The 54703-nt window shown below is 67.8% G+C and carries 55 protein-coding genes and 1 pseudogene (2 of these 56 running past the window's edge); 25 read left to right on the top strand and 31 right to left on the bottom strand.

The features are described from left to right. Together ABID97_RS07690 and ABID97_RS07685 are read right to left on the bottom strand one after the other, a co-directional pair. Positions 1-435, bottom strand: the 5' end (the start) of a protein-coding gene (locus tag ABID97_RS07690) for an NAD(P)/FAD-dependent oxidoreductase (protein WP_354397933.1). 789 nt of this gene lie to the left of the window's left edge; the window shows 435 of its 1224 coding nt (coding positions 1-435); the start codon lies at positions 433-435; the stop codon falls past the left edge of the window. Between the two features lie 32 nt (positions 436-467). After that, positions 468-890: a group II truncated hemoglobin gene (locus tag ABID97_RS07685; protein ID WP_354397932.1), complete on the bottom strand. Its 423-nt coding sequence runs from the start codon at positions 888-890 to the stop codon at positions 468-470. 174 nt (positions 891-1064) lie between these two features. Here ABID97_RS07685 and ABID97_RS07680 point away from each other — a divergent pair, with 174 nt between their 5' ends. The 5 genes from ABID97_RS07680 (at position 1065) to ABID97_RS07660 (ending at position 5182) form a co-directional block, all read left to right on the top strand. Next, positions 1065-1892, top strand: coding sequence for an ABC transporter substrate-binding protein (locus tag ABID97_RS07680; protein WP_354397931.1), 828 nt, complete (start codon positions 1065-1067; stop codon positions 1890-1892). A 97-nt stretch (positions 1893-1989) separates the two neighbouring features. Next, the gene (locus ABID97_RS07675) at positions 1990-2685 is read left to right on the top strand and encodes an amino acid ABC transporter permease (RefSeq protein ID WP_354397930.1); all 696 of its coding nucleotides are present in this window, start codon (positions 1990-1992) and stop codon (positions 2683-2685) included. 13 nt (positions 2686-2698) lie between these two features. Beyond that, entirely contained in the window at positions 2699-3421 is a 723-nt protein-coding gene (locus tag ABID97_RS07670; RefSeq protein WP_354397929.1) for an amino acid ABC transporter permease, read from the top strand. Next, complete coding sequence (locus ABID97_RS07665) at positions 3418-4161, top strand: amino acid ABC transporter ATP-binding protein (RefSeq protein WP_354397928.1); 744 nt, start codon at positions 3418-3420, stop codon at positions 4159-4161. The genes ABID97_RS07670 and ABID97_RS07665 overlap by 4 nt, the downstream gene beginning before the upstream one ends. Before the next feature lie 10 nt (positions 4162-4171). Further along, positions 4172-5182, top strand: coding sequence for an isopenicillin N synthase family dioxygenase (locus ABID97_RS07660; RefSeq protein ID WP_354397927.1), 1011 nt, complete (start codon positions 4172-4174; stop codon positions 5180-5182). Here the strand turns inward: ABID97_RS07660 and ABID97_RS07655 are convergent. The 3 genes from ABID97_RS07655 to ABID97_RS07645 all read right to left on the bottom strand — a co-directional run bounded on the left by ABID97_RS07655 (position 5125) and on the right by ABID97_RS07645 (position 7557). Beyond that, complete coding sequence (locus tag ABID97_RS07655) at positions 5125-5460, bottom strand: hypothetical protein (RefSeq protein WP_354397926.1); 336 nt, start codon at positions 5458-5460, stop codon at positions 5125-5127. The two genes, ABID97_RS07660 and ABID97_RS07655, sit on opposite strands and share 58 nt — an antisense overlap. Further along, complete coding sequence (locus ABID97_RS07650; protein WP_354397925.1) at positions 5457-6137, bottom strand: HAD family hydrolase; 681 nt, start codon at positions 6135-6137, stop codon at positions 5457-5459. Before ABID97_RS07650 ends, ABID97_RS07655 begins: the two co-directional genes overlap by 4 nt. Positions 6138-6216: 79 nt before the next feature. Then, a complete protein-coding gene (locus ABID97_RS07645) occupies positions 6217-7557 on the bottom strand; it encodes an MFS transporter (RefSeq protein WP_354397924.1) in 1341 nt (446 codons plus the stop codon). 175 nt (positions 7558-7732) lie between these two features. Here ABID97_RS07645 and cyoA point away from each other — a divergent pair, with 175 nt between their 5' ends. From cyoA to trhA, 8 genes are all read left to right on the top strand, one after another. After that, positions 7733-8767, top strand: coding sequence for a ubiquinol oxidase subunit II (gene cyoA, locus ABID97_RS07640; RefSeq protein WP_354397923.1), 1035 nt, complete (start codon positions 7733-7735; stop codon positions 8765-8767). Beyond that, positions 8764-10776: a cytochrome o ubiquinol oxidase subunit I gene (cyoB, locus tag ABID97_RS07635; RefSeq protein ID WP_503012807.1), complete on the top strand. Its 2013-nt coding sequence runs from the start codon at positions 8764-8766 to the stop codon at positions 10774-10776. The genes cyoA and cyoB overlap by 4 nt, the downstream gene beginning before the upstream one ends. Continuing rightward, entirely contained in the window at positions 10769-11434 is a 666-nt protein-coding gene (gene cyoC / locus ABID97_RS07630) for a cytochrome o ubiquinol oxidase subunit III (RefSeq protein ID WP_354397921.1), read from the top strand. The genes cyoB and cyoC overlap by 8 nt, the downstream gene beginning before the upstream one ends. Then, complete coding sequence (gene cyoD / locus ABID97_RS07625) at positions 11431-11838, top strand: cytochrome o ubiquinol oxidase subunit IV (RefSeq protein WP_354397920.1); 408 nt, start codon at positions 11431-11433, stop codon at positions 11836-11838. The genes cyoC and cyoD overlap by 4 nt, the downstream gene beginning before the upstream one ends. Beyond that, on the top strand, positions 11835-12677 hold the full coding sequence (locus ABID97_RS07620; RefSeq protein WP_354397919.1) for an SURF1 family protein: 843 nt from the start codon (positions 11835-11837) through the stop codon (positions 12675-12677). Before cyoD ends, ABID97_RS07620 begins: the two co-directional genes overlap by 4 nt. After that, positions 12661-14070, top strand: coding sequence for an ATP-binding protein (locus tag ABID97_RS07615; RefSeq protein ID WP_354397918.1), 1410 nt, complete (start codon positions 12661-12663; stop codon positions 14068-14070). Before ABID97_RS07620 ends, ABID97_RS07615 begins: the two co-directional genes overlap by 17 nt. Then, entirely contained in the window at positions 14054-14608 is a 555-nt protein-coding gene (locus ABID97_RS07610) for a response regulator transcription factor (protein ID WP_354397917.1), read from the top strand. Before ABID97_RS07615 ends, ABID97_RS07610 begins: the two co-directional genes overlap by 17 nt. Before the next feature lie 99 nt (positions 14609-14707). Beyond that, the gene (gene trhA, locus ABID97_RS07605; protein ID WP_354401695.1) at positions 14708-15376 is read left to right on the top strand and encodes a PAQR family membrane homeostasis protein TrhA; all 669 of its coding nucleotides are present in this window, start codon (positions 14708-14710) and stop codon (positions 15374-15376) included. Positions 15377-15687: 311 nt separating this feature from the next. Here trhA and ABID97_RS07600 read toward each other — a convergent pair whose 3' ends face one another. The 21 genes from ABID97_RS07600 to apbC form a co-directional block, all read right to left on the bottom strand. Then, complete coding sequence (locus ABID97_RS07600; protein WP_354397916.1) at positions 15688-15912, bottom strand: SlyX family protein; 225 nt, start codon at positions 15910-15912, stop codon at positions 15688-15690. A gap of 27 nt (positions 15913-15939) precedes the next feature. Next, positions 15940-18456 (bottom strand): ABC transporter permease, encoded by a 2517-nt coding sequence (locus tag ABID97_RS07595; protein ID WP_354397915.1) that lies wholly within the window; start codon positions 18454-18456, stop codon positions 15940-15942. 68 nt (positions 18457-18524) lie between these two features. Next, the gene (locus ABID97_RS07590; protein WP_354397913.1) at positions 18525-19400 is read right to left on the bottom strand and encodes a formate dehydrogenase accessory sulfurtransferase FdhD; all 876 of its coding nucleotides are present in this window, start codon (positions 19398-19400) and stop codon (positions 18525-18527) included. Next, the gene (locus ABID97_RS07585) at positions 19397-19804 is read right to left on the bottom strand and encodes a hypothetical protein (RefSeq protein WP_354397912.1); all 408 of its coding nucleotides are present in this window, start codon (positions 19802-19804) and stop codon (positions 19397-19399) included. The genes ABID97_RS07590 and ABID97_RS07585 overlap by 4 nt, the downstream gene beginning before the upstream one ends. Further along, positions 19801-21018, bottom strand: coding sequence for a formate dehydrogenase subunit gamma (locus tag ABID97_RS07580; RefSeq protein ID WP_354397910.1), 1218 nt, complete (start codon positions 21016-21018; stop codon positions 19801-19803). The genes ABID97_RS07585 and ABID97_RS07580 overlap by 4 nt, the downstream gene beginning before the upstream one ends. 11 nt (positions 21019-21029) lie before the next feature. Beyond that, positions 21030-21284 (bottom strand): hypothetical protein, encoded by a 255-nt coding sequence (locus ABID97_RS07575; protein WP_354397909.1) that lies wholly within the window; start codon positions 21282-21284, stop codon positions 21030-21032. Continuing rightward, complete coding sequence (gene fdh3B, locus ABID97_RS07570; protein WP_337308441.1) at positions 21281-21904, bottom strand: formate dehydrogenase FDH3 subunit beta; 624 nt, start codon at positions 21902-21904, stop codon at positions 21281-21283. Before fdh3B ends, ABID97_RS07575 begins: the two co-directional genes overlap by 4 nt. Positions 21905-21913: 9 nt before the next feature. Continuing rightward, a complete protein-coding gene (locus tag ABID97_RS07565; protein WP_354397908.1) occupies positions 21914-24904 on the bottom strand; it encodes a formate dehydrogenase subunit alpha in 2991 nt (996 codons plus the stop codon). Between the two features lie 13 nt (positions 24905-24917). Next, the gene (locus ABID97_RS07560; RefSeq protein ID WP_354397907.1) at positions 24918-25151 is read right to left on the bottom strand and encodes a formate dehydrogenase; all 234 of its coding nucleotides are present in this window, start codon (positions 25149-25151) and stop codon (positions 24918-24920) included. Between the two features lie 109 nt (positions 25152-25260). Then, positions 25261-25878 (bottom strand): TorD/DmsD family molecular chaperone, encoded by a 618-nt coding sequence (locus ABID97_RS07555; protein WP_354397906.1) that lies wholly within the window; start codon positions 25876-25878, stop codon positions 25261-25263. Then, positions 25875-28013, bottom strand: coding sequence for a 4Fe-4S dicluster domain-containing protein (locus ABID97_RS07550; RefSeq protein WP_354397904.1), 2139 nt, complete (start codon positions 28011-28013; stop codon positions 25875-25877). Before ABID97_RS07550 ends, ABID97_RS07555 begins: the two co-directional genes overlap by 4 nt. After that, positions 27937-28590: a DUF3306 domain-containing protein gene (locus ABID97_RS07545; RefSeq protein WP_354397903.1), complete on the bottom strand. Its 654-nt coding sequence runs from the start codon at positions 28588-28590 to the stop codon at positions 27937-27939. Before ABID97_RS07545 ends, ABID97_RS07550 begins: the two co-directional genes overlap by 77 nt. Beyond that, positions 28583-29128 (bottom strand): DUF3305 domain-containing protein, encoded by a 546-nt coding sequence (locus tag ABID97_RS07540; protein ID WP_354397902.1) that lies wholly within the window; start codon positions 29126-29128, stop codon positions 28583-28585. The genes ABID97_RS07545 and ABID97_RS07540 overlap by 8 nt, the downstream gene beginning before the upstream one ends. Positions 29129-29193: 65 nt before the next feature. Then, positions 29194-29985 carry an ABC transporter ATP-binding protein gene (locus ABID97_RS07535; protein ID WP_354397901.1) on the bottom strand — a complete coding sequence of 264 codons (792 nt, stop codon included), beginning with the start codon at positions 29983-29985 and terminating at the stop codon, positions 29194-29196. Further along, the gene (gene modA, locus ABID97_RS07530) at positions 29982-30731 is read right to left on the bottom strand and encodes a molybdate ABC transporter substrate-binding protein (RefSeq protein WP_354397900.1); all 750 of its coding nucleotides are present in this window, start codon (positions 30729-30731) and stop codon (positions 29982-29984) included. Before modA ends, ABID97_RS07535 begins: the two co-directional genes overlap by 4 nt. A gap of 31 nt (positions 30732-30762) precedes the next feature. Beyond that, positions 30763-31446 carry a molybdate ABC transporter permease subunit gene (gene modB / locus ABID97_RS07525; RefSeq protein ID WP_354397899.1) on the bottom strand — a complete coding sequence of 228 codons (684 nt, stop codon included), beginning with the start codon at positions 31444-31446 and terminating at the stop codon, positions 30763-30765. Between the two features lie 111 nt (positions 31447-31557). Further along, a complete protein-coding gene (locus ABID97_RS07520; RefSeq protein WP_354397898.1) occupies positions 31558-31905 on the bottom strand; it encodes a winged helix-turn-helix domain-containing protein in 348 nt (115 codons plus the stop codon). 76 nt (positions 31906-31981) lie between these two features. Continuing rightward, positions 31982-34855 (bottom strand): formate dehydrogenase subunit alpha, encoded by a 2874-nt coding sequence (gene fdhF, locus ABID97_RS07515; protein ID WP_354397897.1) that lies wholly within the window; start codon positions 34853-34855, stop codon positions 31982-31984. After that, positions 34852-36597, bottom strand: coding sequence for an NAD(P)H-dependent oxidoreductase subunit E (locus ABID97_RS07510; RefSeq protein ID WP_354401693.1), 1746 nt, complete (start codon positions 36595-36597; stop codon positions 34852-34854). The genes fdhF and ABID97_RS07510 overlap by 4 nt, the downstream gene beginning before the upstream one ends. Before the next feature lie 245 nt (positions 36598-36842). Further along, on the bottom strand, positions 36843-37787 hold the full coding sequence (locus tag ABID97_RS07505; protein ID WP_354397896.1) for a LysR substrate-binding domain-containing protein: 945 nt from the start codon (positions 37785-37787) through the stop codon (positions 36843-36845). 15 nt (positions 37788-37802) lie between these two features. Beyond that, a complete protein-coding gene (gene apbC / locus ABID97_RS07500; RefSeq protein ID WP_354397895.1) occupies positions 37803-38894 on the bottom strand; it encodes an iron-sulfur cluster carrier protein ApbC in 1092 nt (363 codons plus the stop codon). A 146-nt stretch (positions 38895-39040) separates the two neighbouring features. Here apbC and ABID97_RS07495 point away from each other — a divergent pair, with 146 nt between their 5' ends. Next, complete coding sequence (locus ABID97_RS07495) at positions 39041-40234, top strand: patatin-like phospholipase family protein (RefSeq protein ID WP_354397894.1); 1194 nt, start codon at positions 39041-39043, stop codon at positions 40232-40234. 316 nt (positions 40235-40550) lie between these two features. Here the strand turns inward: ABID97_RS07495 and ABID97_RS07490 are convergent, their stop codons facing one another. The 3 genes from ABID97_RS07490 to ABID97_RS07480 are packed head-to-tail and all read right to left on the bottom strand — an operon-like array spanning position 40551 to position 43055. Then, positions 40551-41237 (bottom strand): YceH family protein, encoded by a 687-nt coding sequence (locus ABID97_RS07490; protein WP_354397893.1) that lies wholly within the window; start codon positions 41235-41237, stop codon positions 40551-40553. A gap of 43 nt (positions 41238-41280) precedes the next feature. Then, positions 41281-41997 carry a phosphodiester glycosidase family protein gene (locus ABID97_RS07485; protein ID WP_354397892.1) on the bottom strand — a complete coding sequence of 239 codons (717 nt, stop codon included), beginning with the start codon at positions 41995-41997 and terminating at the stop codon, positions 41281-41283. A gap of 26 nt (positions 41998-42023) precedes the next feature. Continuing rightward, on the bottom strand, positions 42024-43055 hold the full coding sequence (locus ABID97_RS07480; protein ID WP_354397891.1) for an isocitrate/isopropylmalate dehydrogenase family protein: 1032 nt from the start codon (positions 43053-43055) through the stop codon (positions 42024-42026). Positions 43056-43322: 267 nt separating this feature from the next. Here ABID97_RS07480 and metG point away from each other — a divergent pair, with 267 nt between their 5' ends. The 4 genes from metG (at position 43323) to ABID97_RS07460 (ending at position 48406) form a co-directional block, all read left to right on the top strand. After that, positions 43323-45416, top strand: coding sequence for a methionine--tRNA ligase (gene metG / locus ABID97_RS07475; RefSeq protein ID WP_354397890.1), 2094 nt, complete (start codon positions 43323-43325; stop codon positions 45414-45416). Between the two features lie 17 nt (positions 45417-45433). Next, positions 45434-45631 (top strand): hypothetical protein, encoded by a 198-nt coding sequence (locus ABID97_RS07470; protein WP_354397889.1) that lies wholly within the window; start codon positions 45434-45436, stop codon positions 45629-45631. Between the two features lie 49 nt (positions 45632-45680). Further along, a complete protein-coding gene (locus tag ABID97_RS07465) occupies positions 45681-47357 on the top strand; it encodes a SulP family inorganic anion transporter (protein ID WP_354397888.1) in 1677 nt (558 codons plus the stop codon). Positions 47358-47455: 98 nt separating this feature from the next. Next, complete coding sequence (locus ABID97_RS07460; RefSeq protein ID WP_354397887.1) at positions 47456-48406, top strand: IS481 family transposase; 951 nt, start codon at positions 47456-47458, stop codon at positions 48404-48406. On the opposite strand, the pseudogene ABID97_RS07455 reads toward ABID97_RS07460, so the two are convergent. Beyond that, positions 48403-48907 (bottom strand): annotated as a pseudogene (locus ABID97_RS07455) (outer membrane protein assembly factor BamE). The gene ABID97_RS07460 and the pseudogene ABID97_RS07455 overlap by 4 nt on opposite strands. A 39-nt stretch (positions 48908-48946) precedes the next feature. Here ABID97_RS07455 and ABID97_RS07450 point away from each other — a divergent pair. The 7 genes from ABID97_RS07450 (at position 48947) to ABID97_RS07420 (ending at position 54503) form a co-directional block, all read left to right on the top strand. Beyond that, positions 48947-49153 carry a DUF3460 family protein gene (locus ABID97_RS07450; RefSeq protein ID WP_028258806.1) on the top strand — a complete coding sequence of 69 codons (207 nt, stop codon included), beginning with the start codon at positions 48947-48949 and terminating at the stop codon, positions 49151-49153. A 70-nt stretch (positions 49154-49223) separates the two neighbouring features. Continuing rightward, positions 49224-50060: a segregation and condensation protein A gene (locus tag ABID97_RS07445; RefSeq protein WP_354397886.1), complete on the top strand. Its 837-nt coding sequence runs from the start codon at positions 49224-49226 to the stop codon at positions 50058-50060. A gap of 14 nt (positions 50061-50074) precedes the next feature. Beyond that, positions 50075-51655 carry an L-aspartate oxidase gene (nadB, locus tag ABID97_RS07440; protein ID WP_354397885.1) on the top strand — a complete coding sequence of 527 codons (1581 nt, stop codon included), beginning with the start codon at positions 50075-50077 and terminating at the stop codon, positions 51653-51655. 76 nt (positions 51656-51731) lie between these two features. Continuing rightward, positions 51732-52625 (top strand): 3-methyl-2-oxobutanoate hydroxymethyltransferase, encoded by an 894-nt coding sequence (gene panB, locus ABID97_RS07435; protein ID WP_354397884.1) that lies wholly within the window; start codon positions 51732-51734, stop codon positions 52623-52625. Between the two features lie 11 nt (positions 52626-52636). Continuing rightward, positions 52637-53485, top strand: a complete 849-nt coding sequence (gene panC / locus ABID97_RS07430; protein WP_354397883.1) for a pantoate--beta-alanine ligase — start codon at positions 52637-52639, stop codon at positions 53483-53485. Further along, the gene (queE, locus tag ABID97_RS07425) at positions 53482-54120 is read left to right on the top strand and encodes a 7-carboxy-7-deazaguanine synthase (protein ID WP_354397882.1); all 639 of its coding nucleotides are present in this window, start codon (positions 53482-53484) and stop codon (positions 54118-54120) included. Before panC ends, queE begins: the two co-directional genes overlap by 4 nt. A 20-nt stretch (positions 54121-54140) precedes the next feature. Then, positions 54141-54503 (top strand): 6-pyruvoyl trahydropterin synthase family protein, encoded by a 363-nt coding sequence (locus tag ABID97_RS07420; RefSeq protein ID WP_354397881.1) that lies wholly within the window; start codon positions 54141-54143, stop codon positions 54501-54503. Between the two features lie 125 nt (positions 54504-54628). Here the strand turns inward: ABID97_RS07420 and nadA are convergent, their stop codons facing one another. Further along, positions 54629-54703: the 3' portion of a quinolinate synthase NadA gene (nadA, locus tag ABID97_RS07415; RefSeq protein ID WP_354397880.1), read on the bottom strand. The gene runs 1044 nt beyond the window's last position; the window shows 75 of its 1119 coding nt (coding positions 1045-1119); its start codon lies beyond the right edge, outside the window — the gene reads right to left on this strand; the stop codon is at positions 54629-54631.

Below are 54703 nucleotides of genomic sequence, written 5' to 3'. Positions count from 1 at the left end.
GACCTGCTGTGCGTCGGCAAGCCGCGAACGCAGGCGATGCGCTTCATCGGCGGCGCGCAGGCTCACGACGTTTTCCAGGCCTGGCTTCAGGTCGGGCATCTGGCGCGCACGGGTGCCGGTGGCCAGCACCAGCCGCTCCCAGGGCAGCACCGCGCCGGAACGCAGCGTGACGGTGTGCGCCTCGCGGTCGATCGCGACGGCGGCATCGCCCAGGTGCAGCGTGATGCCCGCCTCCCGGTACCAGTCGGCCGCCTTGTGCGGCTGGGTGGTTTCCTCGGCGCTCTTGAGAAAGGCCTTGGACAGGGGCGGGCGATGGTACGGCTCGCAAGCCTCCTCGCAGACCAGGTGCACGCGCGCGCCCAGGCCGGCCTCGGCCAGCCCCGCGCAAAGCTGGGCCGCGGCATGGCCGCCGCCGATGATGACGATCGAATTCATTGAAGGAAGTCTCTTTCGGAGTCGTTGTGTGTTTATGGCTCGCCGCGGTTTCGCATCCAGTCCGCGGTCTGGAAGAACGAATCCCGCAGCCGGGCCCGTAGTCCCTCGGGCACGCCGGTGTCGCCCATCGCCTGGTCCATGCAGGCCAGCCACTGGTCGCGTTCCTTGATGCCGATGCTGTGCCCGCCGATGCTCTGCGGCAGATGGCGCGCGCGCAGCATCGGATGGCCGAACCGGTCGGTGTAGTGCTGCGGCCCGCCGAGCCAGCCGCACAGGAACCAGAAGAGCCGCTGGCGCGCATTCTCGAGGCTTGTGCCATGCACCGCGCGCAGCTGCGCATAGGCCGGCTCGAGCTCCATCAGGTCGTAGAAGCGATCGACCAGCGCCTGCACCCTGGGTTCGCCGCCGATCCATTCGAAGGGCGTGTCGACGGGGGGCTTTTCGTGAATCTGCATGGCGCGAGTATCCCTCCACGGGCCGCCCGGGGCGATTCGAGCCCCTGAAATCCCGCGAAGTCCCGGTCCGCATCAGGACCATTGGGACCGCCATATGCATATGTCGATTGACGATTTAAGAATCCACGGTTTTATTGATAGGGTCGCGTCCCTGCCATCCCGAAGGAGAAGAACATGCGCTTGAACCTCATTGCCGCGGCCCTCGCCGCCTCCGCCCTGCTGACGGGCATTGCCGCCCACGCGGACCAGCTCGCGGACATCAAGAAGAAAGGCGAGCTCGTGGTGGGCGTGCTCGGCACCGACGAGCCCGCCACCTTCATCGATCCGAAGACGCGCCAGATCGTCGGCTACGAGGTCGACCTGGTGAACGCCATTGCAAAGAAGATCGGCGTGAAGCCGGTGCTCAAGCAGATCGCCGTGGCCGCACGCATTCCCGAACTGCAGCAGGGCCACGTCGACCTGGTGGCGGCAGGCCTCACGCACAACAAGGAGCGCGAGGCGCAGATCGACTTCTCGCTCACCACCTTCGTCACGGGCCAGAAAGCCATCGTGAAGAAGGACAGCGGCATCAGCGACGTGCCGCAGCTCGCCGGCAAGAAGGTGCTGACCATCCGCGGCGGCACGCAGGAGCCGAACATCCGCAAGGCCGTGCCCACGGCCGAGGTCGTGACCTTCGACACCAGCCAGCAGGCCTTCCAGGCGCTGCAGCAAGGCAAGGGCGTGGGCTATGTGGACGACGAGGCCGCGCTGCTGCGCAGCTACGCCAAGCTCGGCCCGCAGAAGGCGCAGTACGTGGTGCTGAAGCAGAACCTCAGCACCGAGGCCTTGGCCATCGGCATCAAGAAGGGTGAGAGCGGCCTCAAGGCGGTGGTGGACGACACGCTGCGCGAACTCGAGAAGTCGGGCGAGGCGCAGAAGATCTTCGTCAAGTGGTACGGGCCGAACACGGCTTCGGGATTCCAGACGCGCGACTTCAAGCTCGAGAGCGACAAGATCGACTGATCTGGTCTTTCTCCTTCCCCTCCCGGGGGAAGGCAGGGGTGGGGGCAAGCGGCCTTTGAACAAAATCCCAACCGCGGCGGTGATACTGTCGCCCCTCATGCCCCTGTTCGACTATTCGTTGCTGCTGACCGGCAAGTACCACGACATGCTCGTCGCGGGCCTGCTGCTGTCGCTGCAACTGCTCGCAGCCTCGCTGCTGCTCGCCCTGCCGATCGCGCTGGTGGTGGCGCTGCTGCGCCTGTCGCCGCTCGCACCGCTGCGCTGGCTCGGCTTTGCGTATGTCGAGCTCATTCGCAACGTGCCGCTGCTCGCGCACATGCTGTTCTGGTATTTCGGCGCGCCCGAGCTGCTCCCCGAGGGCATCAAGCAATGGCTCTATGCGGGGCACATCGAGGCCTACAGCGCGATCATCGCGCTGGCGCTGTACACGGCGGCCTTCATGGCCGAAGACATCCGCAGCGGCATCCGCGCCATTCCGGCCGTGCAGTTCGAGGCCGGCCGGGCGCTCGGCTTCGGCTTCATGGGCACGATGCGGCGCGTCGTGCTGCCGCAGGCGCTGCGCGTGACGGTGCCGCCGCTCATCTCGCAGACGCTGAGCCTGTGGAAGAACACCTCGATCGCCACCGTCATCGGGGTGGCCGAGCTGATGTACCAGGCCGGTCAGGTCGAGAGCGCGAGCTTCCGCAGCTTCGAGTCCTTCGCGTTCGCGAGTGCGGCGTACCTGACGGTGTCGCTAGCGATCACCGGGCTGGCCACGTGGTACCACCACCGCTTTCCGGTGCGGACCATCTAGAGCGGCTGACCAGATGCTGGAAATCATCAACGACTACTGGGTCTACTTCCTCATCGGGCAGTACCCGAACGGGCCGCTCGGCGGACTGGTGCTCACGCTGCTGCTCGCCTCGTGCGGGCTGGTGCTCGCGCTGCCGCTGGGCATCGTGCTGGGCCTTGCGCGCGTGAGCCCGTGGCGCTGGCTGCGCTGGCCGGTCACCGGCTTTGTCTTCGTGGTGCGCGGCCTGCCGCTGCTGATGGTGATCTTCTGGGCCTACTTCTTCCTGCCCAGCATCACGGGCGTGAAGACCGACCAGTTCACCACCATGCTGATCGCGCTGGTGGTGTTCGATGCGGCCTACCTGGCCGAGATCGTGCGCGCCGGCATCCAGGGCCTGCCGCGCGGGCAGATGGAAACCGCCCGCGCGCTCGGCCTGGGCTACGGCCGCGCCATGCGCCTCGTGGTGCTGCCGCAGGCGCTGCGCAGCATGCTGCCCTCGCTGGTGAACCAGTTCGTCTCGACCATCAAGGAGACCTCGCTGGGCTACATCATCGGGCTGGCCGAGGTGTCGTTCATCGCGACGCAGATCAACACGCAGGTGTTCACCAGGCCGGCCCAGATCTACCTGATCCTGGGCCTGACCTATTTCATTCTCTGCTTCGGGTTGTCGCGCTTCGCCTACTGGCTCGAACGCCGCCTCGCGCGGCGCGGCATCGCCGTGACCCACCCCGCTTCGGCCCCCAAGGTGCCCGCATGATCGAACTCCAGAAAGTCAACAAGTGGTACGGCAGCTATCACGCCCTGGTGGACATCGAAGAGACCATCCACAAGGGCGAAGTGGTCGTGGTGTGCGGCCCCTCGGGCTCGGGCAAGTCGACGCTGATCCGCACCTTCAACCGGCTGGAGCCTATCCAGTCGGGCCGCATCCTCATCGAAGGCAAGGACATCCATGCGCCGGGCACGGACGTGAACGCGTTCCGCTCGCGCATCGGCTTCGTGTTCCAGCAGTTCAACCTGTTCCCGCATCTCACGGTGCTGCAGAACTGCACGATGGCACCAGTGCAGTTGCGCGGCCTCACGCGCCAGGAGGCCGAAGAGCGCGCCATGGCGCTGCTGCAGCGCGTGGGCCTGGCGCACAAGGCGAACGCCTGGCCCGGCGAACTCTCGGGCGGCCAGCAGCAACGCGTGGCGATTGCGCGTGCGCTCGCGATGCAGCCGCCCTTGATGCTGTTCGACGAACCCACCAGTGCGCTCGATCCCGAGATGGTGGGCGAGGTCCTGCTGGTGATGCGCGACCTCACGCGCGATGGCATGACGATGGTCTGCGTCACGCACGAGATGGGCTTTGCGCGCGAGGTGGCCGACCGCGTGCTGTTCATGGACGAGGGCAAGGTGCTCGAACGCGCGACGCCCGACGACTTCTTCAACCGGCCGCAACACCCGCGCGCGCAGCAGTTCCTTTCGGACATCCGCTCGCCGTTCGCGCGCGGCGCATGACATGCTCTCCATGCCCATGACCGACCCCCAGACCCTTCCCGTGATCGATGTCGCGCCGCTCGTGGCGGGCACGCCCGAGCGCGGCCGCGTGGCCGCGCAGATCGGGGAAGCCTGCCGCGCACACGGCTTCTTCTACGTCACCGGCCACGGCGTCGACGCAGCGCTGGTGCAGCGGCTCGAAGACCTGAGCCACCGCTTCTTCGATCTCCCTGAAGCAACGAAGATGCAGTGGCGCATGGCGCTGGGAGGGCGGGCCTGGCGCGGCTACTTTCCGCTCGGCGGCGAGCTGACCTCGGGCCGGCCCGACTGGAAGGAAGGCCTTTACCTTGGCACCGAGTTGCCCGCGTCCCATCCGCTGGTGCAGGCCAAGACGCCGGTGCACGGGCCCAATCTCTTTCCCGATGTGCCGGGCTTTCGCGAAGCCATCCTCGGCTACATGGCGGCCGTCACGCAGCTCGGCCACCGGCTGATGGAGGGCATCGCGCTGAGCCTCGGCCTGCCCGCTTCGTACTTTGCCGGGCGCTACACGGCGGATCCGCTCGTCCTGTTCCGCCTGTTCAACTATCCCTCGCAGCCCGTGCCCGAAGGCCTCGACGTGCAATGGGGCGTGGGCGAACACACGGACTACGGCCTGCTCACCATCCTGCACCAGGACGAGGTGGGCGGCCTCGCGGTGCACACGCCCGGCGGCTGGATCGATGCGCCGCCGGTTCCGGGCTCCTTCGTCTGCAACATCGGCGACATGCTCGACCGCATGACGGGCGGGCTCTACAAATCGACGCCGCACCGCGTCAAGCGCAACACCTCGGGCCGCGACCGGCTCTCGTTCCCGCTGTTCTTCGACCCGAATTTCGAGGCCCGCGTGCAGCGCATCGAAGGGCTCGCAGGCGCCGAGGCGCGCGACGACAGCGCCGAACGCTGGGACCGCGCCAACGTGCACGCCTTCAACGGCCGCTACGGCGACTACCTGCTCGCCAAGGTGTCGAAGGTGTTCCCGCAGTTGCGCGACGAAGTGCTCTGAGGCGCGCTCGACGGAGGGCTGTCGGCCGCGTCGATGAATTCGTCTTCCCAGCTGCCGACGTCGGCACCGGGATCCGAAATGGGCACGAGCTTGTCGCTGCGGCAATAGAAGGTCCAGCCCTCGAACAGCACGTCGTAGTAGGTGCCGGGCAGGTAGCGCTCGCTGGGCGCCTCGTAGGGCGCGGAAACCACCTCCACGATGCGGCCGACGGCGCGCTCGGTCATCGGCGACGCGAGGCAGCTGTCGAGCACGTGGCACAGCGTGCCGATCTTGATCATGCGCGTATCGCCTGGCCCGGAAACCACCGCGGCACATGGAGGACGGCCTCGTGCAGCGAATCGAGCACATGCAAGGCAGCCTCGACGATCGCAGCGGGCGGATGCTTGAGGTCCGGCACGATCACCACCCGCAGGCCGGCCGCCAGCGCGGCCTTGGCGCCGTTCTCGCTGTCCTCGAAGGCCACGCATTGCGCCGGGTCGACGCCCAGCCGCTCGGCCGCAAGCAGGTAGAGCGCCGGATCGGGCTTGGCGCGCGCCACCTCGTCGCCGCCCGCGAACGCGTCGAAATGATGCAGCACGTCGAGGCTCCCGAGGCAGGCCTGGATCTGCCCGCTGGTCGACGAAGAAGCCACGGCGCAGCGCGTTCCCCGCTGCCGCAGCGCCGCCAGGAACTCGGCCGCGCCGGGCTTGATGGGAAACATCGGGAGGCCGTCCGCGCGCTCCAGCTGCAGCAGTTGGCGGACGTGCCCGATGGCGTGCCTGTAGGCCTCGGGCCCGCCGAGCAGCCCGCCGAGGATCAGCTCCGACTCCGCGGTGGCGAGGCCCACCACCTGCAGGTACTGGCTGTGCGAAAGCTCGATGTCGAGCGTGCGGGCGGCTTCGATCCAGGCAGCCATGATGGGCCGCTCCGAATCGATGAGCAGCCCGTCCATGTCGAAGATGGCGGCGGCGAACATGCCGCGATCCTAAGCCTGTGCGCCGGAAAACAAAAAGGGGCCGGCCGGCGCCTTTGGAGAAACGGCTGAGATCCGCCGCTCAGTCGCGCACCAGCGCCCGGTTCAGGCCCAGCGCCGCGAGCGTGCCGACCGCGCCCGACAGCAGGTAGACGCTCACATAGGCCAGGCCGAAATTGGCCGAGAGCCCGAGCGCCACCAGCGGAGCGAAGGCCGCACCGATGAGCCACGCGAGGTCGGCCGTGAGCGCGGCGCCGGTGTAGCGGTACTTGGGCTCGAAGTTCGAGGTCACCGCACCGGCCGCCTGGCCATAGGAAAGCCCCAGCAGCACGAAGCCCAGCAGGATGAAAATGTCCTGCCCGATGCGGCCGCCATCGAGCAGCGTGGGCGCGAAACCGCTGAACACCGCAATCATCGCGGCCAGGCCGCCCAGCGTGAAGCGTCGGCCCACGCGGTCGGCGATCAGGCCCGAGGCCACGATGCCGCCGGCGCAGAACACCGCGCCGATCATCTGCACCACGAGGAACTCGGTGATCGACTGGTCGGAGTACAGCGTGATCCACGACAGCGGGAACACCGTGATCAGATGGAACAGCGCATAGCTGGCCAGCGCCGCGAACGCACCGATGAGCAGGTTGGCGCCTTGCGAACGCGCCAGCTCGACCACGCTGGTGGGCTGCAGTTCGCGCTCTTCGAGCAGGCGGGAATACTCTTCGGTGGCCACCAGCCGCAGCCGCGCGAACAGCGCCACCACGTTGATCGCAAAGGCGACGTAGAAGGTGTAGCGCCAGCCCCAGTCGAGAAAGTCCTTCAGCGGCAGGTTGGCATACAGGTAGGCGAACAGCGCGCTGGCCACGAAGAAGCCCAGCGGCGCACCCAGTTGGCCCAGCATGGCGTACCAGCCGCGGCGGTTCTCGGGCGCATTGAGCGCCAGCAGCGAAGGCAGGCCGTCCCAGGAGCCGCCGAGCGCCAGGCCCTGCGCGAAGCGGAACACCGACAGCAGCACGATCGCCGTGAAACCGATGCTCGCATAGCCCGGCAGGAAGGCGATGCCCGCCGTGGAGGTGCCGAGCACGAAAAGCGCAATGGTCAGCTTGGCTTCGCGCCCGAACCGCCGCTGGATGGCCATCGAGATGACCGTTCCAAACGGCCGTGCGATGAACGCGAAGGAAAAGACCACGAAGGCGAAGAGGGTTCCCTCCAGGCGCGCCTCGAACGGAAAGAATACGGCCGGGAACACCAGCACCGAGGCAATGCCGTAGACGAAGAAGTCGAAGTACTCCGACGCGCGGCCGATGATCACGCCCACGGCGATCTCGCCGGGTGCGATGTGCGAGTGGTCGCCGCCCTGCCGGGCGTCGTTGCCGGACGTGTTCGGCACAGGCTGTGCGCCTTGCGGACTGATGCTGGACGTCGTCGTCATTGCGTTTTTTGATTCGGTGTCACCGGCAGTGACAAAGGTAGACCATTGAACAGGGGGCCAAGCGTCTCACCGAACTGAGTTTCCCGCCATAGGACAAAACGTCCAATAGGCGGCGGGAGCCTTTGGTCGTAGATTGTGGAGTCTTTGCGCAGCCCACGCTCTTCTTTCTTTCGGCATGCCCACCCTCAAATCTCTTCGCCGATGGCCCCTGTTGCTCCCGCTAGCCCTGCTGGCAGGCTGCAACACCGTGCTCATGAACCCTTCCGGCGACATCGCCAACCAGCAGGGGCGGCTCATCGTCGTCTCCACCGTGCTGATGCTGATCATCATCGTCCCGGTGATCGCGCTCACGATCTTCTTCGCCTGGCGCTACCGCCAGTCGAACAAGGAGGCCGACTACAGCCCCGACTGGGACCACTCCACCCAGCTGGAGCTCGCGATCTGGGCCGCGCCGCTCCTGATCATCATCGCGCTCGGCGCCATCACCTGGATCAGCACGCACACGCTCGACCCGTACCGGCCGCTCAGCCGCCTGGACGCCGACCGCGCGGTGCCCGCCGAAGCCAAGCCGCTGGTGGTCGAGGTGGTGGCACTCGACTGGAAATGGCTCTTCATCTACCCCGAGCAGGGCTTTGCCACGGTGAACGAAATGGCCGCGCCGGTCGACCGTCCGATCACTTTCAAGATCACCGCCACCTCGGTGATGAACTCCTTCTTCATTCCCGCGCTGGCCGGCCAGATCTACGCCATGCCGGGCATGGAGACCAAGCTGCACGCGGTCATCAACAAGCCGGGTGAGTTCGAGGGCTTCTCGGCCAACTACAGCGGCGCGGGCTTCTCGGGCATGCGCTTCAAGTTCCACGGCCTCAGCAACGAAGGCTTCGACGAGTGGGTGAAGAAGGCCAAGGCCGGCAAGGACGGCGAACTGAGCCGCGAGACCTACCTGAAGCTCGAAGCACCGAGCGAGCGCGACCCCGTGCGCCACTACGCCCGCGTGGCGCCCGACCTGTACGACGCCATCCTCAACCGCTGTGTCGACCGCAACAAGATGTGCATGAAGCAGATGATGGCCATCGACGCCGAAGGCGGCCTGGGCAAGCCCGGCGCCTTCAACGTGGCCAGCAAGGCAGCCGGCTGGCAGCCCGACAGCCTCAATTCCAGTTCGCCGACGCGCAAGTACGTCACGGCGATGTGCACCACCGAAGAATGACGATGTTCGAGAACCTTGACCTGACGAAGCTCATCTTCGGCCGCCTCACGTGGGAGGCGATTCCCTACCACGAGCCCATCCTGCTCGCGACCTTCGCGGCCGTGGTGCTGGGCGGCATCGCGCTGCTCGGCGCGGTCACCTACTTCAAGCTCTGGGGCACTCTGTGGCGCGACTGGATCACCAGCATCGACCACAAGAAGATCGGCATCATGTACATCATCCTCGGGCTGGTGATGCTGCTGCGCGGCTTTGCCGACGCGCTGATGATGCGGGCCCAGCAGGCCGTGGCCTTCGGCGACAACACCGGCTTTTTGCCGCCGCACCACTACGACCAGATCTTCACCGCGCACGGCGTGATCATGATCTTCTTCGTGGCGATGCCGCTGGTCACGGGCCTCATGAACTTCGTGGTGCCGCTGCAGATTGGCGCGCGCGACGTGGCGTTTCCGTTCCTGAACAACTTCAGCTTCTGGATGACCACGTTCGGCGCGGGCCTGGTGATGGCGTCGCTGTTCGTCGGCGAGTTCGCCAAGACCGGCTGGCTGGCCTACCCGCCGCTGTCGGGCATTCTCTTCAGCCCCGACGTGGGCGTCGACTACTACATATGGTCGCTGCAGATAGCGGGGGTCGGAACCCTGCTCTCGGGCGTCAACCTGCTGGCCACCATCGTGAAGATGCGCGCGCCGGGCATGACCATGATGAAGATGCCGGTGTTCACCTGGACCGCCCTGTGCACCAACGTGCTGATCGTGGCCGCCTTCCCGGTGCTCACCGCCGTGCTCGCCCTGCTGTCGCTCGACCGCTACGCCGGCACCAACTTCTTCACGAACGACCTCGGCGGCAACGCCATGATGTACGTGAACCTGATCTGGATCTGGGGCCACCCCGAGGTGTACATCCTGATCCTGCCGGCCTTCGGCATCTTCTCCGAAGTGGTCTCCACCTTCTCGGGCAAGCGCCTCTTCGGCTATGCGTCGATGGTGTACGCCACGGTGGTGATCACCATCCTGTCGTACCTCGTGTGGCTGCACCACTTCTTCACCATGGGCTCCGGCGCCAGCGTGAACTCGTTCTTCGGCATCACGACGATGATCATCTCGATCCCGACGGGCGCGAAGATCTTCAACTGGCTCTTCACCATGTACCGCGGCCGCATCCGCTTCGAGCTGCCGATGATGTGGACCATCGGCTTCATGATCACCTTCGTGATCGGCGGCATGACGGGCGTGCTGCTGGCCGTGCCGCCGGCTGACTTCGTGCTGCACAACAGCCTGTTCCTGATCGCGCACTTCCACAACGTGATCATCGGCGGCGTGCTGTTCGGCATGCTGGCGGGCATCACCTACTGGTTCCCCAAGGCCTTCGGCTACAAGCTCGATCCGTTCTGGGGCAAGTGCTCGTTCTGGTTCTGGATCGTCGGCTTCTGGGTCGCGTTCATGCCGCTGTACGTGCTGGGCCTGATGGGCGTCACGCGCCGCATGAACCACTTCCAGGACATGTCGCTGCAGATCTGGTTCCAGGTCGCGGCCTTCGGTGCGGTGCTGATCGCGCTGGGCATCGCGTCGTTCATCATCCAGCTGGTGGTGAGCTACATCCGCCGCGACGCGCTGCGCGACACCACGGGCGACCCGTGGAACGGCCGCACGCTGGAGTGGTCGACCTCGTCGCCGCCGCCGGCCTACAACTTCGCATTCACGCCGCGCATCCACGACAACGACGCCTGGACCGACATGAAGCGCCGCGGCTATGCCCGGCCGCTCGAAGGCTTCACGCCCATCCACATGCCCAAGAACACGGCGGCCGGCTTCGTCATCGCAGCGCTGGCGGCCACCTGCGGCTTCGCGCTGATCTGGCAGATGTGGCTGGTGGCGGGCGTGGGCTTCCTGGCCATGGTGGCGGCCGTGATCGTCCACACCTTCAACTACAAGCGCGACTACCACATTCCCGCGGAAGAAGTCGTCCGCACCGAAGCCGAACGCACGCGCCTCCTGGCAGCAGCCCATGTCTGATACCACCGCCCTCCACGCCCCCGCGGCCGGCCACGCCCACAGCGACCACACGGGCAAGCCGCCCGTGTTCGAGCTGTTCCACGTCGGCAACGACCACCATCCCGAGAACGGCACGCTGCTCGGGTTCTGGCTCTACCTGATGAGCGACTGCCTGGTCTTCGCCTGCCTGTTCGCCGTCTACGGCGTGCTGGGGCGCAGCTACGCGGCCGGCCCGTCGGGCGCCGACCTGTTCGACCTGCCGCTGGTGGCGATCAACACATCGCTGCTGCTGTTCTCGTCCATCACCTACGGCTTCGCGGTGCTCGAGATGCAGCGCAAGCGCATGGGCGGCACATTGGCGTGGCTGGCCATCACCGGCCTGCTGGGCGCGGGCTTCATCGGCCTCGAACTGTACGAGTTCGCGCACCTCATCCATGAAGGCGCGGGCCCGCAGCGCAGCGCCTTCCTGTCGTCGTTCTTCGCGCTGGTCGGCACCCACGGCCTGCACGTGACCTTCGGCATCGTGTGGCTCATCGTGCTGATGGTCCAGTTGCCCAAGCACGGCTTCACCGCCGCCAACCGCCGCCGCCTGATGTGCCTGTCGATGTTCTGGCACTTCCTGGACGTGGTCTGGATCGGCGTCTTCACATTCGTCTACCTGATGGGATCGATGGCATGAGCACCGCCCACACCGGCACCGCCGCCGCGCACGGCCATGATGCGCATGACGACCATCACGACGATGGTCCCGTGAGCCACAGCACCTTCAAGGGCTACATGACCGGCTTCGTGCTGGCGGTGATCCTCACGGCAATTCCGTTCTGGCTCGTGATGGGCAAGGTGCTCTCCAGCACGCACACCACCTCGCTCGTGATCCTCGGCTTTGCCGCGGTGCAGATCGTGGTCCACATGATCTACTTCCTGCACATGGACGCCAAGTCCGAAAGCGGATGGAACATGCTCGCGCTGATCTTCACGATCGTGCTGGTCGTGATCACGCTGGCCGGCTCGCTCTGGGTCATGTACCACATGAACGCGAACATGATGCCCATGTCTGTGCACGACATGAAGAACATGCCTTGACGCCCCAGCCGCCGGATCCCAGCACCCGAACGCTCGAAACGCCGCCCGCCCGCCAGCGGTCCGCGGCGGCCCGGGTGGCGCTGGCGGTCTGTGCGGCACTGGCCTTTGCCGGCTTCTTCGCGCTCGGTACCTGGCAGGTCGAGCGCAGGGCCTGGAAGCTCGATCTCATTGCCCGCGTCGAACAGCGCGTGCATGCCGCGCCGGCCGATGCGCCCGGCCCCGGGCGCTGGGCGCAGGTGAGCGCGGCCGCCGACGAATACCGGCGCGTACGCCTCGCCGGCACCTTCCTCCACGACAAGGAAACGCTGGTGCAGGCCACCACGCGGCTCGGCGCCGGCTTCTGGGTGCTGGCGCCGCTGCGCGCCGCCGACGGCAGCATCGTGCTGGTCAACCGCGGCTTCGTGCCACCCGAGGCACGCGAGCGCCCGGCGCGCAGGGCCACCGAGGCCCAGGGCGAAACCACCGTGACCGGGCTGTTGCGCATCACCGAACCCACGGGCGGCTTCCTGCGCAAGAACGAGCCGGCGCAGGAGCGCTGGTTCTCGCGCGACGTGCAGGCCATTGCCGCGGCGCGCGGCCTCGACCGCGTGGCACCCTACTTCGTCGATGCCGATGCCGCGCCCTCCGCATCCGGCACGGCGCCGGCCTGGCCCGCCGGCGGCCTCACGGTCATCGCCTTTCCCAACAGCCACCTTGTCTACGCCCTCACGTGGTACGGCCTGGCCCTGATGGTGCTGGCCGCGGCCGGGTACGCCTGGCGCGAGGAGCGCCGGCGCCGCAGCAGCGAAAATGCCGCGGATGCCCAAGCCAGCCGACGTCCCGATGCCCACCGCGACTGAGCCCGCCGCCGTTGCGGGGGAACTGCATGCGCCGCGCGCGGGCGTGGCGAGCCTGGACAACGCCACCGGTCACAAGAACATGCAGCAGCTGATCCAGCTGCGCTGGTTCGCGGTGGTCGGGCAGGTGGCCACGATCCTGCTGGTGCACTACGGCTTCGGCATCCGGCTGCCGCTGGACCACATGCTGCAGGTGCTGACCTGCCTGGCGCTCTTCAACGGCGTGAGTTTGCTGCGCTCGCGCAGCGTGCGCCGCGTGACCAACGGCGAGCTTTTTCTCGCGCTCCTGGTCGACGTCGCGACGCTCACCGCGCAGCTCTACCTGAGCGGCGGCGCGACCAACCCGTTCGTCTTCCTGTACCTGTTGCAGGTCATCCTGGGCGCGGTGCTGCTCAAGGCCTGGTCGACCTGGACCATCGTCATCGTCACCAGCCTCTGCTTTGCGGGACTGGCGCTTTTCTCGCGCCCGCTCGCACTGCCGCTGGACCACGACCGCGGGCTCTGGAGCCCGTACGTGCAGGGCATGCTGATCTGCTTTGCGCTCAATGCCGCGCTGCTGGTGGTGTTCATCACGCGCATCAGCCGCAACCTGCGCGCACGCGATGCGCGGCTGGCCGACCTGCGCCAGCGTGCTTCGGAAGAAGAGCACATCGTGCGCATGGGCCTCCTCGCCTCGGGCGCCGCGCACGAGCTGGGCACGCCGCTTGCCACGCTGGCCGTGATCCTCGGCGACTGGCGCCGGCTGCCGCACTTCAGCTCCGACCCCGAACTGCTGACCGAAGTGGCCGAGATGGAGCTGCAGATCCAGCGCTGCAAGAGCATCGTGAGCGGCATCCTGCTGTCGGCCGGCGAAGCGCGCGGCGAGTCGTCGGAAGAAACCACGGTGCGCACCTTCCTCGACGAGCTGGTCGAGGAATGGCGCGCCACGCGGCCGGTGGAAGAATTCGACTACGAGAACCGCTTTGGCCAAGACCTGCCCATGGTTTCCGACTCGGCCCTCAAGCAGATGATCTGCAACGTGCTGGACAATGCGCTCGAAGCTTCGCCGCACTGGCTGCGCCTGGAGGTGGCGCACGATGCCGAAGCGCTGACCCTCACCGTGACCGACGCGGGGCCGGGGTTCCTGCCCTCCATCCTGAAGGAGTTCGGCAAGCCCTACCAGTCAAGCAAGGGGCGCCCGGGCGGCGGGCTCGGGCTGTTCCTGGTGGTCAATGTGGCGCGCACGCTGGGCGGACGCGTGGCGGTGCACAACCGGCTTGAAGGGGGCGCGATCGTGCGCATCACGCTGCCGCTCGCAGCCATCGTGCTCGAAGAAGAAGACGACGACGAAGCCGGCGACGAGGCTCCAGCCATCGACGCCATCACCGACACGAAAGCCCATGACGCAAACCGCTGAAGCCGAGCGCCAGTTGCTCATCGTCGAGGACGACGCGGCCTTCGCGCGCACGCTCGGCAAGTCGTTCGAGCGCCGCGGCTATGCGGTCACGCACGCGAGCAATGCCGAAGAAGTCGAGCGCCTGCTGCAGACGCATGCGCCCGGCTACGGCTACGCGGTGGTCGACCTGAAGCTCAACGGCGAAGCCTCGGGCCTGGCCTGCGTGCAGATGCTGCACCGGCACAGTCCGCAGATGCTGATCGTGGTGCTCACGGGCTTTGCGAGCATTGCCACGGCCGTGGAGGCGATCAAGCTCGGCGCCTGCCACTACCTTGCCAAGCCCTCGAACACCGACGACATCGAAGCCGCGTTCGGCCGCGCCACGGGCACGACGGAGGTCGAGCTGACCAATCGCTCGACCTCGATCAAGACGCTCGAATGGGAGCGCATCCACGAAACCTTGGCCGAAACCGGCTTCAACATTTCCGAGACCGCGCGGCGGCTTGGCATGCATCGGCGCACATTGGCGCGCAAATTGGGCAAACAGCAGGTCAAGTAACATGACTTGCCGGTTTCACGGCTTTTCGTGGAACCTGGTTCGACCCAGGAGAGTCCGATACCGATGACGAATCGACATCCCATGCCGTTGCAGCAAGCCATGCCGGTGCGCACCGGAAAGCAGGCCGCCGCGCCGCGCGACCAGACCACGCTGGAAGAAATCTTCAACGCGCTGAGCCACGGCCTCGGCCTGCTGCTCGCCATTGCCTCGCTGCCGATCCTGGTCTACAGCGCTGCGCAAAAGGGCCAGGCCGCGAGCATCGTCGGCGCATCGCTGTTCGCGGGCACGGCCATCGTGCTGTACCTGATCTCCACGCTGTACCACGCGTTGCCCATGGGCCGGGCCAAGGCCTGGTTCAACCGGCTCGACCACGCAGCCATCTACCTTTTCATCGCGGGCAGCTACATGCCTTTCCTGTTCGGCGTGCTGCGCGGGCCGTGGGGCTGGACGCTGTTCGGCGCGATCTGCGCCGCGGCCACGTTGGGCGTGGGCGCCAAGCTGTTCAACCGGCTGCAGCATCCGCTGTGGTCGACGGGGCTGTACGTGGCGATGGGCTGGATGGCGTTGATGGCGGCGGTGCCGCTGTACGAGCGCATGTCGGGCGCGGGGCTGGGGTGGCTGGTGGCCGGCGGGCTGTTCTACACGGCGGGTGCCGTGGTCTTCCTGTTCGACAACAAGGTGCGGTTCGCGCACTTCGTCTGGCACCTGTTCGTGCTGGCGGGCAGTGCTTGCCATTTCTTTGCGGTGCTCTGGCATTCGCACGGCTGATCTTTTTCAGGTCAGTACTGTTCGGGGCGCGCTGTTCAGGGCGCGCTGTTCAGGGCGCGTGCACAGGCCACCGGGTACTCCCCTCCGCGAATGTCCCCCGGCCTGCGGCCTCCTCCTTTATTTCGCTGCGGGGAGCACCCGGCACCCTGTGCACACCAAGCGCCGTCGTGGTGCTGGCTGATCAACGACTGCTCCGTACAACGCTCACGTCGATGGTGTGCCCTGCGCAGCGAAATAAAGGAGGAGGCCGCAGGCCGGGGGACATTCGCGGAGCAGGGCACGCCGTCGGCGGGAGCGCGCCCCGAAGAATCTCAGTAATGCGGCGGCAGTTCGTCGCGCAAGCTGCGCGCCGCCCCCTCCTGCCCCGCGTTCTGGCTCTGCAGTTTCAGCTGAGTGACCTGAAGAACGAGGCTGTCGATCTGCTGCTGCTGGCGGTAGATCGTCATGTTGAGCTGCTCCAGCAGGTCTTCGGCATAGCTCGACTTGATCTCGAGCTCCGTCAGCCGTTCCGCGAGTTCGTTCGGTGGATAGTCCATGCCGCTATTGGACAGGAAGATCCGCCCCTACTCCGCGGCCCGCCGCAGCGTATCCACGACCGGCCTGCGCAGCACGTCGCGCAGACCCCACCAGCCTGCCGACAACGCCAACACCGCGCCCGCGAGCGCACCGGCCAACGGCACGACCGGTGATGCCGTCCAGGTGAAATCGAACACATAGCGCGCCAGCCCCCAGCCGATGGCCGACGCCACGATGCTCGCCAGGAAGCCCGCGAGCAGGCCCACGCCCACGAGCTCCGCGCGCTGCACCTGGCGCAGCAGGCTCGCCCGCGCGCCCACCGCGCGCATCACGGCGAACTCACGCGCGCGCTCTTCGCGCGTGGCCGTGACCGCGGCAAACAGCACCACCAGCCCCGCGGCGAGCGTGAAGCCGAACAGGAACTCGACCGCGCGGATCACCTGGTCGAGCACGCGCTGCACCTGGTTGATGGTCGCGCTCATGTCCACGTTGGTCACGTTCGGATAGCTGCGCACCAGCGCGTTGTCGAAGCCGCGGGTCTCCGGCGCGCGGAACGCGCCCATGTAGGTCACGGGCACGTCGGGCAATGCGCCCACCGTGTACATCACGAAGAAATTCGCATGCATCGAACCCCAGTCGACCTTGCGCAGCGAGGTGATGCGCGCATCGTTCTGCATGCCGCCGATGTCGAAGCGAAGCAGGTCGCCGAGTTTCAGGCCCAGTGTCTCGGCCAGGCCCTCTTCCACGCTCACCTCGCCCGGCGCATCAGGCTTCCACGCGCCCGCCACGATGCTGTTGTGCGCCGGCGCCTCCACGCTGTTGCTGAGGTTGAACTCGCGGTCCACCAGCCGCTTGGCGCGGTCTTCCACGTAGTCGTCGGGCGACACCGGCTTGCCGTTCACGGCCACCAGCCGGCCGCGGATCATCGGATACCAGTCGAACTTGCCCACGCCCGCATCGCGCAGCGATTTCTGGAACGCGGTGCTCTGGTCGGGCATGACGTTGATGACGAAGCGGTTCGGCGCATCGGGCGGCGTGGCCTTGCGCCAGCTCGCCACCAGGTCGGTGCGCAGCAGCACCAGCAGCACCAGGGCCAGCAGGCCGACCGCGAGCGCGCTGACCTGCACCACCGCATAGGCCGGGCGCGCAGAGATCTGGCGCGTGGCCAGCACCAGCCAGCGCGGCGCGGTGGTCTCGTTGACGCTGCGGCGCAGCACCTTCACCGCCAGCCAGCTCAAGAGGGCGAACACCGCAACCGCGCCGGCGAATCCGCCCACCGCGATCAGGCCCAGCTTCAGGTCGCTGCTGGCCGCGATCAGCAAGGCCGCGAAGCCGGCCACGCCGATGCCCAGCACCGCGAGCGATGCGGGCTTGAGCCCGCCGACATCGCGCCGGATCACGCGCAGCGGCGGCACCCGGGCCAGTTGCAGCACCGGCGGCAGGCCGAAGGCGAACAGCAGCGTGAGACCCATCCCCAGGCCGAAGGCCACGGGCCACAAGGTGGCCGCGGGCAGCGCCGTTTCGACCAGCCCCGCGAGCAGCACCACGAACACGTAGTGCACGCCGAAGCCGATCGCCACGCCGAGGCTGCTGGCCACCAGACCGACAACCGCGAATTCGAACGAGTACGCAAAGGCGATGGTGCGCTGGCTCTGGCCCAGCACGCGCAGCATCGCGCAGTCGTCGAGGTGGCCCGCCGCAAAGCCGCGCGCGGCCAGCGCCACGGCCACTGCCGAAAGCAGTGCCGCGAGCAGCGCGACCAGGCTCAGGAATTTCTCGGCGCGGTCCAGCGTCTGCCGCATTTCGGGACGCCCGCCTTCGAAGGAATCGAGCCGCACGCCGCGCATCTCGCCCTTCTTGATCGTGGCCTCGGCCCAGTCGGAAAAGCGCTTGACGGACGCGTCGTCTCCCGCCACCGCATAGCGGTAGCCGACGCGGCTCGCAGGCTGGACCAGGCCGGTGCGCGGCACGTCGGCCTGGTTGAGCATCACGCGCGGCGAAAAGCTCATGAAGCCAGCGCCGCGGTCCGGCTCGAGCGTGATCACTCGGCCGACACGCAGGCTGGTGTCGCCCAAGAGAAGCGGGTCACCCACCTTGAGCCCGAGCGAGTCGAGCAGCGAGGCATCGACCCACACTTCGCCCGGCGGCGGAATGTCGCGCGTGACGGTGCCGGGCGCCTCGGCGCTGGCGGCGGTCTGCAGGCTGCCGCGCAGCGGGTAGCCCGCCGTCACCGCCTTGAGCGCCACCAGCTTGCTGGCGCCGCCCTGGGATTCTTCGGCGCGCGCCATGGTCGGGAAGCCGTAGGTGCCGGTGCCCTGCAGGCCGAAGGCCCGCGCCTGGGCAATGAAGGTGTCGGGCGTGGGGTTGTCGCTCACGACCACCGCGTCGCCACCGAGCAGTTGCCGCGCATCGCGCTGCAGGCCGCCCTGCAGCCGGTCGGCAAAGAAGCCGACCGCCGTGAGCGCGGCCACGGCCAGCAGCACGGCGACGATCAAGAGGCGCAGTTCGCCGGCGCGCAGATCGCGCCAGAGAGTACGCCAGCCAAGGCGAAGGGAGGCATTCATGGGCGAGACGATAGCCGACGCGCGGGCGCCGGCGCGTTTCAGGGGCTTAAGCCCGGGAGGACGCCGCCTCAGGCCGGGCTGCGGCGCGCGAGTTCCGGCTGCAGCACCAGCCGGTCGACGCCCGCGTAGCAGACGAAATGGCGGTTGGTCGCGCGGCCGATGGCGCACAGGCCCACGCGCGTCGCCACCTCGTGGCCCATCTGCGTGATGCCGCTGCGCGAGACCACGATGGGCACGCCCATCTGGGCCGACTTGATCACCATCTCGCTCGTGAGGCGGCCGGTGGTGTAGAACACGCGGTCGCCGGCCAGCGCACCGGGCGGCTGCATGGCGCACCAGCCCGCAATGGTGTCGATGGCGTTGTGGCGGCCCACGTCCTCCACGAAGCAGTGCATGGTGGCCTCGGTGCCGCCGGGCTCGAGCGTGAACAGCGCGCAGCCGTGCACCGATCCGGCCGACTTGTAGGTGCTCTCCTGGAGCCGGATGGCGTTGACCAGCGCATAGAGCTGCGCCTGCGTCATGCGCGTGGGCGGCAGTTCGAGCTGGTCGATGTCGGCCATCAGGTCGCCAAAGACGCTGCCCTGGCCGCACCCGGTGGTCACCACCTTCCTGGCGGTGCGCTCCTCGATGCGATCGATGCCGGCGTGCGTCTTGACGGCGGCGCCGCCCACTTCCCAGTCGACCGTGACCGACTCCACGTCGCTGGCCGATTCGATCAGCCGCTGGTTCAGCAGGTAGCCCAGCACCAGCAGTTCGGGCTGGGCGCCGAGCGTCATCAGCGTGACGAGTTCGCGCCGGTCCACGTACACCGTGAGATCGCGTTCGGCGGGAATGGACACCGTGCCGCGCGCCCCGTGCTCATCGACGACCTCGACCTCGCGCGTGAGCGCGGCGCGGGCCTGGGTGAGACGCGGGAGCGGCAGCGGCCCGACCGGCGTTGTCACTGCGCCTTCTTGGGCGCGGGATTGACGGCCGCGTCCGGCTGCGTGGTGCTGGGCGGGGACGTGGCCGTGGTGGCCGGCGAATGCGCGCCCGAAGCCTCGATGGGCTTGGCGTCCGGCGGCGCAAACACGAAGGGGCCGGGGTCGGTGCAAGGCGGCATCGCTGCTACGGGCGTCGGCGCCGGCTTGGCGGCCGAAGCAGCGGCCCGGTACCTGGCCACCACGCGGTCCTGCGCTTGGCAGAGCTTGTAGGCATCGACCTTGGCGGTCCACGCGGTCTTGGCCGCGGCCTCGGCGGCCTTGGCCTTCGCCTCCGGCGTATCGGGGGGCGGCGGGAGCTTGGCCCAGGCCGCTGGTGCGGACAGTGCGAGCACCAGCATGCAGAGATTCAACGACAGCTTTTTCATGAGGGCGTTCCTTCGGCGGGTATCGCGGGCCGTGCGGGCGGCACCGCCGATCCGGCCGGTACCGTGCGCTGCGCGGGAATCTTGCCCGCGGCGATATCGTCGTACCAGAGCTCGTGGTGCTCCCTGGCCCAGGTCTCGTCGACGTAGCCGGTGCGCATGGCCTTGTAGGCGCCCGACATGCCCAGCGTGCCGATGTAGATGTGGCCCATGATCATCGCCATCATCAGCACGGTGGCAACGCCGTGGATCATGTGCGCCACCTGCATCTCGCCGCGGGTATAGACGAAGCCGGGCAGCAGCTTGTCCAGGAAGAGCCCGGAGCCGATGACGAAGAGGCCGAGGAACAGCACGCCGCCCCAGAACACGATCTTCTCGCCCGCATTGAAGCGGTGCGACGGCACTTCGCGCCCGCCGAAGAGGCCGCCGAAGCGCGCGAGCCATTTCAGGTCGCCGGCGCGCGGCAGGTTGTCGCGGATGAAGGTGAACACCATGAACACGGTGGTCACCACGAACAGCGGACCGACGAAGTTGTGGACGTTCTTGAGCGCGTAGGCGATCCAGCCGAACAGCGTCAGGCCCATCCACGGCAGGAGGAAGAACTTGCCGAAGGCCATCACGATGCCCGAGATTGCGAGCGTGACGAATGCGATGGCGTTCGACCAGTGCGTGGCGCGCTCGAAGGGCGTGAAGCGCTCGATCTTGCGGCCGGTCTCCCTGCCGTGCAGGCCGATGGTGCCGCGGGTGAAGTAGAAGATGGCCAGCGCCAGCAGCGTGACGAACAGCAGCGCGGCGCCATACGGAATGATCCAGTCGTTGCGCACCTGGCGCCAGGCCTCGCCGGCGGTGGTGAGGCGGGAACCCGGGTACTGCACCGTGGGCTGGATCAGGTTGCCGGCCTCGGGCGCCTCGCTCTTCGGCAGGCTGCTGTAGCCGGTCGCACCCTGCCCCACCTGGCGCCACATCGGCGCGTTGTTGCCGGGCTGCACCTTCATGCGCTCGCCGTTGGACTGGTTCGGGTAGTTCGGGTCCTCGCTGGCTTCGGGCTTGACCTCGAAGATGTTCTGGCCCCGGATGGGCCCGGCGGCGGCCGGCGGCGTGGCGGCGGCAGGTGCCGCGGGCGCGGCCGTGCTGCCCGGGGCGGCGGGCGGTTGCGCCTGGGCGAACACCGTGCCCATTGCGGCAACAAGAACGAGAGCGGTCAGCGCTTGCTTCATGGGCTCTCCGTTCAGTTCTCTTTGTTGTATTCGTTCTGCCCGTTTTGCGTGCGGGTCTTGAGCTGCTGCTGCCAGGCAGTCTTGTCGCCGACCTTCCAGTCGGGCGCGATGAACACCGTGCCGGCGTTCTCCTTGGTGCCCGTGCCGCTCCAGGGCACGGCGTCGTGCTTCACGCCCTGTGCGTTGGTCTGCGGCTTCTCGCCGCAGCCCGCCAGGCAGGTTGCGGCCAGCGCAACGCCCACGGCAAGGAGGCACGGGCGCTTCACTTCTGCACTCCGTTCGCGGGCGGCTTGCCGGCCTGCTGCGAGCCGTAGGCGGTGCCCCAGCCCCAGACTTCGGCGCCCTTGCCGCGCTGGACCACGCGGGTGCGGAAGATGTCGGCCACCACGTCGCCGTCGCCGGCCAGGAGCGCCTTGGTCGAGCACATCTCGGCGCAGGCCGGAAGCTTGCCTTCGGCGAGCCGGTTCCGGCCGTACTTCTCGAACTCGGCTTCCGAGCCGTTGGCCTCGGGGCCGCCGGCACAGAAGGTGCACTTGTCCATCTTGCCGCGCACGCCGAAAGTGCCCTGCGAGGGGAACTGCGGTGCGCCGAACGGGCAGGCATACGAGCAGTAGCCGCAGCCGATGCAGACGTCCTTGTCGTGCAGCACCACGCCTTCGTCGGTGCGGTAGAAGCACTGCACCGGGCACACGGCCATGCAGGGCGCGTCGGAGCAATGCATGCAGGCCACCGAGATCGACTTCTCGCCCGGCACCCCGTCGTTCAGCGTGACCACGCGGCGGCGGTTCACGCCCCACGGCACTTCGTTCTCGTTCTTGCAGGCAGTGACGCAGCCGTTGCATTCGATGCAGCGTTCCGAGTCACAGACAAATTTCATTCGAGCCATGGTGCTTCCTTATGCCTTTTCCACATTGCAGACCGTGGTCTTGGTCTCTTGCATCATGGTCACGCTGTCGTAACCGTAGGTCGTGCCGGTGTTGATGGCTTCGCCGCGTACCACCGGGGCCGCGCCGGCCGGGTAGTAGCCGAGCATGTCGACCCCCTGCCAGCGGCCCGAGAAGTGGAACGGCATGAAGACCGTGTCGGGTCCGACGCGCTCGGTGACCAGGGCCTGCACGTTGAGCTTTGCGCCGGTGGGCGTGTGCACCCAGGCGCGCTCGCCGTTGCGGATGCCCTTCTCGGCCGCGACCTTGGGGTTGATCTCGATGAACATCTCCTGCTGCAGTTCCGCGAGCCAGGGGTTGGAGCGCGTTTCCTCGCCCCCGCCTTCGTACTCGACCAACCGGCCGGAGGTCATGATGTACGGGAATTTCTCGTGCACCTTGTCCGCGATGTTCCTCTGCTGCACGGTCTTGTAGAGCGTGGGCAGGCGCCAGAACGCCATCTTGTCGTCGTGCGTCGGGTACTTGGCCATCAGGTCGGGCCGATTGCCGTACAGCGGTTCGCGGTGCTGCGGAATCGCATCGGGAAAGTTCCAGACCAGCGCGCGCGCCTTGGCGTTGCCGAAGGGATGGCAGCCGTGGTTCTTCATGAACACGCGGATCATGCCGCCCGAGCTGTCGGTCTTCCAGTTCTTGCCTTCGGCCTTGGGCTTCTCGGCCTCGGTGAGCTCGTCCCACCAGCCCAGCTTCTTGAGCAGCACGTGGTCCAGCTCGGGGTAGCCGGTGGTGATGTCGGCGCCAAGCGAGTGCGAGCCGTCTTCGGCCAGGAGGTTCTTGCCGTCGCGCTCGACGCCGAAATTCGCGCGGAAGTTGCCGCCGCCGTCCATCACGTGCTTGGAGGTGTCGTACAGGTTCGACGACCCCGGGTGCTTGAGTTCGGGGGTGCCGAAGCAGGGCCACGGCAGGCCGAAATAGTCGCCGGTCATGTCGTAGCCGTTGACCTTGTCCTTGGTGCCGGCCTTGGCCTTGAGCGTGCGAACGTCGAAGGCGCCCATGTTGCGCATGTGGGCCTGCAGGCGCTCGGGGCTCTGGCCCGTGTAGCCGATGGTCCAGACGCACTTGTTGATCTCGCGCAGGATGTCGTCCGGCACGGGCTCGTCCATGCCCTTGACCTTCTGCATCTTGTAGTTCTTGCTGAGTTCCTTGCCGAAGCCCAGGCGATCGGCGAACTGCTGCATGATCATGTGGTCGCTGCGGCTCTCCCACAGCGGCTCGATGACCTTCTCGCGCCATTGCAGCGAACGGTTGGAGGCGGTGACGGAGCCGCTGGTCTCGAACTGCGTGCAGGCCGGCAGCAGGTAGACCGCACGTTTCGGGTTCTGGTCTTCGGGACGGCCGGGCATCGCGGCCATGGCCGCGGTGGCCGAGGGATACGGATCGACCACGACGAGCAGGTCGAGCTTGTCCATGGCGCGCTTCATCTCGAGACCGCGGGTCTGCGAGTTGGGCGCATGGCCCCAATAGAACACGCCGCGCAGGTTCGAGTCCTGGTCGATCAGCTCGTTCTTCTCGAGCACGCCGTCGATCCAGCGCGAGACCGTGATCCCGGGCTTGGTCATCATCGCGGGCGACGCGAAGCGGCCCTTGATCCATTCGTAGTCGACGCCCCATGCGGCCGCAAAGTGCTTCCACGAGCCGTCGACGATGCCGTAGTAGCCCGGCAGCGAATCCGGGTTCGGGCCCACGTCGGTGGCGCCCTGCACGTTGTCGTGGCCGCGGAAGATGTTGGTGCCGCCGCCGGACTTGCCGACGTTGCCGAGCGCCAGCTGCAGGATGCACGAGGCACGCACCATGGCGTTGCCGATCGTGTGCTGGGTCTGGCCCATGCACCAGACGATGGTGCCCGGCCGGTTCTCGTTGAGCCAGGTGGCCACCTTGAGCACCTGGGCCTCCTTCACGCCGCAGGCCTCCTCGACCTTGTCCGGCGTCCACTTGGCCAGCACGTCCTCGCGCACCTTCTCCATGCCGAAGACGCGGTCGTTGATGTACTTCTTGTCTTCCCAGCCGTTCTTGAAGATGTGGTGCAGCACGCCGAACAGGAACGGGATGTCCGAACCCGAGCGGATGCGCACGTATTCGTCCGCCTTGGCCGCCGTGCGTGTGAAGCGCGGGTCGACCACGATCATCTTGCAGCCGTGCTCCTTGGCGTGCAGCATGTGCAGCATGCTGACGGGGTGGGCCTCGGCGGCGTTGGAGCCGATGTACAGCGCCACCTTGGCGCCGCGCATGTCGTTGTACGAATTGGTCATGGCGCCGTAGCCCCATGTGTTCGCGACGCCTGCGACGGTGGTCGAGTGGCAGATCCGCGCCTGGTGGTCGCAGTTGTTGCTGCCCCAGAAGCTCACGAACTTGCGCATCAGGTACGACTGCTCGTTGCTGTGCTTGGACGAGCCGATCCAGTAAACCGAGTCGGGACCGCTGGCCTGGCGCAGGTCTTTCAGCCGGGCGGTGATCTCGTCCAGCGCCGTGTCCCAGCTGATGCGCTGGTACTTGCCGTCGACCAGCTTCATCGGATAGCGCAGCCGGTATTCGCCGTGGCCGTGCTCGCGCAGCGCGGCGCCCTTGGCGCAATGCGCACCCAGGTTGATCGGCGAGTCGAACACCGGCTCCTGGCGCACCCACACGCCGTTCTCGACCACCGCGTCGGAGGCGCAGCCGACCGAGCAGTGGGAGCACACGGTGCGCTTGATCTCGACCTTGCCCGCGCCCACCGCGGTGGGCCGCGCGTCGCCGGCCGCCTCGGCCTTGCGCATCAGCGTGAGCTGGCCCGCGGCCAGGCCCACGCCCACGCCGAGTCCGGAGCGCCGGAGGAAGGCGCGCCGGTCCATGGTGGGCAGCGCACCCGAAAGGCCGCGCCGCAGGCTGTGAATGAACGCGGAAGACGACTCGCGTTCCCCCTGCCGCGAAGCACTGTTCGCGGGGGCTGTTTTCTTGGTCAACAACATCGTGGGTTCCGCCTCAGGCCGAAGCGGTCTTGTAATAGTGCTTGACGTGTTCGCTCAGCGAATAGCCGCCGCCCTTTTCAGGCGCGGGCTTTGCTGCTGCGGGCGCGGCCGCTTCCACTTCGGCGGGCGCGGAGACCACCTTGGGGAGCACCGAGACCGCGGCAACCGCGGCACCGGCACCGGCGGCACCTAGAAAGAAACCTCGACGCGAGGCCGGCTTGGTGCCGGCCGCTTGGCTGTCCTGCATGTGATCTCCAGGAGTGGCTGGGGGGCAAACCAGATATGAACTGATTTACATACATCTCGATACTAGTCTAGACCCTTATTCCCGACAATCGGGCTATTCCATAAGACGCTCATCCGAGCATGTCGAATCCCTGGACTTCGACCTCTGCGAAGGCGCGGGTGAAGCCCGCGAGGGACGCATAGAAATGCGCTTTCGGGTGCTGCGCCACCGCATCGCAGAGCGTCGGCAGCCACGACTGCAGATGGGCGGCGAAAAAAGCCTGTTGCTGTGCAAGGTTGGCCACCGCTGCGTCGTCGCCGGCAATAAGGTAGCGCATGACTTCGAACAGGCAGGCGACATGGTCTTCGCTCTCGGACACGGCGTCGCCGCGCGCGAGGCCGAGGCGGGCGAGGTCGGTGCGAAGCTGCGCCAGGGGCTTGTCGTTGAGGAAGCCGCTCAGGTAGTGCGACCCGAACAGGTAGACCTCGGGCTTGCCCATGCCGCCGAAGAGCGCGTCGTATTCGGCATGCGCGGCGGCGGCATCGGTGGCGCGCGCCGTGCCGACCAGCTGCCGCCAGGGCTCCTCGAGAAACGCGCCGGCCGCGGGCGCCTCGGTCGGCGCCACGCCGAAGGCGCCGAGCAGCTCGGCATCGGGCGCGCCGTACCAGAGGCGGGCGAGCAGGCCGTAGACCTCGGCGCGGGCAATTTCCTCGTCGAGCGCCGAGGTCATTGGAGGAAATTCGCTCATAGCTGCGTGATCTTCATTTCGTTCTGCGCGCTGTACAGGTCGATCACCCGGCAGTCGCTGCACATCTTGAGCCGCTCGAGCGCCTCGCCCTGGAACATGGCATGGCCCGCGAGCTTGCCGAGCATCGCCTCGATGGCTTTTTGCGTTCCGAACGGTTTGCTGCAGCGGATGCACGCCCAGGGCTTGGCCTCGTTGAGCACCACGGGTTGCTTGCGCTCGGGGCCGGCCAGGAGGCGCGGCACGAGTGCGATCGCGTTCTCGGGACAGGTCGTTTCGCAAAGCCCGCACTGCACGCAGTTCTTTTCGATGAAGCGCAATTGCGGCGCATTCTGGTTGTCCTGCAGCGCGCTCGCGGGGCACGCGCTCACGCAGGCCAGGCACAGCGTGCAGCTGTCCTTGTTGACCGTGATGGCGCCGAAGGGCGACGCCGGGGGCAGCGGAATTGCCAGCGGCGCGGCCGCATCGTTCGCCGGGGCTGCGAGCGCGGGCGCCTGGGCCATCAGGTGATCGAGCGTCATCTCGAGCGTGCCGCGCTTCTCGGCGCCGACGGCAAAGCGCGCCGCACTGGCGGGCACGCGCTGCCGCGTGGCGCGCAGGCCGGCCAGGGCCGCGTCCAGCGTGGCCGGCGTGGTGGCCTCGATCAGGTGAAAGTGCGTTCCGGTGTAGCCGAGGCCGGTGAGCAGCGCCTGCGCGACAGCCATCTGGGTCCTGAGCGCATCGAGATACTGCGGCGCTTCGTCGCCGGTGGACAGCACCGCCACCTGCGAAGCGCCGAACGCGATGGCGCTGAGCCACAGATCGATGCCGGTGCTCGCGACATGCATCAGCGCCACCGGCAGCACGTGCGCCGGCACGCCGCCGAGCCCGTCGCGGTGGCCGCGCCCCAGTTGCGCCGCGCGGCCGAGCTGCTCGACGAGCGCCTGGCCGGCCTCCTCGCTGTGCAGCAACACCGCGGCATCGCGGCCGCCGGCCCCCGTGTAGGTGGCGAGCAGCGTGCGCAGCTTGCGGCCCTGGTCGGGCGTGCGCGGGTAGGTGTAGCCCAGCGCACCGGTCGGGCAAACGGTGGTGCAGGCGCCGCAACCCACGCACAGCTGCGGGTTCACGACGATGCGCTGGCGCTCCTTGTCGCTCGAGATGGCATGCGCCGAGCAGACCTCGACGCAGGCATTGCAGCCGACCACTTCGTTGCGGCTGTGGGCGCAGAGCTTCTGCTTGTAGTCGAAGAACTTCGGCTTCTCGAACTCGCCCACCAGCTCGCGCAGGCGCAGCAGGGTCGAAAGGCCTTCGGCATGCGCGAGTCCGCCCGCGAGGTGGAAATAGCCTTGCGGCGGCGCATGCCAGTCGATGAGCGGTTCGGCGCGCAGGTCGAGCACCAGGTCGAACCGCGCGTCGAGCGCTTCGGGCGCGCGGCCGAAGTGGATGGCGCCGGCCACGCTGCAGGCTTTCTCGCAGTCGCGGTGCGAGGTGCACTTCGCCATGTCGATCTGGTAGTCGAGCCCGATCGCCTGTTCCGGGCAGGCGCCCAGGCAGGCATTGCAGCGCGTGCACAGGTCCAGGTCGATAGGGTTGTCCCGCAGCCACTTGAGCGAGAAGGCGCCGAGCCAGCCCTGGAGCGAATCGATGCGCCCGGCCATCACGGGCCAGCGGCGTTCCTGCGCCCCGCCGGCAGCACCGGGACCGGTGGAAAAGATCGACACCTGGAGCGTGTCGGCCACCAGCGCGGCGGCCTTCTCGGCCTGGTCGAGCAGGCCGACGATCAGGAGCCGGCCCTGGCTCGCGTAGCTCACGGTCGAGACCGGATCGGGCTCGGGCAGGTGGGCCACGGCCAGCAAGGCGGCGATCTTCGGGCTCGCGCTCTTCGCGTCGCGGCTCCAGCCGCCGGTCTCGCGGATGTTGACGAAGCGGATCGGCGAGGTCGCGCCCTCTGTCTGTTCGGCCAGTTCGGTGAAGAGCTTGCGCTCCTGCGTGCAGGCCACCACCACCTCGTCGCCCGAGCGGATGGCGCGCTGGAAAGCAGGCGCCTCGCGGCGGCACAGGGTGGAGTGGAGAGGCAGCGGCTCAGCCAGCGCCGCGCCGAGCGTCTTCGGCTCGAGCGGCATCGTCTGGTTGCAGTCGCAGATCAGCGTTGTGGTCATCGGTCGTGTGGCTTGCGGGTTGCGCATCGGCAACCTGCTGGCTGGGGAGTTCCCCCGGAGGCTCGGACTGTGCCACGTCCGGGGGCTCGGCGCCGTGCGGGGTTTCCGGGGGTCGGACGGCGCTTTGGTTGGCTTCGGTTTCTTCCTCGTCGTCGAACAGCTTGAGGAACTTGGCGCTGGCCATCTGGCGCAGCACGCTGTCGGGGATGGGCGTCGACTGCGAATAGTCGTCGATGTAGGTGTCCAGGCCGTCCATCACGTTGAACTGCGGATCGGCAAAGAGTTTCCTGAGGGCCGCGTTCTTGACCTCGGGCGCCACGTTCCTCGCCACGAACGGCCGGAAGTCGGACTCGGGCGTGAGCGCCTCGGCATCGGCGAGCGTGGGCGGGGGCATTTCACCCGGGATTTCGGCGACAACGCCGTCGGCGGCAAGGCCCGGAACCGCGGGCAGCGGCGGCGTGGATCCGGCGCCTGCGACGGACGGTTCGGCTTCGTCCGGTGCAGCAGGCGCGGCCGGGAGCTCCTCGCGCGCCTCTTTCTTGCGCCGCGACCAGCGGTCGAAAAAATTCTCAGGCATCGCCAGCGCCGCTCCCGCGTTTTTTCTCGGTCGACACGCTCGCCGCGTTGCCGAAGCGGTCGACCAGCGGGCGGAAACTCTCGGGCCGTTTGCGGCGCTTGGGCTCCATCACGTAGTGCGCCTGCACGAAGCCGCGCATCCACTCGATCACCTCTTCGGGCGCGGGCACCTGCTCCACGGTTTCCTGCGCGTCGAGCCAGCGGCCGGCTTCGTTGTAGCTGAGGCTCACCACCACCGGCCGGGCCAGCGGCTCGTCGGCGATGCTGGGGTTTTCCTCCATGCGCCACAGCACGAACCAGCAGGGCGCGGGCGTGGTGGCATTCAGGTGGTAACCCTCCACGTCGTCGCGGAACAGCTCGGTCTTGAGGCCCGGATGCAGCCAGCGCTGCGCGCTGTCGCTGGCTTCCAGCAGGCGCGGCTCGGTGCCGAAGCCCGGCTGGTCGGGCCCGACGCTCTCGAGAATCCAGCGCCAGGATTGCCAACGGCTGTCGACGCGCTCGCGGCGCATCACGACGGCAACATCGATGGAAGGATTCATGCGGCGATCGTAGCGCCGCCGCAAGCCGCTCTTGCGCCGAGGGTCATCTGCATGCGCCGGGCGGCTCAGGCGCCGCGCGCGTCCTGCATCAGCAGGCCGCGCAGCTTGCGGTGCAGCGGCGTGGCCTCGGCGGGCGGCACGCCACCCGCCTCGCGCAGCGCCAGGTCGCGGCTCTCGCCGTTGTGCAGGTCGATCTCGCGCACGACGCGGCCGTTGTCGTAGACGAAGGCCACGTCGGCGAGCGCCAGCACGTCGTCGATATCGTGCGTGATCATGAGCACCGGTATGCCCCATTGGCGGCGCACCTGCGCCAGCTCGTGGCGCAGCTCGCTGCGCAGCATCGGGTTGAGCGCGGCAAACGGTTCGTCGAGCAGCAGCACCTGCGGCTCGCAGGCCAGCGCGCGCGCGAGCGCCACGCGCTGCTGCTGGCCGCCCGAGAGCTTCTGCGGGCGGCTGTCGGCCAGCGCCGCGAGGCCGAAGCCTTCGAGCAGCGACTGCACCCGCTCGGCGTCGCGCGGCGGCAGCTTGCGCCGGTGCCATGCGGTCAGGCCGAAAGCCACGTTCTCGCGCACCGACAGGTGCGGGAACAAGGCGTAGTTCTGGAACAGGTAGCCAATGCGCCGTGCCGGCGCCGGCACGTCGATGCCACGCGCGGCGTCGTAGAGCGTGCGTCCGTCCAGCCGCACATGGCCGGCGGAGGGATGCAGCAGCCCCGCGATGGCCTGCAGCGTGAGCGTCTTGCCCGCACCCGAAGGGCCGTACAGCGCGGCAAAGGGCGCGTCGGTCGCGAAGCGCGCCGCCAGGTCGAAGCGGCGCGTGCCGTCGGTGACCGTGAGCTTCAGGTCGACGTCGATCATGGCGTGCCGAAGCCGTGCCGCGCGAGGACTTCGCGCGCCGCGTCGCTCGAGAGAAAGGCCACGAATTCGCCGGCCAGCGCTTTCTGCCGGCTGTCGGCGACCACCGCGGCCGGGTAGCTCACCGGCACAGCGGTCGCGGGTGCGAAGGCGATCCGGACCTTGTCGCCCATGACGGCCGCATCGGTGCGATAGACGAAGCCGGCCTCGACCTCGCCGCGCGCCACGTAGTCGAGCACCTGGCGCACGCTGTCGGCCTGAATGAACCTGGGCTCGAGCACGCTCCAGAGCCCCGCCCCTTCGAGCACCTGCCGCGTGTAGCGCCCAACCGGCACCGTGGCGGTCTTGCCGACCGCGATCTTTCGCACGCCGGGACCGGCCAGGTCCTGCAGCGACCGGACGCCCGCGCCGCCCCGCAGCGGCTCGATCAGCACCAGCGCGTTGGACGCGAAGTTCCGCCGCGTGGCGGTGTCGATGAGTTTCTGTTCGGCGGCGCGGCCCATGGTCTCCTGGTCGGCGCTCGCGAACACGTCGACCGGCGCGCCCTGCGCGATCTGCTGCAGCAGCACGCCCGACGCCGCGAAGTTGAAGCGGACCGTGGCACCCGGCTTCACCGCCTCGAACTTCGGCCCGAGCGCCTTGAACGCATCCGTCAGGCTGGCCGCCGCGGAAACGGTGATCTGCTGGGCCGCCGCAGCCAGCGGTAGAGCCAGGGCCAACACGAGAGACAGGAGGCGAAGCGGACGCATTCGGGTTTTTCCGGGTGGGATGCACGCGCCGTCAGCGCAGCGAAAAGAACCGGTTCGACAGCACCAGCACCGTGACCGACAGCAGCGAGGTCACGGCCACCAGCAGCAGCGCCCGATCGTCATGGCCGGCCTGCACGGCGTCGTAGATCGCCATCGACAGCGTCTGGGTCTGCTGCGGAATGGAGCCCGCCACCATCAGCGAGGCGCCGAACTCGCCCATGGCGCGCGCGAACGCGAGCAACGTGCCCGCGAGGATGCCAGGCCAGGCCAGCGGCAGTGTGACGCGCAGGAAGATCGAGAACGGAGATTGCCGCAGCGTGCTGGCGGCGGCCTCGAGCGAGCGGTCCACGTTCGCGAAGGCGGCGCTGGCCGACTTCAGCACCAGCGGCAGCGCCACCACGGCGGACGCCACGACAGCGCCGTGCCAGCTGAAGATGATGCTGTAGTCCAGGTGCTCGCGCAGCCAGCTGCCAAGCGGGCTGTGGCGCCCCGCGGCCACCAGGATGGCGTAGCCGATGACCGTGGGCGGCAGCACCAGCGGCAGCATGAACACCGCCTCCAGCACCGTGTCGCCCGGAAAACGCTTGCGCGCGAACACCCAGCCCAGCGCCACGCCGGCCACGAGCGCCAGCAGGGTCGCGACCGCGGCCACCTTGAGCGACAGCACCAGCGGAAACCAGTCGGCCGAGGCGAGGAGGGAGTTCGTCGTATTCATGAAGATACAACGCGATTGTGCACGAACCAACCCTCCCTCCTGACGGGGGGTCCGTTAGCGGCTGCTGGAGGGCGGCGCCGATATCCTTCCGGATACAGCGCGAGAACGAAATCAGGAGGCCAGCAGGCGCGTCAGCGCGCGGACGTCGGCCGCCGTGGCCAGGCGCGCGGCGTTCTCGATGGCACGATAGTGCTTGACGATTTCCTCGCCCACGGGCGTGAGCGCGCTGCCGCCGCCGCGCGAGCCGCCGGCCGCCGTGTTCACGGCCGGTGAGCTCAGGGCGTGGTTCATCTCGTCGATCAGCATCCAGGCACGCCGGTACGACATGCCCAGCTGGCGCGCCGCGGCCGAGATCGAGCCGGTCTCCGCCACGGCCTCGAGCACAGCGATCTTGCCGGGGCCGATCGCGATGCTGTCGTCCCGGTAGATGCGCAGGCGGAACTGGACTCTGGTTTTCATGCCGGTGGGGGTGAGCGGTGCGGTGGCGTCGGGGCGCAAAGGTTAAACCATGCCCGCCCCGGCGCCACCACCCGCGTCAATCCACCGCAGCGAGTACGCCCGACCCGGTGCCGTAGCCGGCCGCCGCCATCGGCTGGCCCCCGCGTGCAATGCGCACCGCGCAATACTTGAACTCGGGGATCTTGCCCATCGGATCGAGCGCGGCGTTGGTCATCAGGTTGGCCGCCGCCTCGTAGTACGCGAAGGGCACGAACACCGCGCCATTCGGCGTGCCGTCGTCGCGCCGCACGTGGATGGCCACTTCGCCGCGCCGCGACTGCACCGTGATCACGTCGCCGGCCTCCAGGCCCAGCTTCAGCAGGTCGGCCTGGTTCATCGACGCGGTGGCCATGGGTTCCAGCGCATCGAGCACGGTGGCGCGGCGCGTCATGCTGCCGGTGTGCCAGTGCTCCAGCTGGCGCCCGGTAATGAGCACGAACGGGTATTCGGCATCGGGCCGCTCGTCGGCCGGAATGATGTCGGCCGGCACCAGCTTCACGCGGCCGTCGGCGGTCGGGAAGTCGTCGATGAACACGGTCGGCTGGCCCGGGTCTTCCTCGCTCAGGCACGGGTAGGTCACGCTCGAATCGCGCTGCAGGCGCTCCCAGCTGATGCCGCTGATCACCGCATGCATGGCCTGGCGCATCTCCTCGTAGACCGCGGCCACGCCGGACTCCTCGCCCTCGTAGTTCCATTGCAGGCCCATGCCCTTGGCGATCTGCTGGATGATCCAGAGATCGGGCTGCGCGTCGCCCGGCGGGTTGAGCGCGCGCTTGCCCAGCTGCACCATGCGGTCGGTGTTGCTCACGGTGCCGGTCTTCTCGGGCCAGGCGCTCGCGGGCAGCACCACGTCGGCGAGCCACGCGGTCTCGGTCATGAAGATGTCCTGCACCACCAGGTGCTCCAGGCTTGCGAGCGCATGGCGCGCATGGTTCAGGTCGGGGTCGCTCATGGCGGGGTTCTCGCCCATGATGTACATGCCGCGCACCTTGTGCGGATCGGTGTCGGGCGCCAGCGCCTTGTGCATGATCTCGACCACGGTGTAGCCCGGCGTCGCGTCCAGCGGCATGCCCCAGAAGTCTTCGAACCACGCATGCACGGCCGGGTTGTCGACGCGCTGGTAGTTGGGGAACATCATCGGGATCAGGCCCGCGTCGCTCGCGCCCTGCACGTTGTTCTGGCCGCGCAGCGGATGCAGGCCCGAACCCGGCTTGCCGATCTGGCCCGTGACGGTGGCCAGCGCGATGAGGCAGCGCGCGTTGTCGGTGCCGTGCACGTGCTGGCTCACGCCCATGCCCCAGAGGATCATCGAGCCCTTGGCGGTGGCAAAGGCGCGCGCCACTTCGCGCAGCGTTTCGGCCGGCACGCCGCAGATGGGCGCCATCGCCTCGGGGCTGTAGCCCTTGACGTTCTCTCGCAAGGCTTCGTAGTTGCTGGCGCGCGTGCGCACGAACTCCTGGTCGACCAGGCCCTCGTCGATCACGGCGTGGATCAGCGCATTGAGCATGGCCACGTCGGTGTCGGCCTTGAACTGCAGCGTGCGCCAGGCGTGGCGGCTGATGTCGGTGCGGCGCGGGTCGGCCAACACGATCTTCGCGCCGCGCTGCGCGGCGTTCTTCATCCAGGTGGCCGCGACCGGGTGGTTGGCCGTGGGGTTGGAGCCGATGACGAAGATCAGCCCCGCGTGCTCCACGTCGTTGACCTGGTTGCTCACCGCGCCCGAGCCCACGCCTTCGAGCAGCGCGGCCACGCTGGAGGCGTGGCACAGGCGGGTGCAGTGGTCGATGTTGTTGCTGCCGAATCCCGTGCGCACCAGCTTCTGGAACAGGTAGGCCTCTTCGTTGCTGCCCTTGGCCGAGCCGAAGCCCGCAAGCGACTTGGCACCGTAGGTGTCGCGCAGGCCCGAGAGCTTGCCGGTGGTGAGCGCGAGCGCCTCTTCCCAGCTGGCTTCGCGGAAGTATTCGCTCCAGTCGTCCGGGCGCGGCGCATCGCCGAAGTCCTTCGGCATGCCGGGCTTGCGGATCAGCGGCTTGGTCAGGCGCTGCGGATGGTGCGCGTAGTCGAAGCCGAAGCGGCCCTTCACGCACAGGCGGTTGTGGTTGGCCGGGCCGTCGCGGCCATCGACGCTCACGATCTTCTCGTCCTTCACGTTGTAGGTGACGAGGCAGCCCACGCCGCAGAACGGGCACACCGAATCGACCTTGCGATCGACCTCCTGCGAGCCGATGTGGCTCTTGGGCATGAGCGCCCCGGTCGGGCAGGCCTGCACGCATTCGCCGCAGGCCACGCAGGTGCTGTCGCCCATCGGGTCGTCCAGGTCGAACACGATCTTGCTGTCGGCGCCGCGCAGGGCATAGCCGATGACGTCGTTGACCTGCTCTTCGCGGCAGGCGCGCACGCAGCGGTTGCACTGGATGCAGGCGTCGAGGTTGACGGCCATGGCCGGGTGCGAGATGTCGGTCTTCGGCTGCTCGCGGCGCAGCGCCTTGAGCTCGGGCCGCACCGCGATGTCGAGCTTCTTCGCCCAGGCGCTGAGCTCGCCGTGCTGCTGGGTGGCGTCGTCGCCGATCCATTTGTAGCCCTGGTCGGGCATGTCGGACAGCAGCATCTCGACGACCATCTTCTGGCTCTTGAGCGCGCGTTCGCTGGTGGCCTTCACGTCCATTCCGGCCGTGACGTTGCGGCAGCAGCTGGGTGCGAGCGTGCGCTCGCCCTTGACCTCGACCACGCAGGCGCGGCAGTTGCCGTCGGCGCGGTAGCCGTCCTTGTAGCAAAGGTGCGGAATCTCCACGCCATGGCGCTCGGCCGCCTTGTAGATGGTCTCGCCGTCGAAGGCCTGGATGGCCTGGCCGTCGAGCGTGAATTCGATGGTTTGCGGCATCAGCTCCGCAAGTTTCGACGGGGCGTTCATGCCACCTCCTCCGGGAAATATTGCTGGATGCAGCGGATCGGATTGGGGGCCGCCTGCCCGAGCCCGCAGATGGACGCGTCGCCCATCACTTGCGCCAGGTCTTCGAGCGTGGCGCTGTCCCACGTGGGCGCCTGCATCAAAGCCGCGGCCTTCGCCGTGCCGACGCGGCAGGGCGTGCACTGCCCGCAGCTCTCGTGCTCGAAGAAGCGCATCACGTTCAGTGCGGCGTCGCGTGCGCGGTCGTGCTGGCTCAGCACCATCACCGCGGCCGATCCGATGAAGCAGCCATGGGGCTGCAGCGTGTCGAAGTCGAGGGGAATGTCGTTCATGCGCGCCGGCAGGATGCCGCCCGATGCACCGCCCGGAAGGTAGGCATAGAGCGAGTGGCCGTCGAGCATGCCGCCGCAGTATTCGTCGATGAGTTCCTGCACCGTGATGCCCGCGGGCGCGAGCTTGACGCCCGGGTGCTTCACCCGGCCGCTCACGCTGAAGCTGCGCAGGCCCTTGCGGCCGTGGCGGCCGAAGCCACTGAACCAGGCCGCGCCTTTTTCGACGATGTCTCGCACCCAGTAGAGGGTCTCGAAGTTGTGTTCCAGCGTCGGGCGGCCGAACAGGCCCACCTGCGCGATGTACGGCGGGCGCATGCGCGGTTCGCCGCGCTTGCCCTCGATGCTCTCGATCATGGCCGACTCTTCGCCGCAGATGTAGGCACCCGCGCCGCGCCGCAGCTCGATGCGCGGCAGCGCGCAGGGCGGATCGGCCTGGAGCCGGGCCAGCTCTCTTTCGAGCAGCGCGCGGCAGTCGTGGTATTCGTCGCGCAGGTAGATGTAGCACTGCTCGATGCCGACGATCTGCGCCGCCACCACCAGGCCTTCGAGGAAACGGTGCGGATCGCGCTCGAGGTAGGTGCGGTCCTTGAAGGTGCCGGGCTCGCCCTCGTCGATGTTCACCGCCATGAGCCGGGGCGCGGGTTGGTCGCGCACGATGCGCCACTTGCGGCCGGCCGGAAAGCCCGCGCCGCCCAGGCCGCGCAGGCCCGAGTCTTCCATGGTCTTGATGATGGCCTCGGCGTCTTCCTCGCCGTTGACGAGCGCGGCCGCGAGCGTGTAGCCGCCGTGCGCGCGGTAGGTGGCGTAGTCGGTGAAGGCCGGCATGCGCTCGATGGCGCCGGGCAGCGGCGAGACGCTTTGTTCGGCGAACGCCGCGGCGTCGAAGTACGCGACGTTGGCTTGATCGGGATCGGACTTCAGCGCCTGCAGCACCTTGCCCGTGGTCGCGAGCGGCACGGCCTGCTGGTCGACCACCGCCACCGGCGCCTGCTCGCAGCGGCCCACGCAGGGCGCGGCAATCACGCGCACCTCGTCGCCATCGACCCCGAGCAGTTCGGGCAGGCGGGCCAGCAGGTCCCTGGCGCCGGCCAGCTCACAAGCGAGGCCGTCGCATACGCGCACCGTGAGGCCCGGTGCCGCATCGCCGCCGCGCACCACCTCGAAGTGGTGATAGAAGGTCGCGACCTCGTAGACCTCGGCCATGGGGATGTTCATCTCCCGCGCCAGCGCCACCAGGTGATGGTCGTGCAGGCAGCGGAAGGCGTCGTTGAGCTTGTGCAGGTGCTCGATGAGCAGGTCGCGCCGGTGGCCCTCGGCCGGGCGCGCGCCGATGAGCGTGCGCACTTCGACCAGTGCCGCCTCCTCGGGCTGGCGGCCCTTGAGCTTGCTCTTGCGGCGAATGCGCTCGCGCATCTCGTCGGCGGTGGCGAGCGGCACGATGGTGTGCGTCGCGGCCGGTTTGGCTGTTGTCTCGCGGGTCGTGGCTGGGTGGTTGTTCACTGCCTAGGCCTTTTTTCGGGTGTCTGTCTGGCTCTGCCCCGAGCGGATGCTGGGAGGCTGACCGAGTGTGTGGGGCCGCCCAGGGTGCGTCAAATTCGATCGGCGCATCGATCGATTCAATAACTAAATGGTGCGCCGGCCGACGGGCCGCGCGCCGGCTATTCGCCCAGTGCGCCGCTGTGCAGCCGGACCTGCTCGCGCCAGGCCGGCGTCTGCAGGAACACCAGGGCCGCATCGAGCGCGCGCGAGGGGCGCACGCCGGTCTGGGTCATGAAGCCCAGGGGGGTCTTGACCTCGGGGCCCACCAGCGGCAGCGCCTCCAGTTCGCGGTAGCTGCGCACCGCCGCGACCATCGAACCGGGCAGCACGCTGCTGACGCTGCCCGCGAGCACGGCCAGGGCAAGGGTAAGTACCGAGTTGGTCTCGATGGCCGGCTCCACCACCGTGTCGGCTTCGCGCAACGCCTGGTCGATGATCGAGCGGTTGTGCATGTCGGGCGTGAGCAGGCACAGCGGCAGCTTGCCGGCTTCGGCCCACGACATCGGTTGGCCGATGCGCAGCCGGTCGGCCGAGGGCTTGGCCGCCCGGCGCAGCAGGAAGTAGTGCTCCACGCTCTGCGGCCAGGCCGTGAGCTTGATGCCCGGCAGGTGCATGCGTTCGATGTAGCCGAGCGCCAGGTCGACGGACAGGCTCTCGAGCCCCATTTCGAGGTCTTGCGAGCTCATCGACAGGACGGCCGGCACGATGCCCGGGTGCAGCTCGTGCAGCATGGCGGCAAAGCGCGACAGCATCGGGATGGCGGTGGGCACCGCGGCCATGCGCAGCCGCCCGCGCGGGTGGCCCTCTTCGCTGCGCAGCTCCTGCTGCAGCACCTCGTTGTCGCGCAGCATGCGCTGGGCCGTGGCCAGCACGCGCTCGCCCTCGTGCGTGAGGCCCACGTAGACGCGGGCCCGCTTGACGATGACCACGCCGAACTCGCTTTCGAGCGAGCGCAGCGCATTCGACAGGGCCGGCTGCGTGATGTGGCAGGCCTGCGCCGCGCGCCCGAAATGCTTGTGCTCGCTCAGTGCGACCAGGTAGCGCATCGACGCGAGAAGATTCACGGGGCGCGCCGCCGGTCAGGTGTTCTTGCTGATCGAGATGGTCGGGAACTTGGCCGAGAAGTCTTTCGCCTTTTCGGCGATGCCCACCGCCACCTGCCGCGCCACGGCCTTGTAGATGCCGGCCACTTCGCCGTCGGGGTCGGCCACCACGGTGGGCTTGCCGCTGTCGGCCTGCAGCCGGATGTTGATGTCCAGCGGCAGCGCGCCGAGGTATTCCATCTGGTATTGCTCGGCCATCTTCTTGCCGCCTTCGGAGCCGAAGATGTGCTCCACATGGCCGCAGTTGGAGCAGATGTGCACCGCCATGTTCTCCACGATGCCCAGGATCGGCACGCCGACCTTCTCGAACATCTTGATGCCCTTTTTGGCGTCGAGCAGCGCGATGTCCTGCGGCGTGGTGACGATCACCGCGCCGGTCATCGGCACGCGCTGGCTCAGCGTGAGCTGGATGTCGCCGGTGCCGGGCGGCATGTCGACGATCAGGTAGTCGAGGTCTTTCCAGTTGGTCTGGCGCAGCAGCTGCTCCAGCGCCTGGGTGGCCATGGGGCCGCGCCAGATCATGGCTTCGTCCTGGTCGACCAGGAAGCCGATCGACATGACCTGCACGCCGTGGTTCTCCAGCGGCTCCATGGTCTTGCCGTCCTCGCTCTCGGGCCGGCCCTCGATGCCCAGCATCATGGGCTGGCTCGGGCCGTAGATGTCGGCATCGAGCAGGCCGACGGACGCGCCCTCGGCCGCCAGCGCCAGCGCCAGGTTGGCGGCCGTGGTGCTCTTGCCCACGCCGCCCTTGCCGGACGCGACAGCGATGATGTTCTTCACGTTGGGCATCAGCTGCACGCCGCGCTGCACCGCATGGCTGATGACCTTGGTCGTGATGTTGACCGAGACATTGCTCACGCCCGGCACCGTCTTGGCCGCCGCCACCAGCGCCTTGCGCAAGCCCGCGTACTGGCTCTTGGCCGGATAGCCGAGCTCGAGGTCGAAGGACACGTCGCCTTCTGAAATCTGCAGGTTCTTGAGCGAGCGCGTCGCCACGAAATTCTTGCCGGTGTTCGGGTCCTGGACGGCCTTGAGCGCGTCCATGAGCCCTTCTGGGGTGAGTGCCATTGATCTAACTCCTGAATGGCGGGTAGTCTAGTGGCTTGCCACCGCCCCCCGCGCACCTGGCGCCGCTTCGCCTTCCCGCGGCCGGGGGCAACACCCCGAAACCCGCCACGCCATGCCCGGCCAACAGCCAAAGCAATAACAACACAATGCCCGAGACACCCCCCGCCACCGGCCTGTTGCTCACCGGCGGCGGCGCGCGGGCCGCCTACCAGGTCGGCGTGCTCGAGGCCATGGCCGAGATCCGCCGGGCGGCGGGTTTCGCCCACGCGGGCAATCCCTTTCCCGTGATCACCGGCACCTCGGCCGGGGCCATCAACGCGGCCGCGCTGGCCTGCGGCGCCGACGACTTCGACGCAGCCGTCGGCCGCATCGCCGAAGTCTGGCGCAACTTCCACGCCGGGCAGGTGTACCGCGCCGATTCGCTCTCCGTCATCGGCAGCGGCGCGCGCTGGCGCATGCTGCTCGGGCTCGGGCGCTTTGCGGCCAACTGGATGCGCATCAAGCCGCGCTCCCTGCTCGACAACACGCCGCTGGCCGAGCTGCTGGGCCGCATGGTGCCGCTGGACCGCCTGCCGGCGCTCATGCAGCAAGGCCATGTGAAGGCGCTGGCCGTCACCGCGTCGAGCTACAGCTCGGGCGAGCACGTCACCTTCTTCGAGGCGGCCGTGCCGATGGCGCCCTGGGTGCGTTCGCAGCGGCTGTCGGTGCGTGACCGCATCAGCCACGCGCACCTGCTGGCCTCGTCGGCCATTCCCTTCGTGTTCCCGGCCACGGCGCTGCCGATGCAGGGACATACCGAATACTTCGGCGACGGCTCGATGCGCCAGTCGGCGCCGATCGCCGCGGCGATCCACCTGGGCGCCGCGCGCATCGTGGTGATCGGCGCCGGCCGCATGCACGAGCCGCGCGACGCCGATGCGCCCAACACCTACAGCGGCTATCCCACCATGGCGCAGATCGCGGGGCATGCGCTGTCGAGCATCTTTCTCGATGCACTGGCCGTGGACATCGAACGGCTGCGCCGCATCAACCACACGCTCGGCCTCATTCCCGAGGAAGCGCGCAAGTCCAGTACGCTGCGCCCGCTCGACCTGCTGGTGATCTCGCCGTCGGAGCGGCTCGACGTGATCGCGGCACGCCATGTCGATGCATTGCCCGGGGCGGTGCGCCACCTGCTGGGAGGCTCCAGGGTCGCGGCCGACGTGAAGGGCGGCGCACTCGCGAGCTACCTGCTGTTCGAGTCGGCCTACACGCGCGAGCTGATGGCGCTCGGCCGGGCGGACGCCATGCGCCAGAAGGACGAGGTGCTGCGGTTCTTCGGGTGGGAAGCGGCCGGCTGAGGCAAGGTTCGACCGCGACGCTAGTCAGAGATCCGCTTGCCGAGGTCGACCGATCTGATCCACCCTGAAGACTCTGCCGCATAGGATCTCCACGACGCAAAGTGCTCGATGTAGGTGAATTCACCCTGCTTCCTGATGGCCGCCACAAGATCGCCCTTTGAGAGGATGTCCGTCCTGGAAGTCGCGGGCTCGAACCCAGTGCCGCTCGGGTTGTAGTAGCTCGACCGCCTGTGGAGAACGTGAATTCCCAGCGCGGGGCGTTTTTCGGAGATGCCGAATGTGTTGTGCGGGCTGTTGCAGGGCAACACCCGCTCGGTCAACCTACCTCGGAAATCCCAAGCTCCGAACACACCCGCCCCACCAGCGCCTTCAGCGACGCCAGTTCGGCTTCGAGCCGTGCCACGTTGGCCTTGAGCGCCGCGACCTCGCCGAGGGATGCGTCGTTCGATGCGTACGCGCCATCGGCCGAAGCGTTGCCCGGGCCGGCAAGCTCTTCAGCCGGCGCGCCGCTCAGCAGGTGCGCCCAGCGGCTTTCGCGCGCACCGGGCAGGCGCGCGAGCTTCACCACCAGTGCGCCGGCCGCGCGCTCGGAAAGCTCGTCGAGAAAGCCCTCGACCGACGAGATGTCCGCGAAGTTGTGCATGCGGTCGCAGGCGATGCGCAGTTCGCCGGCCGTCTGCGGGCCGCGCAGCATCAGCACGGTCAGCAAGATGACCGACTGCGACGGGATGCGCAGCACGCGATCGATGTTGTGCTCGTAGCGGAACGCCCGGCCGCCGCTGGTTTCCGCCACCAGGCTGTAGCTCTTCAGGCTGTCGATGGCGGCCTGCACCTGGGCTTCGCTCAGTTCGAGCACCGGGTTGCGGCTGGTCTTCTGGTTGCAGCCGGACACCAGCGAGTTGAGCGTCAGGGGATAGCTGTCGGGCACGGTGCGCTGCTTCTCGGCCAGCACGCCGAGCACGCGGGTTTCGACCAGCGAAAGAATGGGAAGGGCTTGGGTCATGGCTCGAAAAATCCTGGATGAAAACGCCGGCGGCAAGGCCGGTTCACGGCACCGCCACGCCGAGTATCGGGCCCAGGTCCCTCACGAAGTCGCTGCGCCGCAGCGCAAGCGAATGCAAGGCCGACACGGTGCCGTCGAGATAGAGCGCATCGCGGCAATGCAGCACGTCGCGAAAGTAGAGCGCGAATTCGTAGAAGTTCACGGGGTCTTCGCTGATCACGAAGACGGCCGTATGGCCCGACACGCCCACGCCGTTGCGGATCTTGCGCGAATCCGAGTCGGGAATGAAGGCGGGGTGCACCACGCCCCGGCGCAGCAGCAGCGGCCCCGATTGCGTGGCCAGCCTCACGCCGCGCGACAGCGCCGGATACTCCGACGACTCCACCACGCGCGGCTGGTTGCCGGACACCAGGAACACGCCGTTGGGCTTGAGGAAGAAGTTGCCCGTTCCCGCCGACAGGTTCAGCGGAGAAACCTCCCGTCCCTCCTGCACCAGCAGGCCCACGGGGGAAAAGTCGGCGTGGTACATGCCGGCATTCACCGCGAACAGGAGCTGCCTGTTGTGCGCGGCGAGCCAGGCTTCCAGCCGGTCGAAGCGCCTGAACTCGACGCCCGCATCGTCGCGCAGGAACAGCGCGAGCCGGTCCTTGCGAAGGTCGATCTTCACCACGGTGTAGCGCGGCTCGGCGCGGGCCGGCACGGCGGCCAGGCTGGCGGCGCCGGCGACGCACAAGGCCAGCAGGAGCAGCAGCTTTCTCATGAGGCCACGAAAAGCCGCGTCCGGCGTCAGCCGTTCTGGATGCGGCTGACCAGTGCCTTCGTGAACGCCGCCGTGCCCGCGGTGCCGCCCAGGTCGCCGGTACGCACCTTGTCGATGTTGAGCGTGTCGTCGATGGCCTTGCGCAGCCGCGCGGCCATGTCGGGCAGCCTGACGTGATCGAGCATCAGCGCCGCCGCCAGCAGCAGCGCGGTGGGGTTGGCGATGCCCTTGCCGGCGATGTCGGGCGCGGAGCCGTGCACGGCTTCGAAAATCGCGGCATCGGCGCCGATGTTCGCGCCCGGCGCCATGCCCAGCCCGCCGACCAGGCCCGCCACCAGGTCGGACAGGATGTCGCCGAACAGGTTGGTCGTCACCAGCATGTCGAACTGCCAGGGGTTGAGCACCAGCTTCATCGCGCAGGCGTCGACGATGATGGTGTCGAGCTCGAACTTGCCCTTGTATTTTTCCTCGTAGAGCCGCAGGCCGGTTTCCAGGAACAGGCCGGTCAGCACCTTCATGATGTTGGCCTTGTGCACGAGCGTGACCTTCTTGCGGCCCGTGGCCACGGCTGTCTCGAATGCGTATTCGAGCAGGCGCAGGCAGCCCTGGCGCGTGTTGATGCCCGTGGCCATGCCGACGGCATGCGGATCGCCATCGATGCGCACATAGTGCTCGTGGCCGATGTACAGGCCCTCGAGGTTCTCGCGCACGACCATCAGGTCGATCTTGTCGAAGCGGCCGCCCGGAATGATGGTGCGCGCGGGGCGCAGGTTGGCGTACAGCTGGAACTCCTCGCGCAGCCGCACGTTCGACGAGCGGTAGCCGCCGCCCGAGGGCGTTTCGAGCGGACCCTTGAGCGCGAGGCGGGTGCGGCGGATGCTGTCCAGCGTGGCTTGGGGCAGCGGATCGCCCGAAGCCGTGACGCCGCCGAGGCCGGCGATCTGCGTGTCCCAGGTGAAGGGCGCCTTCAGCGCGTCGAGCGCGGCCAAGGTGGCGTCGACGATTTCGGGGCCGATGCCATCGCCGGGAATCAGGGTTGCGGGAATGGGGCTGGTCATCGGAAACTCGCTTTCTGTATATCTGTCTTGTATATCTCTTCGCCATATGGGAAGGGGGCGTGGCGAAACGCGCGGGATGGAGCATACGTCGCGCCGGAGACACCCCGCCGGCTTTCGGGTCACCGGGGTCTTCCGGGCCGGGGTCCGGTGCCGGGACAGTGCCGTTCGGCAAGGAGCGGCGCTGCCACCTAAAATGCCCGGTTCCCGAATGCGGCCCGGCCGCGTTCGTTGCCAGCCAGTCCGCCACTCCCGAAAGCGCCCTTCCCGATGTCCGCCCCGCGCAAGCTCTTCGTCACCACCGCCCTGCCGTATGCCAACGGCAAGTTCCATATCGGCCACATGATGGAATACATCCAGGCCGACATCTGGGTGCGGAACCAGCGAATGAATGGCGCCGAGGTCAACTTCGTCTGCGCCGACGACGCGCATGGCGCGGCCATCACCATCGCGGCCGACAAGGCCGGCGTGACGCCGCAGGCCTTCGTGGCCGAGATCGCCGCGGGCCGCAAGCCCTACCTGGACGGCTACTACATCTCGTTCGACAACTGGCACTCGACGGACGCGCCCGAGAACCACCAGCTCGCGCAGGACATCTACCGCGACCTGCGCGCCAACGGCTTCATCAGCACCAAGAGCGTCGAGCAGTTCTACGACCCGGCCAAGGGCATGTTCCTGGCCGACCGCTTCATCAAGGGCGAGTGCCCCAACTGCCACGCCAAGGACCAGTACGGCGACAACTGCGAGGTGTGCGGTGCCGTCTACGCGCCCACCGAGCTGATCAACCCCTACTCGGCGCTCTCGGGCGCCAAGCCCGAGCTGCGAAGTTCGGAGCACTTCTTCTTCAAGCTCTCGGACCCGCGCTGCGAGGCCTACCTGAAGGAATGGACCGCGGCCCAGGGCCATGTGCAGCCCGAAGTGCAGAACAAGATCCGCGAGTGGCTCTACAAGGACGACGAGGGCAAGGGCGGCCTCGGCGACTGGGACATCAGCCGCGACGCGCCCTACTTCGGCATCGAGATTCCCGATGCGCCGGGCAAGTACTTCTATGTGTGGCTGGACGCGCCCGTGGGCTACCTGGCCTCGCTGAAAAACCTGCTCGACAAGCGCTGCATCGAGCTGGGCGGCGACGGCATCTCCTACACCGAGTACATGGCCGACCCGGACCTGGAGCAGGTGCACTTCATCGGCAAGGACATCATCACCTTTCACACGCTCTTCTGGCCCGCGATGCTGCATTTCAGCGGCCGCAAGGCGCCCGATGCGGTGTACGTGCATGGCCACCTGACGGTCAGCGGCGAGAAGATGAGCAAGAGCCGCGGCACCGGCATCGACCCGCTCAGGTACCTCTCGATCGGCCTCGATCCCGAGTGGCTGCGCTACTACATCGCGGCCAAGCTCAACGGCCGCAACGAGGACATCGATTTCAACCCCGAGGACTTCGTCGCGCGCGTCAACAGCGACCTCGTGGGCAAGTACATCAACATCGCGAGCCGCGCGGCGGGCTTCATCGGCAAGCGCTTCGGCGGCCAGCTGGGCGAAGTGTCGGCCGACGGCGACGCGCTGCTGTTCGCGCTGCGCGATGCGGCGCCGCAGCTTCATTCGCTCTACGACGGCCGCGACTACGCCCGCGCGCTGCGCGAGGTGATGGCGCTGGCCGACAAGGTGAACGAGTACGTCGACCAGAACAAGCCCTGGGAGCTGGCCAAGAAAGAGGGCCAGGAGGGTCGCCTGCACGACGTGTGCACGGTGTGCATCGAGGCCTTCCGCCTGCTGACGCTGTACCTGAAGCCGGTGCTGCCGGCGCTCGCCGTCAATGTCGAGGCCTTCTTGAAGATCGCGCCGCTGTCCTGGGCCGATGCGGCGCAGGCGCTGCCCGTGGGCCATGCCATCGGCGACTACAAGCACCTGATGCAGCGCGCCGACGCCAAGGTGGTCGACCAGCTGTTCGACGCACCCGAGCCGGTGCCGGCAGCCGAAGCGGCAAGCGGCGGCGCGCTGCCGGGCGGCGAAGCCATCGCGCCCGCGATCACCATCGACGACTTCGCGAAGATCGACCTGCGCATCGCGAAGATCGTGGCCTGCGAAAAGGTCGAAGGCTCGACCAAGCTGCTGCGGCTGACCCTGGACGCCGGCGAGGGCAAGAACCGCAACGTATTCAGCGGCATTGCCTCGGCCTACCAGCCCGAGCAGCTCGTGGGCAAGCTCACGGTGCTGGTCGCCAACCTGGCGCCGCGCAAGATGAAGTTCGGCATCAGCGAAGGCATGGTGCTGGCCGCCAGCCATGCCGACGAAAAAGCCGCCCCCGGCATCCATGTGCTCGAACCCTGGCCCGGCGCCACGCCCGGCATGCGGGTTCGCTGAGCGAGAGGACCCCTTCCATGCTGAAACGCACCCTGCTCCTGTTGTCCCTGGTTGCCATGCTGGGCGGCTGCGCGGTGGTGACCGTGGCTGGTACCGCCGTGAGCGTGGGCGCCAGCGCGGTGGGCCTGGCGGCGGATGCCGCCATCGGCACCGCGCGCATCACCGGCAAGGCCGTGGGCGCGGCCGCCGACGCGGTGATTCCCGACAGCGACTGACGGCAACACCGGCCGGCCGCGCCGGCGCGGGGTACACAATGGGTGCCCCATGCAGTCACCGCTGAACATCACCCGTTTTCGCCCCCGCCTGCTCGACGCGCTGGCAGGCTACGACCGGACACGCTTCCTCAAGGACCTGGGCGCGGGCGTCACGGTCGGCATCGTGGCGCTGCCGCTGGCCATGGCGTTCGCCATCGCCTCGGGGCTCAAGCCCGAGGCCGGCATCTGGACGGCCATCATCGCGGGCTTCCTGGTCTCGCTCTTGGGCGGCTCGGCGGTGCAGATCGGCGGTCCGGCGGGTGCGTTCATCGTGATCGTCTACGGCATCGTCGAACGCTATGGCCTCGCGAACCTGCTGATCTCGACCGCCTGCGCCGGGGTGCTGCTGTTCGCGGCGGGGCTGTTCGGGCTTGGCCGGCTGGTGCGCTTCGTGCCGCTGTCGATCGTGGTCGGCTTCACCAACGGCATCGCGGTGCTGATCCTGCTGTCGCAGCTCAAGGACCTGCTCGGGCTGACGGTCGAGAAGATGCCGGCCGACGTGTTCTCGCAGCTGCACGCCATGGCGCTGCAGATCGGCACCTTCAACCCGTACGCCTTCGCGCTCGGGCTGGCGTGCGTGCTCGGCCTGATGGCCTGGCCGCTCCTGATGCGCACTGAATCGAAGGTGGGCCATGCGGTGCAGCGCCTGGCGGGCCGCATGGCACGTTCACGCGCGGTGCAGGTGGGCGCGCGCCTGCCGGGGCCCATCGTGGCGCTGGTCACGCTCACGGTGGTCTCGTGGGGCTTCGACCTGCCGGTGGAAACCATCGGCACGCGCTTCGGCGGCATTCCCGAAGGCGGCCCGACCTTCGCGCTGCCCGATTTCTCCTGGGAGACGGTCAAGCAGCTGGTCACGCCCACGCTGACCATCGCGCTGCTGGGCGCCATCGAGTCCCTGCTGTGCGCCCGCGTGGCCGACCAGCTCAGCGGCCAGCCGCGCCACGACCCGAACCAGGAGCTCATGGCGCAGGGCATCGCCAACCTCGTCACGCCCTTTTTCGGCGGCATGCCGGCCACGGGCACCATTGCGCGCACCGTGACCAACATCCGCTCGGGCGGCAGTTCGCCGATTGCGGGCATCGTGCATGCGGTCACGCTGCTGGTGGTGGTGCTGCTGGCCGCACCGCTGGCGCGCCATGTGCCGCTCGCGGTCCTGGCGGGCATCCTGGTGTTCGTGGGCCTGAACATGGGCGAATGGCGCGAGTTCACGCCGGGGCAGCTGCGGCACTTCAGCCGCCACTACCGGCTGCTGATGCTCGGCACCTTCTTTCTCACGGTCGTGTTCGACCTGACGGTGGCGGTGCAGGCGGGCCTCGTGCTCGCATGCGCCCTCTTCATCCGGCGCATGAGCGAGCTTTTCAGCGTCGAGCTGGTCACGATGCAGCCGCCGGTGCTCACCTACCGGCTCTATGGCGCGATGTTCTTCGGGGCCGCGGCCAAGCTGGACGAGGCGGTGAACGCGGCCGAGAACGCCCCGCGCGGCATGACGGTGGTGCTCGACGCCACGCACCTCATCTACCTGGACGCGACCGGCGTCGATGCGCTGCGCCAGCTGCACCGCGCGGTGCTGGCGCGCGACGGGCTGCTGCGCCTGGAATCGCTGCAGCCGCAGCCGCTCGAGGTGATCGTGCGCTCGGGTTTTGCCGACGAGCTGACGAGCGGCCAGCCGCGGCCGGCCGAAGACTAGTTGTGAAGCTTCAATAGGTTGTATCCGGTGTTCATCCGGATTGGGTTTGAGAGACTGGAAGTCGCCAAACACCCAATCCACTCAGGACGCCCAACCGGATGAACACCCATAAGCATGCCCGACTTACCTTTGCCCGCCGAATCGAGATGGTCAAACAGATGACCTTGGAAGGCCTGGATGCCGTGCGAGCCGCAGCCGCACACGGCGTCACTGCGCCAACGGCCAGGAAGTGGCTCGGTCGTTATCTGGCCGGCGGCGAAGCCGCGTTGGCCGATGCGTCCTCCAGGCCCACGCGCTCGCCCAGGGCCATCGATGCGGGCAAGGCCTTGCTCATCGTCGAGCTGCGCAAACGCCGAATGCTGCAGGCTCGCATCGCCCGCAGCGTGGGCGTCTCGGAGTCCACTGTCAGTCGCGTCCTGGCGCGAGCGGGCATGTCCAGGTTGAGCGATCTGGAGCCTGTCGAAGCGGTCGTGCGCTATGAACACGAGGCGCCCGGCGATCTGCTGCACATCGACACCAAGAAGCTTGGGCGCATCGTGCGGCCCAGCCACCGTGTCACAGGAAACCGGCGCGACTCGGTCGATGGAGCAGGCTGGGAGACGCTGTTCGTGGCCATCGACGACCATGCAAGGCTGGCATTCACCGCCATGCACCCGGACGAAAAGCAAGCGCAGGCGGTCCTGTTCCTGCGCAATGCGGTGGCCTATTACGCCCGCCTGGGCATCATCGTCAAGCGGTTGCTCACGGACAACGGCCCAGCGTTTCGCTCGCGCGAGTTCAGGGCAACCTGCACGGAACTGGGCATCAAGCACAGCTTCACGCGACCCTACCGGCCGCAGACCAATGGCAAGGCCGAGAGGTTCATCCAGTCCGCGCTGCGAGAGTGGGCCTACGGCTGGACCTACCAGAACTCGGCCCATCGAACCGATGCCCTGGCAAGCTGGCAGCACCACTACAACTGGCATCGCCCGCACAGCGGTATCGGCGGCGTCGCGCCCATCTCCAGAATCAACTCGTCAAGAAACAACCTCTTGACGCTTCACAACTAGTTGGCCTCCGTGCTCCGGTCGGGCGAGGAGCCGCTTCGCACCACGCGCTGGTCGTCGTTGAGCGTGGCGGTGAACACCATGGGCGAATTCGGCGGCTGCACCCAGCGCCATTCCCATTCGGTTTCCCGCTTGAGAGCGTACGGCGTGACCTTGGCGGGCTTGCCGAGCAGCTTGCGCAGGTCTTCCATCATCATGCCGGGCTGCACCTTGGCGAAGTTCTCGGGCGTCAGCAACCTGGCGCAGCGCGCTCATCTTGCCGTCGGCGCCGATGGTGATCATGTAGTTCTTCTGGCCCTGCGGCTGGCGGTTGTACTCGAGCACGCGGCCGTTCGGCGCGTCCCAGACGTTCTCGGGCTCGCCGAACCTGGCGCGCACGTCGGCCTCGGTCGAGACGCCTTCCTCCAGTTCGCCGATGCGCTGCGGGTCGCATCCCGCGAGCCCGATCACGGCCGCCAATAACGCTGTTGCACAGCCGATCCGCCACTGTTCTCGTTGCTTCATGCCATCCCCGGTAAAATTCGCGCTTCAAAGGTCCAGTCTATGTCCATCTTCCGCCGCCCCCACTACACCTCCGAGATCACCAGCTTCATCGAGGAGATGAAGGAAAAGAAGCCGACGCTGGAAGCCGAACAGCGCGCCGGCCGTGCCCTGCTGTGGGACAAGCACCTCGACCGCAGCCTGCTCGAGGAATACAACGAAGCCCGCGTGCCGCAGCAGCCGTACGTCTACCAGACCCAAAGCAAGTAATGGTGCCCAGCCGGCATCCGTCGTTCGCTCCCGTCGCGGCTGCAGCTATTGAAATGATAGCAAGCACCCGATGAAGGGCAACGAGGACAACGACACGCTCGTGGCGAGCATGCCCGAGGTGGTCGACCAGGTCGCGCTCGCCAGGCTCTATGGCGAGCCGTTGTTCGCGATGCCGAAAGACCTGTACATCCCGCCGGAGGCGCTGCAGGTCTTCCTCGAAGCCTTCGAAGGTCCGCTGGACCTGCTGCTCTACCTCATCAGGAAGCAGAACTTCAACATCCTCGACATCCCGATGGCGGGGCTCACGCGGCAATACCTGAGCTACGTCGACGAGATTCGCCAGACCAACCTCGAACTCGCGGCCGAGTACCTGCTGATGGCCGCGATGCTGATCGAGATCAAGTCGCGCATGCTGCTGCCGCCCAAGAAGGTGGCCGACGGCGAAGAAGCCGAGGACCCGCGCGCGGAGCTGGTGCGCCGCCTGCTCGAATACGAGCAGACCAAGCTGCAGGCCGCCGCCATCAGCGCCATGCCGACCTACGGGCGCGACTTCTGGAAGGGGCAGGTCTACATCGAACAATCGCTCAAGCCCCGCTTTCCCGATGTGAACGTGGTCGAGCTGCGCGACGCGTGGGCCGACATCATGAAGCGCGCCAAGCTCGTGCAGCACCACAAGATCTCGCGCGAGGAACTCAACGTGCGCGAGCACATGAGCATCGTGCTGCGGCACCTGCAGGGCCAGCGCTTCGTGGAGTTCGAAAAACTGTTCGACCCGTCGCGCGGCGCGCCGGTGCTGATCGTCACCTTCATCGCGATGCTCGAGCTCGCGAAAGAGACGCTGATCGACATCACGCAGGCCGAGGCCTTCGCCCCCATCTACGTGCGCTTGGCGTACGCCCCGGCCTGACAGCGGAGGCCGGCGTGCGCGACTTCGACGTCCTCATCGTCGGCAGCGGCCTCGCAGGCCTCTCGGCCGCGCTGCACCTGGCGCCCACGCACCGGGTGGCGGTGCTGACCAAGCGCGCACTGAACGACGGCTCCAGCGCCTGGGCACAGGGCGGCATCGCGGCCGTGCTGGCCGCGGGCGACAGCTTCGACGCGCACGTGGAAGACACCTTGGTGGCCGGCGCGGGCCTCTGCGACCCCGCAGCCACCCGCTTCGTGGTCGAGCATGCGCCGGAGGCGATCGGCTGGCTGCGCGAACTGGGCGTGCCGTTCTCCGAGGAAAACGGCGACCTGCACCTGACCCGCGAAGGCGGCCACAGCCAGCGCCGCATCGTTCACGTGACGGACGCCACCGGTTCGGCCGTGCAGCAGGTGCTGATCGAACGCGTGCGCCGCACGCCGAACATCACGCTGTTCGAGCACCACACGCTGGTCGACCTGATCACCGGCACCAAGCTGGGCCTGGACGATCCGGCCTGCCTGGGCCTCTACGCGCTGGACGACCAGACCGACGAAGTGCTGGCCTTCCGCGCGCCGCACACCATCCTGGCCACGGGCGGCGCGGGGAAGGTGTACCTGTACACCACCAACCCCGACACCGCCACCGGCGACGGCATCGCGGCCGCCTGGCGCGCGGGCTGCCGGGTGGGAAACATGGAGTTCATCCAGTTCCACCCCACGTGCCTGTACCACCCGCATGCCAAGTCCTTCCTCATCAGCGAGGCGGTGCGCGGCGAAGGCGGGCTGCTGAAGCTGCCCGAATCGGCCGGCGGCACCCGCTTCATGCCCACGCACGACGAGCGCGCCGAGCTCGCACCGCGCGACGTGGTGGCGCGGGCCATCGACTTCGAGATGAAGAAGCACGGCCTGGACTGCGTGCATCTGGACATCTCGCACCAGAGCCCCGCCTTCCTGAAAGAGCACTTCCCCAACATCCTCGCGCGCTGCGCGGAGCTGGGCATCGACATCACGCGCGAGCCGATTCCCGTGGTGCCGGCCGCGCACTACACCTGCGGCGGCGTGCTGAGCGACCTGGCCGGCCGCACCGACGTGCCCGGCCTCTATGCGATCGGCGAGACCGCCTGCACCGGGCTGCATGGCGCCAACCGGCTCGCGAGCAATTCGCTCGTCGAGTGCATGGTGTTCGCGCGCGCCGCGGCCGGGGCGATTGCCGCGGCGCCCATGCGTAGCGGCGCCGAGCTGCCGCCCTGGGACGACAGCCGCGTGACCGATGCCGACGAGGCCGTGGTCATCTCGCACAACTGGGACGAACTGCGCCGCTTCATGTGGGATTACGTGGGCATCGTGCGCACCAACAAGCGGCTGGAGCGCGCAAGCCATCGCATCGAACTGCTGCAGGCCGAGATCCGCGAGTTCTACGCAAACTTCCACGTCACGCGCGACCTGCTCGAACTGCGCAATCTGGTGCAGGTGGCCGAGCTGATCGTCCGCTCGGCGCAGGCACGGCACGAAAGCCGCGGCCTGCATTTCAGCCGCGACTACCCTTCGCTCGCCGAAGCCACCGCGCCCACGGTGCTGGTGCCGCCCGGCGGCTGACGACCCACCCGCTTTTTTCTGTCTTTCTTCAATCAAGGATGCCCGGCCACCGACGCCCGCAGGGAGAAACCCAACCATGCCCCACACCACCCCCACCGCTGAAACACCCGCGGCCTCGCCCTACGGCACGCTGCCGCCGGCCTCCCCGCTCGCCTCGCGCAAGCCCGTGAGCCTGCCGCGCCTGGCCGACATGCATGCGCGCGGCGAGAAGATCGCGATGCTCACCGCCTACGACGCCACCTTCGCGGCCATGGCCGACGCCGCGGGCATCGATTGCCTGCTGGTGGGCGATTCGCTCGGCATGGTCTGCCAGGGCCTCGCCAGCACGGTGGGCGTGAGCCTGGACACCATGCGCTACCACACCGACAGCGTCTCGCGCGGCCTGCACCGCGTGCAGGGCACGGCCTGGCTGATTGCCGACCTGCCTTTCGGCAGCTACCAGGAATCGCGCGAGCAGGCATTGCGCAGCGCCACGGTGCTGATGCAGGCCGGCGCGCACATGGTCAAGCTCGAAGGCGGCGGCTGGACCACCGAGACGGTGCGCTTCCTCGTCGAGCGCGGCATTCCGGTCTGCGCGCACCTCGGCCTGACGCCGCAGACCGTGCATGCGCTCGGCGGCTACCGCGTGCAGGGCAAGGGCGATGCCGCGGGGGCGTTGCTGAAGCAGCAGGCGCACGCCTTGCAGGACGCCGGTGCCGCGATGCTGGTGCTCGAGATGGTGCCGGCCGCGCTGGCCGCCGAACTCACCGCCGAGCTGACCCGCTGCGCCACCATCGGCATCGGCGCGGGCAAGTCCACCGCCGGCCAGGTGCTGGTGCTGCACGACATGCTGGGCATCAACCTCGGAAAGATGCCGAAGTTCGTGCGCAACTTCATGGCCGACGCGCCGGGCGTGCTGCCCGCCCTCCAGGCCTATGTGCGCGCCGTCAAGGACGGCAGCTTTCCCGACGACCAACGCCACGCCTGGTAAGGAACAGAGACATGTACATCGCACACACCATCGCCGAGCTGCGCGACCACCTGGCCGCTTTCAAGCGCCCTGCCTTCGTTCCCACCATGGGAAACCTGCACGACGGCCACCTCGCGCTGGTCGGGCAGGCCAGGCCGCTGGGCGACGTGACCGTGGCGAGCATCTTCGTCAACCGCCTGCAGTTCCTGCCGCACGAGGATTTCGACACCTATCCGCGCACCTGGGACAGCGACTGCGAGAAGCTGCGCGCGGCCGGCTGCGACGTGCTGTTCGCGCCCGACGAGAAGGCCCTCTACCCCGAGCCGCAAACCTGCAAGGTGCATCCCGACCCGGCGCTGGCCGACATTCTCGAAGGTCATTTCCGTCCCGGCTTCTTCATCGGCGTGTGCACGGTCGTGATGAAGCTCTTCCAGTGCGTGCAGCCGCGCGTGGCCGTGTTCGGCAAGAAGGACTACCAGCAGCTCATGATGATCCGCCACATGGTGCGGCAGTTCGCGCTGCCCATCGACATCGTCGGCAGCGAAACCTTCCGCGCGGACGACGGGCTCGCGCTCTCGTCGCGCAACGGCTACCTGAGCCAGACCGAGCGCGCCGAGGCCGTGCAGCTGTCGAAGGCGCTGAAGGCCATGGCCGCTGCCATACAAGCCGGCGAACGGGACCTGGCGGCCATCGAAGCGCGCGCGATGCAGACGCTGACAGAGCGTGGCTGGCAGCCGGACTACCTGGTGCTGCGTCGGCGCACCAACCTTCAGGCGCCCTCCTTCGGCCTGCATGGCGAGCCGCTCGTCGCGCTGGCCGCGGCGCGGCTGGGTAACACGCGCCTCATCGACAACCTCGAGATCGAGGCCCCGGCGCCATGACCTACAGCGTCAAGGAGATCTTCTACACGCTGCAGGGCGAAGGCGGCCAGGCGGGCATGCCGGCGGTGTTCTGCCGCTTTGCGGGCTGCAACCTCTGGACCGGCCGCGAGGAAGACCGCGCCACCGCCGTCTGCCGTTTCTGCGACACCGATTTCGTCGGCACCGACGGCACGCTCGGCGGCAAGTTCAAGGATGCCGGCCAGCTCGCCGACACCATTGCCGCGCAATGGCCGGCGGACGACGCCGAGCATCGGCTGGTGGTGCTCACCGGCGGCGAGCCGCTGCTGCAGGTGGATGCCGCGCTGGTCGACGCGCTGCATGCGCGGCGCTTTCGCATTGCCGTCGAAAGCAACGGCACCGTGGCGGCGCCCGAAGGCATCGACTGGCTCTGCATCAGCCCCAAGGCCGGCGCACCGTGGGTGCAGCAGCGCGGACAGGAGCTGAAGCTGGTCTGGCCGCAGCCCGTTTTCGACCTTTCCGCGATGGCCCGCACCGGCGAGTTCACCCACCGCTTCCTGCAGCCGATGGACGGCCCCGACCGGGTGGCCAACACCGCGCTGTGCATTGCCGAGTGCATGCGCGACCCGACCTGGCGGCTCAGCGTCCAGACCCACAAGATCACCGGCATCCGCTGAGTGCGAAGAGATTTTCCAGGATGAGATTCACCGTCAGCCAACGCTTTTTCTTCGATGCCGCGCACACGCTGAAGCGCGACATCGAAGTCGAAGGCAGCCGCCGCATCCACGGCCACACCTACCACGCCGAAGTCTGGCTTGCGGGCGAGCGCGATCCGGTCACGGGCATGGTGATCGACCTGGGGCTGCTGCGCCGCCGGCTGGACGAAGTGCGCGAGCGGCTGGACCATCACCTGCTCGATGATGTGGAGGGGCTGCATCCGCCGACGCTGGAGAACCTGTGTGTGTTCATTGCGGATGCGCTGCCGGAACTGCGGGCGGCGTTGGCGCGGGTGCGGGTGTGGCGCGAGGCGCTGGGGGACTCCTGCACGCTGGAGTTCTAGGGTTTTGCTCCCTCTCCCTCGGGGAGAGGGTTGGGGTGGGGGCAAGCGGCCTCCGCTTCACCGCCGGCCTCATCCAGCGCCGCGAGCCCCCATCCCAGCCTTCCCCCGGAGGGGGAAGGAGCAATTCAGGCAGCGCCGATGCCGGCGATCAAACTGCCTGCCGGTTGCCCATTCTTCAACCCCGCCGTGAACGCCAGCAT

Source organism: Variovorax sp. OAS795 (assembly GCF_040546685.1).
GTDB lineage: Bacteria > Pseudomonadota > Gammaproteobacteria > Burkholderiales > Burkholderiaceae_C > Variovorax.
This window is presented reverse-complemented; position numbering and strand designations above follow the sequence as displayed.

What these genes read in the sequence shown, in the direction of transcription:
- ABID97_RS07685 (WP_354397932.1), bottom strand. Translation starts at nt 890, where the DNA reads ATGCAGATTCACGAAAAGCCCCCCGTCGACACGCCCTTCGAATGGATC.
- ABID97_RS07680 (WP_354397931.1), top strand. Translation starts at nt 1,065, where the DNA reads ATGCGCTTGAACCTCATTGCCGCGGCCCTCGCCGCCTCCGCCCTGCTG.
- ABID97_RS07675 (WP_354397930.1), top strand. Translation starts at nt 1,990, where the DNA reads ATGCCCCTGTTCGACTATTCGTTGCTGCTGACCGGCAAGTACCACGAC.
- ABID97_RS07670 (WP_354397929.1), top strand. Translation starts at nt 2,699, where the DNA reads ATGCTGGAAATCATCAACGACTACTGGGTCTACTTCCTCATCGGGCAG.
- ABID97_RS07665 (WP_354397928.1), top strand. Translation starts at nt 3,418, where the DNA reads ATGATCGAACTCCAGAAAGTCAACAAGTGGTACGGCAGCTATCACGCC.
- ABID97_RS07660 (WP_354397927.1), top strand. Translation starts at nt 4,172, where the DNA reads ATGCCCATGACCGACCCCCAGACCCTTCCCGTGATCGATGTCGCGCCG.
- ABID97_RS07655 (WP_354397926.1), bottom strand. Translation starts at nt 5,460, where the DNA reads ATGATCAAGATCGGCACGCTGTGCCACGTGCTCGACAGCTGCCTCGCG.
- ABID97_RS07650 (WP_354397925.1), bottom strand. Translation starts at nt 6,137, where the DNA reads ATGTTCGCCGCCGCCATCTTCGACATGGACGGGCTGCTCATCGATTCG.
- ABID97_RS07645 (WP_354397924.1), bottom strand. Translation starts at nt 7,557, where the DNA reads ATGACGACGACGTCCAGCATCAGTCCGCAAGGCGCACAGCCTGTGCCG.
- cyoA (WP_354397923.1), top strand. Translation starts at nt 7,733, where the DNA reads ATGCCCACCCTCAAATCTCTTCGCCGATGGCCCCTGTTGCTCCCGCTA.
- cyoB (WP_503012807.1), top strand. Translation starts at nt 8,764, where the DNA reads ATGACGATGTTCGAGAACCTTGACCTGACGAAGCTCATCTTCGGCCGC.
- cyoC (WP_354397921.1), top strand. Translation starts at nt 10,769, where the DNA reads ATGTCTGATACCACCGCCCTCCACGCCCCCGCGGCCGGCCACGCCCAC.
- cyoD (WP_354397920.1), top strand. Translation starts at nt 11,431, where the DNA reads ATGAGCACCGCCCACACCGGCACCGCCGCCGCGCACGGCCATGATGCG.
- ABID97_RS07615 (WP_354397918.1), top strand. Translation starts at nt 12,661, where the DNA reads ATGCCCACCGCGACTGAGCCCGCCGCCGTTGCGGGGGAACTGCATGCG.
- ABID97_RS07610 (WP_354397917.1), top strand. Translation starts at nt 14,054, where the DNA reads ATGACGCAAACCGCTGAAGCCGAGCGCCAGTTGCTCATCGTCGAGGAC.
- trhA (WP_354401695.1), top strand. Translation starts at nt 14,708, where the DNA reads ATGCCGGTGCGCACCGGAAAGCAGGCCGCCGCGCCGCGCGACCAGACC.
- ABID97_RS07600 (WP_354397916.1), bottom strand. Translation starts at nt 15,912, where the DNA reads ATGGACTATCCACCGAACGAACTCGCGGAACGGCTGACGGAGCTCGAG.
- ABID97_RS07595 (WP_354397915.1), bottom strand. Translation starts at nt 18,456, where the DNA reads ATGAATGCCTCCCTTCGCCTTGGCTGGCGTACTCTCTGGCGCGATCTG.
- ABID97_RS07585 (WP_354397912.1), bottom strand. Translation starts at nt 19,804, where the DNA reads ATGAAAAAGCTGTCGTTGAATCTCTGCATGCTGGTGCTCGCACTGTCC.
- ABID97_RS07580 (WP_354397910.1), bottom strand. Translation starts at nt 21,018, where the DNA reads ATGAAGCAAGCGCTGACCGCTCTCGTTCTTGTTGCCGCAATGGGCACG.
- fdh3B (WP_337308441.1), bottom strand. Translation starts at nt 21,904, where the DNA reads ATGGCTCGAATGAAATTTGTCTGTGACTCGGAACGCTGCATCGAATGC.
- ABID97_RS07565 (WP_354397908.1), bottom strand. Translation starts at nt 24,904, where the DNA reads ATGTTGTTGACCAAGAAAACAGCCCCCGCGAACAGTGCTTCGCGGCAG.
- ABID97_RS07560 (WP_354397907.1), bottom strand. Translation starts at nt 25,151, where the DNA reads ATGCAGGACAGCCAAGCGGCCGGCACCAAGCCGGCCTCGCGTCGAGGT.
- ABID97_RS07555 (WP_354397906.1), bottom strand. Translation starts at nt 25,878, where the DNA reads ATGAGCGAATTTCCTCCAATGACCTCGGCGCTCGACGAGGAAATTGCC.
- ABID97_RS07550 (WP_354397904.1), bottom strand. Translation starts at nt 28,013, where the DNA reads ATGACCACAACGCTGATCTGCGACTGCAACCAGACGATGCCGCTCGAG.
- ABID97_RS07545 (WP_354397903.1), bottom strand. Translation starts at nt 28,590, where the DNA reads ATGCCTGAGAATTTTTTCGACCGCTGGTCGCGGCGCAAGAAAGAGGCG.
- ABID97_RS07540 (WP_354397902.1), bottom strand. Translation starts at nt 29,128, where the DNA reads ATGAATCCTTCCATCGATGTTGCCGTCGTGATGCGCCGCGAGCGCGTC.
- ABID97_RS07535 (WP_354397901.1), bottom strand. Translation starts at nt 29,985, where the DNA reads ATGATCGACGTCGACCTGAAGCTCACGGTCACCGACGGCACGCGCCGC.
- modA (WP_354397900.1), bottom strand. Translation starts at nt 30,731, where the DNA reads ATGCGTCCGCTTCGCCTCCTGTCTCTCGTGTTGGCCCTGGCTCTACCG.
- modB (WP_354397899.1), bottom strand. Translation starts at nt 31,446, where the DNA reads ATGAATACGACGAACTCCCTCCTCGCCTCGGCCGACTGGTTTCCGCTG.
- ABID97_RS07520 (WP_354397898.1), bottom strand. Translation starts at nt 31,905, where the DNA reads ATGAAAACCAGAGTCCAGTTCCGCCTGCGCATCTACCGGGACGACAGC.
- fdhF (WP_354397897.1), bottom strand. Translation starts at nt 34,855, where the DNA reads ATGAACGCCCCGTCGAAACTTGCGGAGCTGATGCCGCAAACCATCGAA.
- ABID97_RS07510 (WP_354401693.1), bottom strand. Translation starts at nt 36,597, where the DNA reads ATGCGCGAGCGCATTCGCCGCAAGAGCAAGCTCAAGGGCCGCCAGCCC.
- apbC (WP_354397895.1), bottom strand. Translation starts at nt 38,894, where the DNA reads ATGGCACTCACCCCAGAAGGGCTCATGGACGCGCTCAAGGCCGTCCAG.
- ABID97_RS07495 (WP_354397894.1), top strand. Translation starts at nt 39,041, where the DNA reads ATGCCCGAGACACCCCCCGCCACCGGCCTGTTGCTCACCGGCGGCGGC.
- ABID97_RS07490 (WP_354397893.1), bottom strand. Translation starts at nt 41,237, where the DNA reads ATGACCCAAGCCCTTCCCATTCTTTCGCTGGTCGAAACCCGCGTGCTC.
- ABID97_RS07485 (WP_354397892.1), bottom strand. Translation starts at nt 41,997, where the DNA reads ATGAGAAAGCTGCTGCTCCTGCTGGCCTTGTGCGTCGCCGGCGCCGCC.
- ABID97_RS07480 (WP_354397891.1), bottom strand. Translation starts at nt 43,055, where the DNA reads ATGACCAGCCCCATTCCCGCAACCCTGATTCCCGGCGATGGCATCGGC.
- metG (WP_354397890.1), top strand. Translation starts at nt 43,323, where the DNA reads ATGTCCGCCCCGCGCAAGCTCTTCGTCACCACCGCCCTGCCGTATGCC.
- ABID97_RS07470 (WP_354397889.1), top strand. Translation starts at nt 45,434, where the DNA reads ATGCTGAAACGCACCCTGCTCCTGTTGTCCCTGGTTGCCATGCTGGGC.
- ABID97_RS07465 (WP_354397888.1), top strand. Translation starts at nt 45,681, where the DNA reads ATGCAGTCACCGCTGAACATCACCCGTTTTCGCCCCCGCCTGCTCGAC.
- ABID97_RS07460 (WP_354397887.1), top strand. Translation starts at nt 47,456, where the DNA reads ATGAACACCCATAAGCATGCCCGACTTACCTTTGCCCGCCGAATCGAG.
- ABID97_RS07450 (WP_028258806.1), top strand. Translation starts at nt 48,947, where the DNA reads ATGTCCATCTTCCGCCGCCCCCACTACACCTCCGAGATCACCAGCTTC.
- ABID97_RS07445 (WP_354397886.1), top strand. Translation starts at nt 49,224, where the DNA reads ATGAAGGGCAACGAGGACAACGACACGCTCGTGGCGAGCATGCCCGAG.
- panB (WP_354397884.1), top strand. Translation starts at nt 51,732, where the DNA reads ATGCCCCACACCACCCCCACCGCTGAAACACCCGCGGCCTCGCCCTAC.
- panC (WP_354397883.1), top strand. Translation starts at nt 52,637, where the DNA reads ATGTACATCGCACACACCATCGCCGAGCTGCGCGACCACCTGGCCGCT.
- queE (WP_354397882.1), top strand. Translation starts at nt 53,482, where the DNA reads ATGACCTACAGCGTCAAGGAGATCTTCTACACGCTGCAGGGCGAAGGC.
- ABID97_RS07420 (WP_354397881.1), top strand. Translation starts at nt 54,141, where the DNA reads ATGAGATTCACCGTCAGCCAACGCTTTTTCTTCGATGCCGCGCACACG.